The following is a 47,628-nucleotide window of genomic DNA, read 5'->3' as shown; positions in this document are numbered from 1 at the left end:
TGACAGGAAAATGAGCAGATTTGTGACAGCGGATAAGATTGAATCTGTGACAGCTCATGAAGTTATTAACAGCAATGGAACAGCGAGATGCTGCCGATATGCCCGAACATGATAGGAGGCATCCTGCTTTATTCGGATGCGCTGACGGAGGATGCAGATAATATTTACCCGTCAACAGACAGGCTGCCTGTGGCTTATGCGAGCAATGATGTGAATGCAACGGCGAATGTGGCGAGGGGGAGCCTGAACCTGACGGAGAGCAAGGCTTTGGATAACGGGTACAGGTTTGTCTGGGAGTTCACGCCGAGCCAGGGGAACGGCACGATCGCGGCAGTGGCATTGACGAGCGCAAAGGGAGGAAAGAATGCATACGGGAGCGGGGAAGCGTCTAATACGGCTTTTTTGCAGCTGATGGAAACGAGGCTTGAAAGCCAGAGTGAGGATGAGCTGGCGGAGCTGTACAGTGTGGTGGAGGTGGATTTTGAGCATGGCCTGATGTACAGCCTGACCTATCAGGACCAGTCGGTGATTTTAAAGAAAAAGAGATTGCCAGTGTTTACAATCGGGTTGAATGAGAGGCTGGATGACACAACGGCCACATTGCTTGAGGAAGAGGTCATCTATTGCAATACGTTCCATTTTCTGGGGAGTTATACGCCATATGGGGATTTTCTTGACGGCCATGACGGCTATTGGTACGGCTTTTCTAATCAGGCGAATTCTTCCGGGAATGCGATGGTGTACTGGATCAAGATTAAGAAGAGCGATTACAGCATGATGGAGGGCGTGTGGACGCTTTCCAATGTGCAGATGAAGACGGTAGGCTCGTTCAAGGTGGATACTTATGTGCAGAGGTCGATAAGGGGCGTTATCAGAAACGGGTATCTGTATATCGAGGCTTACAATGATGAAGGGATTTACAAGATAAACTTGAATAATGTAGCGGATGTAACATTGATTCCGTTGGGGTTTACTTCGATGAACAGACCGCTGGGAAGTAGCACTGGTACCTGTACGAATTATCTTGCGATGGTGAATGACCTGATTATTGCCTATGACTATATGGTGAAGCCGGATGATACCGTGGCGCAGACCGCAGGCAATTACAAGTTCAATTATATTGCCACGCCGCTGTTCCAGTATAAGGAATTCGTGTTCTTCTGGGGCGGGAATTACGGTTCGGATTATCGGCTGGCTTACCTTGTTACGCCGTATCTGGCGAGCATCAACAACCTGAGTACGGCGGTGGTGAAGAATACGGATAAGACGATGAAGATCACTTATGAGCTGACGGAAGAGGGAGAGGTTTCAGAGTAAGGGATTGTTGGTCTTTGCTTTGGCAGCTTGGGGGCTTTGGCCAGGGCTCCTTTTAATATGCAAATTTTTAAGAAAGTGAGGATAAGGATTATGAAAGAATTTTGGAATGTGGTGCAGATGGTTTTTGCGGCAGTAGGCGGATGGCTTGGGTATTTTCTGGGCGGGTGTGACGGATTGCTTTATGCCCTGGTGGCGTTCGTGGTGATTGATTACATTACGGGCGTGATGTGCGGGATCGCCGATAGAAAACTGAATTCTGAGGTTGGGTTTAAGGGGATTGCGAAGAAGATACTTATTTTCCTGCTTATGGGGATTGCGAATATCCTTGATGTGAATGTGATCGGAACGGGGAGCGTGCTCCGGACGGCGGTGGTTTTCTTTTACATTTCCAATGAAGGTGTGAGCCTTTTGGAGAATGCGGCTCATCTGGGGCTGCCGGTGCCGGAGAAGATGAAGAAGGTGCTGGAGCAGCTACATGACAGGTCGGATGATGATGCCGGAGAGGATGGTGATGCTTGATGAAGCTGGTTGAGAGTATCATGACGAAGAATCCTTGCTATACGGTGGGGAAAAAGATTGCGGTAAAAGGGCTGATGTTACATTCGGTGGGGTGTCCCCAGCCGAGGGCGTCAGCCTTTATCAATTCATGGAACAGGGTGGATTATACAAGAGCCTGCGTGCATGGGTTCATTGACGCACTGGACGGTACGATTTACCAGACCTTGCCGTGGAACCATCGGGGATGGCATTGCGGTTCAGGAAAAAATGGGAGCGGGAATGATACGCATATCGGAGTGGAGATGTGTGAGTCGGCTTGTACTACATATACAGGTGGAGCAACATTCAAGGTGGCTGACGGAAAGCTGGAAGAGGCGAGGGCTTGTGCCAAAAGGTCTTATGATGCGGCGGTGGAACTGTTTGCTATGCTGTGTGGGAAGTTCGGGCTTGATCCGCTTGCAGACGGCGTGATTGTTTCCCACGCAGAAGGACATAAGAGAGGAATTGCATCCAATCATGGGGATTCGGAGCATTTGTGGAGGCAGCTGGGATTGCCCTACTCGATGGATGGGTTCCGGAAGAATGTGAAGGCGGCTCTGGGTGGCTCTGTGGCTGAAAGCAGTTCTGCCAGTGATGCCGATAGTAAAAGGATGCAGACGGCGGAACTGAAAAATCTATCTGACGCAGATGTGATTGCAAAGGTGGGTACTTTGTTTTCGGTAGACCAGAGGGAAGGCGGTATTCTGGCATCTGTATCTTTGGCGCAGTTTATTTTGGAATCCGGATACGGAAAATCAGAACTGGCGCAGAATGCCAACAATGTATTCGGGATGAAGAAGAACCTGTCAGGGAATACATGGGGTGGTTCTGCCTGGGATGGTGTTTCTGTTTATGGGAAACAGAAACAGGAATATGTGGATGGGAAGTATGTGACGGTGACGGCCGACTTTAGAAAGTATTCGTGTGTGGAAGATTCCATTGCGGACCATTCGGCATATTTGCTGGGTGCTGTGGATGGGAAGAAGCTGCGGTATGAGGGGCTGAAGGGATGTACGGATTACCAAAAAGCGGTGCAGATCATCAAGGATGGCGGATATGCCACAAGCCCGGATTATGTGGAGAAGCTGTGCACCATTATTGAGCGATGGGAATTAACGAAATGGGATGTGAAGGATGCAGTTTCTGTGGCAGATGGCGGTGGGATGGCAAATGGAGATTGTCCGTTTCTGGTGAAGGTGAGCATTCCGGATCTGAATATCAGAAAAGGTGCAGGGACTAACACGGGGAAGACAGGGCGGCATACCGGGGTTGGAGTATTTACCGTGGTGGAAGTCAGGCAGGGCAAAGGCTCGGAGATGGGCTGGGGCAGGCTGAAATCCGGAGCTGGATGGATTGCATTGTCATTCTGCGAGCGGGTGTAAGAGCATAGGGGGAATATGGGGCGGCATGGCGCATCTGGTTTGGGCGTGCTGTGCCGTCATTTTTACTGTAAAATCTAAAAAAAAAGGACACCATAATAGGTGCCCGTGCCCTTCGGCGTACAATCTATATTATGTCCTCAGACGTAATATTTTAATCATTTTCTGTTAAATAAATTCTACAATTATTTCGATTGATTGTCAATGGATTTTGGCTGTAAATTTTTTATCTGCTGTTCTAACTCATGAATTTTAGCTTCCGCTGCGTCTTTGGCATTTTTCAAGGTATTAAAATCGGTTTGTAATTTATCATATGCATGAATAAGATTTTGGTTTGCTGCCCATTCTCTATGAAACAGATGTTCCAAAAGGGTGTTTTTTACTTCACGGAACAGTTGTGTTTCGTCCTGCAGGTTGCAGGTCAGTTTTCCCATAGGTGAGAGGATGGAAGTTTTGGATATGGTTTTTGCGTTATTGATTATGAGCACACAGTCATGGGCGAAACCGTCTGAAGCGCCAACTTTCCGGTAATACCATTTTCCACTCGGATTATCTGTTGGGTGATATGATTGCGCCAGTTTGGAGGATGAACTTGTAGCAGGGATGACAAACATGAGATTATTCCAGGTTTCCAAGACAAGAGCCGGATGGCCGTATGACAGTTCCGGAGCATAGCGTAATCCGAAATCGACCATCAGGATATCTCCGACAGAAACATTCTGGCTGTACACATGTGTCTTTTTGTCCTGCCATCTGTTTAAGCTGTTTGTGATCATTGCCATTTCAGAGGCAGACCAGGCATCTACATCTGCATTAAGGTTTGACATCAGATACAGATAATTGGCGAGAACATCACTTGTGTCCTTTGCCGGCTGGTTTCGATAGGCTGGATTTAAGGCAATCTGCCCAAGTTTTCTATAATCAACTCTCATGCAATTCCCCCTTTGTTTCATGGTATCTTTTTTCATTATAAAAAGCGGATGCGAAAATAGCAAGTGTTTCTGTCGAGATATGTCAGAAGAATTAGAAAGAATTAAGTTTTTGAAAAAGCTATATAAGAAATCGGAAAAACCAGCTCCAAGGTACATAGACCTCCAGAAAGAAAACTGGGGGATATTTGGATGAATGAACAGAAGTGTATAAAACCGAATGCTGAATCACCCGATCGAAGTGTGATGTTGAAGATGGAGCGTTGTGCGGAATTTTTAGCCCGCATGATAGAAAAATATGGGCGGGAGGTGTTGGCGGAAATGGAAGCCGGGGAGTCAGAGGAAAAAGAGAATAGGGAACAATGATGAAAGCTGCCGGTTATATTTGAGATAATCGGCATATTTTCTATGTCACAGCATGCAAAAAAGGGATGTGTTTCTGTCTCTGCCGGAGTTTTCAGGCAGTTGCTGAAAAAAGTTATTTTGGGGCGCTGACAAAAGAAAAATTTTCCGATATAGTAGTTCTTGTAACAGATAGACGAACAGAAAGTGAGCAACCGAAAATGAAGAAGAAATGTTATCTTTACACAAGGGTTTCCACGGCTGCTCAGATTGAGGGGTACAGCCTGGAGGCACAGGCGGAAAAACTGAGGGGGTATGCGGCCTGCAGGGAACTGGAAATAGCCGGGGAATACTGCGATGCGGGGAAATCCAGTAAGAGCATCAAGGGCAGGCCTGCATTCCAGCAGATGCTGGATGACATTGTAAGTGAGGAAGACGGGATTTCTTTTGTCCTGGTGTTCAAGCTGTCAAGGTTTGGAAGGAATGCGGCGGATGTGCTGAAATCCATGCAGCTGCTCACGGATTACGGGGTTGACCTGGTATGCGTGGAGGATGCCATTGACAGTTCCACGCAGGGAGGGCGGCTTACCATGGCAATTCTGTCGGGTGTGGCGGAGATTGAGAAGGAAAATATCACAGTGCAGTTTCTTTCGGGAAAGATGCAGAAGCTGGGCGAAGGCGGATGGCCGGGCGGTCCGATTCCATACGGGTATAGGAACATCAATAAGAAGCTGGTCATTGAGCCGGGTGAGGCGGAGATTGTAAAGCTGATATACAATCTTTATGTACAGGATGGTATGATGGTCAATTCGGTGGTCAATTACCTGAATGGGCATGGTTATAAGAAAACTGTCAGAAATGAGCAGCGGCCATTCACTTTTGACATGGTAAAGACGATTTTGGATAATCCGGTCTATTGCGGTAAAATTCTTTATAACCGCCGAATCAATGACAAAGCAGGGAACCGGAAGAAAAAGGACATGATTGCCGTGGACGGGAATCATGAGCCGCTTGTCACGCCAAAGCAGTGGGATTTGGTGAGGATGAAGAGGGAGAAGCATAAGGGGCGAAGCAAAAAAGCAGAAGACCCGGAGAGGATCAGTCTTTTGTCAGGGCTGGTCAAGTGCCCGAAGTGCGGCAGCGGGATGATCGCAAAGAAGAATAAGAGCATCAACCATAATCATGGCGGATATTACAAAACTCTTTACTATTATGGCTGTAACAATAACAGGAAATGCAATGGCCGGGTATGTGATTTTAACCATACCTATAATCAGGAGAAAGTAGACGGCGCAGTTTTTGAGATAGTGAGCGGCTTGACGATGATTCCCGTATTTCGGGAGAGAGTGCTGCACCATCTGGGAAATACGGATGCGGCGGACAGGCTGGAGGCAAAACTGAAAAAACTGAGGAAGACGATACGGTCAGAGGAGATGAAAAAGAGAAAACTGGGAGAAGACCTGGATAATCTGGATTTTCTGGATGATGATTATGATAGAGATTATGAAAAGATCCAGGGAGAGATTGACCGGGTGTATGACCGCATTGAGAAGGCAGAGGATGAAATGGAAGGGAAGATGAAAAAACTCTCTGCGGTAAAGCAGGGCATCCAGACGGCGGACAGGATTGCGGGGCTTCTGGGACACATGGGAAAGTTATACGGGCATATGTCCTGTGAGGAGCGGCGGAAGATGTACCGGCTCTTTATTGAGAGAATTGATGTCTACCCGGAGCATCCGGATGGGAAGATTATAAAAAGCATTGCTTTCCGGTTCCCTGTGTTTTATGGGGAGGAAGAGGTGACAGAGGATAAAGCACCGGACGATCAGGTAATGTTCACTCTGGATTGCGGGGATATGGAGCTGACGGCATCGGAGGCAAAAGCGACATATGTACAGATCCGCAAATATGTTTTAGAGAAGTTCGGTGCAAAGGTTTCTTCTTTATATATTGCCCAGGTGAAGAGAAAATATGGGCTGGATTTGGGGAAGAACTACAATGTGTCAAAGAAAACGGACGCGAGGGTTCCGATCTGCCCGAAAGATAAGGAAGAATTCATCATGGATGCGCTGAAGCACTATAAGATGCTGGATGCGGATGTGGAGATGAAAGAGTAGGAGGGATTCGCGTTGAAGAGGAAGAAGTGTTATATCTACATGAGGGTTTCCACGGCGATGCAGGTGGACGGGTACAGCCTGGAAGCCCAGAAGGACCGGCTGACAAAATTTGCGGAATTTCAGAAGATGGATATTGTCCGGGAATACTGTGATGCCGGGAAATCAGGGAAGAACATCACCGGACGCCCGGAATTCTCCCAGATGCTCCGGGACATTGCGGATGGCAGAGACGGGGTGGATTATATACTGGTGTTCAAATTGTCAAGGTTTGGGAGGAATGCGGCGGATGTGCTGAATTCCCTGCAGTACATACAGGATTTCGGCGTGAACCTGATCTGCGTGGAGGACGGTATTGATTCGTCAAAGGATTCCGGAAAGCTGACTATAACCGTCCTGGCCGCGGTGGCGGAGATTGAGCGGGAGAATATTCTGGTGCAGACGATGGAGGGCAGGAAACAGAAGGCGAGGGAAGGGAAATGGAACGGCGGGCTGGCTCCGTTTGGATACAGGTTGGATTCCAAAACAAGCACCCTGGTGGTGGAGCCTGAGGAAGCGGAGGTTGTAAAGATTATCTATGAGAAGTTTGTCCACGACGGTATGGGAGCGGATTCCATCTGCAGTTACCTGAACCAGAGGGGATACGCCAAGCAGAAGAACCGGGAGTTTGAGCTGAATTATTTTGCGCGGGGGCTTATCATGCGGGTGTTGGACAATCCGGTATATATCGGGAAGATCACTTATGGAAAAAGCACTACGGAACGGGTGAAAGGGACCAGGGATGAATACCACCGGGTTCAGGTGGAGGATTATATGGTTACGGACGGAAAGCATGAGGCGATTATTGATGAAGAACTGTGGGCGGCGGCACAGGAGAGACGGAAGGAAACGGGTGTCAAGTGGAATAAGACGCACAGTCTGGAGCATGAACATCTTCTGTCGGGACTGCTCATCTGTCCGGTCTGTGGGAAGGGGCTTGCCGGGACTGTCCGGCGACGGAAGAATAAGAAGACCGGAGAATATAAGGATGATTTTTATTACCGGTGTCAGCACAGGAAGAAAATTGATGAGGAACATTTTTGCGATTTCAAGCCGGCCATTAACCAGAATGAGTTTAACCGGGAAGTGGAGAATGTCATCCTGGATATGGCGGCGAATGAACAGTGGAAAGAATTTGTCCTGCGGAAGATGTCGGAGAGGGTGGATGTGAGCACACTGGAGACTGAGCGGGAACAGCTTAAGAAACATTTGCGGCAGGTGATTGGGGCGAAGACGAAGCTGACGGATATGCTGGATAAGCTGGATGTGTCCGATAAACATTATGACCGCAAGTATCAAGACATGCAGGACAGGCTGGATTATCTGTATGATAAGGCATCTGAACTGGAGGATACGATCGCAGATATTGATAGCCAGATAAACGGAGCCTATGAGAAGCAGATTACGGCAAAGCAGCTTTACAAAATCCTGGCGAATTTTGACAGGCTGTATTACCGGCTGACGGACCTTGAAAAGAAGGAATTTTTGAGAGACTTTATAGAAAGCGTTGAAATTTATCCGGAAAAGTTGGATAATGGACGCATGCTGAAGCAGATAAACTTTAACTTTCCAGTGTATTATGATGGTGAGGTTGGTAAGGAAATTCGGTTGCTCAATGAAAATACAGTCGAAACGTGCGTTTTATTATCCAAACTAAAATCGACACAACATATTAAGGTGGAAATTGATATTTTTAAATGATTGTTATGATTTTATAAAATTAATGCACGATAACCAAGTTACTATTTTATGCAGAAAAATTATTTTGACTATTCGCTTATTATGCAGGAAATGTTGAATCAATTAGAGAATAATAAGGAGTTTGCCAATTTAGTTACAAGTAAAATAAAATACTTAACTGTTGATGAATATCAAGATACAAATCCGATTCAAGAGAGATTAATTCATTTTTTGAAACGGGGCGGTTGTAATTTGTGTATTGTGGGAGATGACGATCAGACTATTTATCAGTTTCGTGGGAGTGTTCCGGAAAATATTATAACATTTAAAGAAAGGTATGAAATAAAGAAATATATTGCATTAGATACTGACTACCGTAGTTCGGAGGCAATTATTAATATTGCATGGATATTGTAGATGCAAGTTTTTATCTTCCATATGCAAAACCCAAATTGGAAGCAAACATGCTTGAGGGTGCAAAGAAAACTATTTCAGAGTATGTGGCAAAAAATCAGGATGATTTTGATAAAATTACAATGGCAGAGGCTGATATCGAACTGGATATGGGAGATGGAATAAAAGTAAATGGTAGAATAGATTTGGTAAAACGATGTGAAATATCTTATGATGAAAAAACGTATATTGTTGATTTCAAAACTGTCATTACGGATGTAACAGAATGTATTAATGCAGAGTAATTAAAAATATATGCATTGGGGTATCAGAAACTAACGGGAGAGAATGCGGATTATTTGGAAATATATAATCTGGACAATTCAGAAAGTGAGCGGCAACGGGTGACGGAAGGGTTATTGGATGATGTGAGTCGTGAAATTCGGACTGCGGCAGCAAATATTCGTAACAATGATTTGCCCCGAAAATGTTCTAAAGAAAGATGCCAGAAGTGTTATTTGAATTATTTATACTTAAGCAGAAAAGAAAAAAGAGAGTTTGAAGTATAGAAGAGGAGAGACCATAAAATGGCAAACTTGTCAAAGATACATCGTGATAAAATGATACAGTTTTTAGAGACATTGAAAGAACAGCATAGAGATGATGAATCATTGATTGCAATTAATCAGATTGAGAAAGAACTGGTATCAAAACGTTATGGTTTGGTATGGGAAGAACATGAAGAAAATGTCGATGTCATGATGCGGGATAATATTCCTGTTTTTGTAGAAGTGGCAGAGCGTGAAATAGCAGAAGTACCGGAAGAAAATTATAATTTTTTGTTGGAGGGGGATAATTTACATAGCCTGCATTTGTTGGAAAAAACACATAAGGGAAAGGTGGATGTAATTTATATTGATCCACCTTACAATACTTTAAAAGATGGATTCACTTATTCTGATCAGCTGGTTGATGGAAATGATTCTTTTCGTCATAGTAAATGGGTATCTTTTATGTATGAGAGGTTACAACTGGCAAGAAAACTTTTGGCCGATGAAGGAATTATTTTTATTAGCATTGATGAAAGTGAATATGCACAGCTTAAACTTATTTGCGATGAAATTTTTGGAGAGCAGTGTTTTGTTGAAAATATTGTATGGAATAAACGTGTCCCTAAAAACGATAAAGGGATAGGAAATATTCATGAATATATTTTGACGTATGTTAATGATTATAATTATAAATATAAATTGATGTCACCTAAAGATGGAATAGATGATATTAAACAACTTATGATACATGCAAAAGAAAATAATTTTACGATAGTTGAAGCAGAACAAGCGTTAAGAAAATTATATAAAGTGAAAGATTATCCAAGAGCCATAACACTGTATAACAATATAGACAATAATTATCGCATTTTTGGCAAAATAAATATGAGCTGGCCTAATGGAAATACATTTGGTCCGAGATATGATGTATTACATCCTATTACAGGAAAACCTGTAAAAGTTCCAGATAGGGGGTGGCGTTGGAGCGAGAGTACTTTTTATGATGAAGTTGATTATAACGCTCCTCAAATTTTGTCAGATGGAAGCATTATTTGCGGTAAGATATGGTTCTCGCAGAAAGATGATATGCAGCCTAGTTCTATAAATTATTTAGAAGATGTAGATAGAATGCTTTTACGTTCAATTATAAGTCTTAAAAGTGATGGCGGAATGGTGCTTGAAAATATTTTTGACAGAAAAAGTCTTTTTGCTTATCCTAAACCCACTACGCTTATTAGTGCATTGATAGATGCATATACATATCAAAAGAAAGAATCTGTTATACTTGACTTCTTTGCAGGCTCAGGTACAACTGCACAAGCAGTACTAGAACTAAATAAACAAGATGGAGGTAATCGCAAGTTTATTTTATGTACAAATAATGAAAACAATATTTGTGAGGATGTTACATATCAGCGTATAAAGACAGTGATTACAGGAAAGAGAAAAGATGGCACAGAGTATTCAGAAGGAATTCCTGCTAATCTAAAATATTATCGAACTGATTTTGTATCAAAAGAAGAGGAATTCCTTGCAGATGCATTATTAGGGCATACAGCCGAAATGATACAGTTAGAACATGGAATCAAAATTGATAATCGTCAGTATGTGATACTTATGAGTGATGAAGAAGCAGATGAGTTAGAAAACCATTGGGATGAATATTCAGATATAAAAGCAATATATGTTTCTCAAAATGTGCTGTTGACAGCAACACAAGAGACGTTGTTTGGAGCAGTAGATATACATACTATACCGGATTGTTATTTTAATTCTGAATTAAGAGAGGCGGGGGAGTTATGGTAGAAGGGATAAAAGACTTGGAATTCCAAAATGAATGTGTGGATTTTTTAATCCAAAAAACAGTCGCAGGCGATAGTAAGCAAGTCATTACAATAAAAGCTCCTACAGGTGCAGGAAAAACAATTATTCTGATAAAATATATTGATGAGTATTTAAATAATACATATGGAAATGTCGCGTTTATTTGGCTTTGTCCGGGCAAGGGAAATCTGGAAGAACAAAGTAAAGAACAGATGGAGAATGTGACGCCGGAAAGAGATATAAGAAATTTGTTGTATTCACTTTTGACAGGTTTTTCTGCCGGAAGTATTACTTTTATTAATTGGGAATTGGTTACTAAAAAGGGAAATAATGCTTTAAAGGATGGAGAAAGGCAGAATCTGTTTGATCGAATTGCAGACGCACATAAGTCTGGATTGGAATTCGTGGTTATTATTGATGAAGAGCATGCGAACAATACCAGTAAAGCAAATGATATTATCAACGCTTTTTCTGCAAAAAACATTATTCGTGTATCTGCAACAGCAAATAAAGTAAATCATCAGGAATATTATGAAATTCCGGAAGATGCTGTGATTAGTGAGGGACTGATTACACGTGCAATTTATGTCAATGAGGGAGTGGATGAGGAAAAACAAATTACCAATGATTATGACTACCTGTTAGATTTAGCTGATGAAAAGAGAAAAGAAATAGTAGAGAATTATAAAATGATAGGATCAAAGGTGCGTCCATTGGTATTAATACAATTTCCAGCAGGGCAACCGGAAACAATACAAGCAGTTGAAGAAAAATTATCATCTATGGGATATACTTATGATAATGGCATGGTAAACATTTGGATGAGTGATAAAAAAATGATATCGGATGATTTAACTGATTTAGATGGTTCCCCTGCATTTTTGCTTATGAAGCAGGCAATATCTACCGGATGGGATTGTCCGCGTGCAAAAATTCTCGTAAAATTGCGCGAAGGCGGAAGTGAGGATTTTCAGATTCAAACGATAGGGCGTATCAGACGTATGCCAGAGAAAAAGCATTATGGACTAAATATTTTAGACTTTTGTTATTTGTATACGCTGGATACCAAATATAAGGAAGGTATGTTGTCCTCTATGGATAAAGCCTATCAATTAAGAAGATTATTTTTAAAAGATGAGGTGAAGGGTTTCTCGCTTACGAAAGAGCTTCGAAATTTAGATTATGATGGACTTGGCGAAAGGGAGACGTTGTTAAGAGTTTATGATTATTTCAAGAATACTTATTTACTGAATGGTGATAAAGAAAACAATAAAGTAAAACTTGAAGGAGCGGGATATAACTTTGCAGAGGAGACAGATAGTCGTGTTCCTAAGGGAATATTTCGGATAACGGAAGAATTGGCAAAGCAGGATGCACATAGGCAAATTGTGATGAAAACTCAGATAAATACTCATACACATGGTATTTATCTGTTACATGCGATTGATGAGATTAAAAAGGTTACCGGAATGCAGTCACAGAAAGTAAAGGCGGTTATGGAAAGAATGTTCCGAAAGGGGAAGAATACAAAGTATAAATTCCTTTCATTGGATACCAATGCCTTTTATGCTTTTATTATCAATAATACAGCCAGGTTAAAGATGGATTTTAAGCAAGTGACCAGCCAAATGAATGTGCAGCAGTCATTTGTATTGAGACCAAAAACAGATCGTTTTGTAATACCGGAACAGGAAATGTATAAGTATAGTGAGGTAAAAAGGGAACAGATATTCCGTTTGTACGCATATTGGAAATATACGACAGCTTTTTGTACAGCGAGGACGCGATCTTTACCGGAACGACTATTTGAACGTTATTGTGAGAATAATGACGGGGTAAAATGGTTTTATAAGAATGGTGATGCTGGACAGCAGTATTTATCTATTGTCTATATTGATGGTTTGCAGAAGCAGTGGTTATTCTATCCGGATTACATTGTACAGAAAGAGAATGGAGAGACGTGGCTGATTGAAACTAAGGGTGGAGAAGCGTCAGGACATAGTAAAAATATTGATATGCAGATGGGAAATAAGTTTTTAGCATTTAAGCGGTATGCAGAGGAGTATGGACTTAAATGGGGATTTGTCAGAGATATTGATGAGCAATTGTATATTAATAATACAGAGTTCGTTGATGATATGTCAGATGAACATTGGGTTGCGATTGAGGAAGAATTTGGATAGGAAGATAATAGTTCAGCATTATAGATTAGAAATGCGGGAGATTAATTAAATGGGGAAGATTAGATTTGAAGATGATTATATATAGAAATAATAGAATGATTACGTCTTCGCCTGACATAGCATTGACATAATTGGTTATAAATGCATAGGATGCGGGTGCATTGCATGTTGATATTACGCTTCCAATGGGCGAGAATGCAATTGCAAATCCAAGGAAACGTCCGGATATTGTTTGTTTAAAGAAATCATCTATGAGAGTGATCTGCACAGATAGGGTTGACAATGAAACAGGAGGAATTATGAAACCGGATCAAATTCTTATTGTTGAATTAAAACGTGGTGGTTCTGAAATTGGATTAATGGAAGTTGCACAAGCGGAGCATTATAAAAATTTAGATGATGAGTGTTTGGTGGAAAAAGCATTAAAAGAGCCTGCACAAATAAAGATGAGGTTTGAAAATTAAAGTTTTAAAAGAGTAGGAAATATATGGAACTGGAAATCAGTGTTGAAGATTTATTAAACAAGCATCGTGTAGAATCCGACAGAATTGAATTTAAAGCAGGATGGAATCCTGATGACATTTATCATAGTGTATGTGCCTTTGCCAATGATTTTGACAATGTGGGCGGCGGATATATTCTCATTGGTGTGGAGGAAAAGAACGGTATAGCAGTCCGTCCGGTAAAAGGAGTGGAGGAACAGGAGATTGATAAAATTCAAAAAGAGATTCTTGGTTACAATAACACCATTATTCCGGCATATTTTCCAAAAGTAATTATAGAAGAAGTAGATGCGAAGATGATTGTAGTATTGTGGGTAACAACCGGAATCCAGAGACCATATAAAGTATCAGAGCATGTGACCGCAAAAAAAGAGAAAAAGCATTACTACTATATCCGCTATGCTTCTAATTCTGTGCATGCTAATCCGGAACAGGAGCGTGAACTGATCAATATGACTAATTATGCTCCGCTGGATGCCAGACCAAATTTTGACGCGTCAGAGAATGATATTTCGGTTGCACTGCTGATAGACCATCTTAATGAGACAAAAAGCAAACTGGCAAAACAAGTGACAGAACGTGGAGTGATGGCTGTTTTAAATGATATGCAGTTATTGGTTGGACCGCCAGAACAGCAATATATTTCTAATGCGGCATTAATGATGTTCTGTGAACACTTGGATAAATTTTTCCCTTATACACAGGTAGAAATTGTGCGTTTCCCAGATGGAAGTATCAAAAATCCTAATAATTTCAAAGAGTTTCCGGTTATTAAGGGTTCAGTGCCAATGATGATTAAACGTACTATGCAGACATTGCAGGATTTGGTAATTGAAGAGATGGTTACGAAAGTAAATTACCAAATGGAAGCAATACGCAGATTTAATTATCCGTACCAGGCATTGGAAGAAGCAGTTGTAAATGCATTTTATCACAGAGATTATCTTTCTTATCAGTCAATTATGATTGAGATTGAGCCTGAGTTAATCCGAATTATCAGTTTTCCCGGCATAGACCGTTCTATTCCGCAAAGGGTAATAGAAAAGGGTGAGCGCTTTTCTTCCAGATACTATCGTAATAAACGTTTGGGTGAATTTTTGAAAGAATTGGATTTATCTGAAGGAAAATCAACAGGCATTCCAACTATTCAGGAAGAACTGCGGAATAATGGTTCGCCCAAAGCAAGGTTCTTTACGGATGATGACAGACGGGCTGTGACTGTGGAAATTCCAATCCATCCGGATTTCTTGAATAGAGATGAACCCCAAAATGAACCCCAAAATGAACCCCAAAATAAAATTAGTGAAAAGATTATTGAACTGGTAAAAGAAAATAGTCTCATCAGCCGGAAAGAAATGGCGGAGAAGCTGGGGTGTTCTATGAGTACAATTAAGAGGGCACTTGCAAATTTAAAGGAAGAAGAACGGCTTGTATATGAAGGTTCAAGCAGGAATGGGCATTGGATTATTAAATAAATTTTTCGTGTAAGTTGCTGAACTTTTTATATGATTTTAACTGATCAAAAAAATTTACAAACGAAAAAACATAATACCTACAAAGATACGTAAGATTTGTGCAAATAGATATCTTTATGCCTAACAATCTTATCCCATATTCTGTATGCTATATGTAAGTTTTAAGATTTGAATTTATAATCTAAGACTTACTAAGGGTAAAATAACCCGGCATCAGAACGATGGGAAAGGGAACCGACAGTGTAGATTTAGAGATTGAGAGGGAGAATATCCTTGTACAGACAATGGAAGGACGGAAGCAGAAAGCAAGGGAAGGAAAGTGGAATGGCGGTTTTGCCCCTTATGGGTATAAGCTGGTCAGCGGAAAGCTGGAGATTGAAGAAATACCATGTTTGATGCACATCTGATTAGGATGCTGCAGGGGGCATTCCTGCACACTTAATAAGCAGTTACAGGAAGAAAAGCTGGATAATGCTGTTTTGGAAGTCATAAGCAAACTTGCAAGTAGCCCGAAATTTGCAGATATGATGCAGAAGAAGATCAATATGAAGGTTGATACTACAGAAATCGAAACAGAGGATAGGAAGGATAAATGAAAAAGTTAAAATTAGTTGGAATATTGGCAGCATTTGTGTTGATAGGCGGAGTTATTTCAATTCCATTTGTAAATGACCACATTGCTTATAAAGTGGAAATGGCATTATGTGAAATTCCGCTGCAAGAGGAAACGGAATTGATAGAGTCGTTGTCACAGGCAGGGAAGCTGACGGGTAACGGAAATGGGATGCAGTATTTCGGAGCAATTTTAATTCAAAGTGATTTATCTTTGGAAGAACTGGATGCTTACTATTCAGATTACAGAAGTAATGAATGGGAATATATAGTCAAAACGCAGGAAGGGCAGTCGATTGAGGTGATTGATCACGGAGTACTACAATTTACGGAAAAAATAAAGGATAACGGTTATTACATTGTATATTCATGGGGAAGCGGAAATTCTCTGTTGGAAGAACTGGATATACGTGGACATTAAAAAGATTGGAAGGGAAATGATGCAAATTCTTAAAGAAGGCAAAGATAAGATATCTTAAAACAGATTTTGAATATGCCGAGAAATGTACTTTTCAAAGGGGATTGCAAGGAAAAGGACACTTGAAACATAGAATGCAGGAGGATAAGAGTGACATATGATTGTTTGATTATAGATGATGAAAAGCTGTTAGCAGACAGCACAGCGGAATATTTTAACCTTTTTGGTGTAAAGACTGCAGTTGCCTACAGCGTTTCAGACTGCCGGAATTTTTGGAAGGAAAATACGGCAGAACTGCTTTTGCTGGATATAAATTTAGGGGATGGAAGTGGTTTTGGGCTGTGTAAAGAGCTTCGGGAAAACACGGAAATTCCTATTTTGTTTATTTCAGCGAGGACAAGTGATGATGATAAAATTATCGCCCTAAGTATCGGCGGCGATGATTATATCCAAAAGCCGTACTCTTTAAGTGTTTTGCTGGCAAAGGTGAAAGTAGTGCTGAAGCGTTTCGGAAAAAAAGAAGGTGCAAAATCAAAATATACAGATGGGCGTCTGGAGGTAGATTTTAACGCAAGACAGGTTTTGGTTGATGGAATGCCCGCAAAGCTTACGTCACTTGAATTTAAGCTGTTGGCCTATTTGATACAAAATGCAGGAAGGATGATTTCAAAGCAGGAGTTGTTTGAAAAGGTCTGGGAGGACAAATTTACAAGTGACGGTACCCTGAATGTACATATTCGTAAAATACGGGAAGGGATTGAGCGCGAACCAGGCAGTCCCGAATATATTATTACTGTTTGGGGCGATGGGTATATGTTCAGAGGAGGAGACTAATGAGAAACAGAATCTTTTTCATTGGTTTGTTCGTTAGCCTTGGGTTGGAGCTTATGGCATTGGCTCTATTTGCAATGCATAGACCGGATAACCTTCAAGATACGGTGGCGGTCAATGAGGTGCTGCAAACGGTGGAAAGTGATTGGAATTTTCTTGAAAATCATCATAACCATACAGCCTTTGATTATGTTGTGCTTGATGATAATGGGAGCATTTTATACAAAACAAAGCCGGGATTGAGCGAAAGTATAAATACTGCGGTGCGCCATAAAGATACGATACTTGATATTGAAATAGAAGGCAGGATGGTTGGAAAGCTCATTATATACAATCATGATGCATTGATTTTTGGCCGGGAAAAGGAAACGATTATTTTTATTGTCATAGTGGTAATGCTTATACAGTGTGGTATTTGTGCAGGTTTTTTCCTTTATATGGAATGTACGGTGGTAAAGCCCTTTCGTAAGCTGAGAAGCTTTGCTCAGCGCATTGCAGATGGAAATCTGGATATTCCGCTAAAAATGGACCGTCAAAATATATTCGGAGCATTTACGGAGAGCTTTGATCTTATGCGCTCTGAGTTAAAAAAGGCAAGGATTGCTGAGGCAAGAGCCAATGCAGACAAAAAGGAATTGGTGGCAAAGCTTTCACATGATATCAAAACACCGGTGGCAAGTATCAAGGCGGCTGCGGAGGTGGGCGCAGCATTGGCAGAGGATGAAAAGAATAAGGGAAATTATGAGCAGATCATCCAAAAAGCTGACCAGATTAATGGACTGGTAACAAATCTGTTTTCTTCCGCGTTAGAGGAGCTTTCAGAGCTTTCGGTGACATCAGCGGATTTGAAAAGTGAAGAATTGCGGACTTTGCTTGAGAATGCCGATTATCTGCATCGGGCCAAGCTGCCTGCGGTTCCCGACTGTCTTTTGTGGGCGGATAAACTGCGTTTGCAGCAGGTATTTGATAATCTGTTTGCTAATTCTTATAAATACGCAAATACGGAAATAGATGTAAAGATATATATGGAGGAGAAGTATCTGACTGTTTGTATGGAAGATTATGGCGGAGGGGTTAATCAGGGAGAATTGCCGCTGCTGAAAGAGAAATTTAAGCGGGGGAGCAATACGCAAAAAATAGAAGGAGCAGGGTTGGGGCTGTATATTTCTGATTATTGTATGAAAAAAATGAGAGGAGAGCTTGTGATTGAAAACGGGAAGGCGGGACTTAGGGTGCTTGTGAGGATTGCTTTCAGTAGTGCGATTTAAGGGATATTTAAGAATTGCATAAAGACAATTAAGAATTGAAAACATACAATGGAACGTGCAAAGATTAATAACAGCATGGAGGATTAGGATGAAAGAAATTTTGTTAAAGACCGAGAAATTAAGCAAATCCTTTTCAAACGGTGGTTTCATGCAGCACGTTCTGAAAAACATTGATTTGCAGCTTTACAAAGGGGATTTTACTGTTATTATGGGAGCAAGTGGTGCAGGAAAGTCCACCCTTTTATATGCGCTTTCCGGAATGGATACACCGACTCTTGGCATGATTACCTTTGGCAATAAGGTGATTTCTGATTTGTCCCAGGATGGACTTGCGGTATTTCGGAGGGAGCATTGTGGGTTTGTATTCCAGCAGATTTATCTGATTGACGGAATGAGCGTTATGGATAATGTACTCTCAGCAGGATTGCTGGTAAGCAGGGATAAAAGAGCGCTGATTCGGCGTGCGAAGGAATTGTTTGCAGCGGTAGACATAGGGGAGGAAACACAGCTTAAATTCCCTGCACAGATTTCCGGAGGAGAGGCCCAGAGAGTTGGCATTGTCCGTGCCCTTATCAATTCGCCTGAGATTTTATTTGCGGACGAACCTACAGGAGCGCTCAATTCCAAGACAGGACTTGATGTTTTAGATACGCTTACGAAGTTTAATGAGCAGGGGCAGAGTGTGGTTATGGTAACGCATGATATGCGTTCTGCTCGGCGCGGCAATCGTATTTTATATTTAAAGGATGGTGTGATTTTAGGAGAATGTGATTTGGGAAGATATTCCCATAAAGATGCGGGAAGGCATGAAAAGCTTTCGGAATTTCTTCAAAGAATGGGATGGTAATTAGATGCTGTAAAACGAAGCAGACTATTCTCACGCAAGAAAGTGCTCAAAGCACGGGTATTCTCCGTGCAGATTTGAGCCTTTGTAACACAGACGAATGGAGGATTTTATGAGAAAAAGTTTTATGATTGCCCGTTCTAATATGAGAAAATCGAAAGGACAAACAGCGGCTATCATTGTTTTGATTTTAATTGCCGCATTGATGTTAAATCTTTGGCTTATGCTTTCTACGGACTATAAGGCTAATTTTAACAGATACCATGATAAATTGAATGCTGAACATGTTACACTGTCGATAAGTGGAAACGAAGAAGAAAAACGTGAATTTTTATTGCAGACATTCGAAAAGGATAATCACATTGCACAGTACTGTTTGGACAATTGTATGCATATGACTGGCAGCTTCCCGTATAATGGCGGACGGATGAACGGATGGTTTGTTTTTTTGGAAAAGGAAAAGGCTCTGACGCGCTTAATTGGCAAGGCCGAAATAGTGGAGGAGGGTGCGTTTGCAAGCGGGGTATACCTTCCTATGCTTTATAAATCGGATGATATTGTGGTGGGAGAGACCATTGAGATTTCAATAGGCAGCAGCAAAGTGACGTATACCGTATGTGGCTTTTTTAATAGTGTAATGATGGGCTCCCACAACTGTGCCTTGACGGAGCTTATTTTGACAGAGGATAAGTATGCGGAGCTGGAAATGGCAGGATATGCACCGCAGGCAGCTCTGTGCTCAGTGCGTTTAAAGGATAAATCAGAGAATTTGAATTATGAAGCGCTGCTTAAAAGCACGATTACAGAGCGTTATCCTGATATTATCATGACGAGCAATTGCTATGATATTGTGACCCAGTCACGCTATATTTCACAAATGATTTGTTCGGGAATTATGAGCGCTATGGCGTTCTTTGTGCTTCTCATTGCACTTGTGGTGATCATATCAAATATTATCAATTATATCCAGGTCAATATGAAAAATCTCGGTGCGCTCAAGGCCGCAGGCTATACATCCGGGCAGCTGATTGGAGCTTTGTTATTACAATTTTTGGGGCTGACTATGCTTGTGGCAATGGTCGGTGCGGGGCTTTCCTACTGCCTGTTTCCGGCGGTTAATACAATGATGATTGCGCAGACTGGAATTCCCTATGAAATACATTTTTTGCCGATACCTTTTGTAAGCTCGCTTGGTATATTGGGTGGTGTGGTTTCGGTGGCTGTATGGTATGCATCACGCAGAATCAAAAAAATAGAACCGATTACGGCACTGCGCTGCGGCGTTCAAACCCATAATTTTAAGCGCAATTATGTTCCTTTTGAAAAGACAAAGGTGCCGCTTCATTTTGCCCTTGCCCTTAAAACAACACTTTCCGGTATGAAGTATAATGTAACCGTTTGCATCACAATGCTGGTTCTTTCGCTTGTGGTAGTTTTTTCAGGGCTTATGACGGAAAATGTGATTATGGATATGACCCCCTTTTTAAATCTGATTGTAGGTGAGACGGCGGATAGCTGCATCAATATACAGGTTGAGATGGAGGAGGATTTTTTAGAGGAAATGGACGCGGATGAGCGTGTGGAAAAAGCGTATTTGTATCATTCGCTGAATGTTTCCCATGTGGATGGTGCGGAGCTTATGGCAACGCTTTGTGACGATTTTTCAAAGGTAAATAATCCGAATGTTGTATTTGAAGGGAGATTTCCAAAGTATGATAACGAAATAGCAATCGCCGCTAAATATGCAAAGGAACATGGATTTAAGGTGGGGGATGAAATAGAGATCACCGCAAACGGAAAGCTGGAAAAGTATCTGATTTGTGGTTTTACGCAGATTACCAATAACCTTGGCAGAGACTGTTTGTTTACCAGGGCAGGTTATGAACGGTTGGGAAGTCTTGCGAATACAAGCTATTATATCAATCTGGAAAACGGAACAGATATTGATGAGTTCAATCTGGAAATGAAAGAGAAATTTGAGGGTGGTGTAAACACAACGATAAATGTGGTGGAGACGATAGAAGGCGCAGCTGGCGTGTATGTTTCTCTTATGACGATTATCGTGATTGCAATACTGGTGCTTTCCGCAATCATCATCGCTTTTGTGCTGTATCTGCTGGTGCGCACAATGCTTAACAATAAAAAGCATGACTATGGAATTATGAAGGCTCTTGGCTTTACCACAGGGCAGCTGATTTTGCAGACGGCAATGTCGTTTATGCCTGCGATTATTCTTGCATCGTTTATAGGTCTGATTGGCTGCAGCTTTATTATTAACCCCTTGACTGCACTGTTTTTGCAGGGGCTTGGAATTGTGAAATGTACCTTTAAGATTCCGATAGATTTTATTGTGGCGGCAGGTATAGGACTTGTAGTATTTGCCTTTGTGACGGTCTGCCTGCTGGCTTTGAAAATCAGGGAGATTGCTCCGCGGGCATTGCTCTTTGGCGAATAACGTAAAGATAAGTTCTATGGCTTTTAAAGCAAATTGCTCTCACGCAAGAGAAAGCATCAAATACGGGAATTCTCCGTGCAGATTTAAGGCATGCGCTAATGCAGAGGAATCATAGGAAGAATGCCTTGCTAACACCTTAAAAGGCGGGCATTCTTCATGGAATGCCGCTGCTGTCTGTGGTGACATGCCTGGAAGTGCTTTTTAGAAATCTGTAAAAGGTATCCGCCGCAAGGCTTTTGCCGCGTCCTTTATCCGAAACAATCTGTATGGCGCGTTTCGGGGTATCACAATTTAGATGTATTTGCACCAGCTTCTTTTCCTTTAACAATGGCAGGGCCAGTTCTTTCGCCACAAAGCCGATTCCCAGATTATTTTCAATCATCGGAAGCATAAGGTCAGAGGTTGCAACCTCCATATCAAGGTCCAAATCTACTCCCTGTTGTATAAAAAAGTTCTTATAAAAATGATAAGTTGTACTCTCTCTGCCAAGTCCAATCCAGGGATATTTTTTGGCATCCTTCAGTTCTAAAGAAATTTGACACAAATCTGCATATTGACTTCCGCCTACCAGAATTTCTTCAAAATCCAGTATCTTTACAAGAGAAAATGCCTTAGGTACCTCAAAAGGTGTTGTGACCACGGCAAAATCTAACTTACCGCTGATAAGATGCTTCAAGGTTTCCAATGTTGTGTGGTTATGGATTTTAATTTTGATTGCCGGATGGGACAGCTTAAAATCATGCAGTGCATTTAACAGAAAAAGATGCAGAGCGGTTTCCGTTGCACCAATCTCCACAGTACCGGAATCCTGTGCGCTTAGCCTGCATATTTCCTCCTGTGCATCCAGAAGGTGTCTGTATGCAATTTCCACATGGGAATAGAGAAGTTCCCCCTGCTGTGTCAAAGTGATTCCTCTTGCTTCCCGGATAAAAAGCCTGCAATTTAGCTGGGATTCCAATAGCTTCATGATTCGTGTTACATTGGGCTGATTGCTGCCTAGTGCGGTAGCAGCTTTTGTGATATTTCCGTATTTTGCCACAAAATAAAAGAATTTGTAATATTCGAAGTTTATATCCATATGTTTTTTGTATTCCTTATATATATTATATATATTTTTCGTATTTCATAAAATGCATTATAATACATTTCCGGAAAGATGTGAAGCAGTGAATATAGTAGCATTTGATGCTTGGAAAGGAAATCATGGTATGAATAAGGATTTGACGGTAGGAAAACCGGAAGCAGTTTTATGGAAATTTTGTCTCCCTTTGTTTGGCAGCATTATTTTTCAGCAGCTCTACAATATTGCAGATAGTCTGGTAGCAGGCAAATTTATCGGAGAAAATGCGCTGGCAGCTGTTGGAAACAGTTATGAAATTACACTGATTTTTATTGCCTTTGCCTTCGGCTGCAACATGGGGTGCTCCGTAATTGTCTCGCAGCTGTTTGGGGCAAAAGACTATGGCAAGCTGAAAACCGCGGTATCTACAGCCTGTATTTTTAGCGGTGTCCTTTGCGGAGTACTTATGCTTGGCGGTATATGGGGATGCGGCCCTTTGCTTGTTTTCATTAAGACGCCTGAGGAGGTATTTGCGGACTCAAGACTATATTTGGACATTTACATATGGGGACTTCCCTTTGTGTTTTTTTATAATATTGCAACCGGAATTTTTTCCGCGCTGGGTGATTCCAAAACGCCTTTTTATTTTCTGGCGGCATCCTCCACATCCAATATTGTGGTGGATATTTTGTTTGTAAAAGCTTTTCATATGGGAGTGGCGGGGGTTGCATGGGCAACCTTTTTGTGTCAGGGAATCAGTTGTGTTCTGGCCGTTCTTACGGTATGGATGAGGCTTAAAAAAATTCAGGTGGAAAAAAGACCGCCTATATTTGACGCAGGGCTTTTGAAAAAGATTATGGTAATCGCAATTCCAAGTATTTTACAGCAGAGCTTTGTCTCAATAGGAAATATTCTGATTCAAAGTGTAATTAACGGGTTTGGCGCTTCTGTCATGGCTGGTTATTCTGCTGCGGTGAAGTTGAACAATATGGTGATTACATCCTTTACCACAATCGGCAATGGAATTTCCAATTTCGCGGCCCAGAACCTGGGGGCCAGTCAATATGGGCGAATCAGGGAAGGCTTTCGCGGGGGGATTAAAATAGTTTGGTGTTTGTGTGTGCCATTCTGTATACTTTATAGTTTCTTTGGTAAATACCTGCTTCTTTTGTTTATGGAAGAAAGTTCGGCAGCTGCACGGATGACAGGCAGGGAATTTTTGTGTATACTTTCTCCCTTCTATTTTATAGTATCGGCTAAATTGGTTGCGGACGGTATACTCAGAGGCGTTGGCGCTATGGGAAAGTTTATGGCGGCTACTTTTTTAGACTTGATCCTTCGTGTGGTTTTGGCCTTTCTTCTTTCCGATTGGTTAAAGTCGGCAACCGGTATATGGTGCGCATGGCCTGTTGGATGGACAATTGCCATGGCTCTTTCTATTTACTTTTACCATGAAACCTACAAAAAGTATAAAATTTCATTGCAAATCCGATGATGAAACCGTAGAATAAAATGAAAGGTAAAAGAGCAAGCAAAGCTTGCGGTATGCAAGGGGTATAAGTTTGGAAGTAAACTTCCAAACTCTTTATTGGTGGCGGTACCGCAAGCAAAGCTTACGGTATGCAAAGGGGTATAAAATGATAATTTTAATAGCAGGTGCCTCCCATACAGGCAAAACAGCGCTTGCACAAAAGATCCTCGAAAGGTATCAATATCCATATCTCTCAATAGACCATCTAAAAATGGGACTGATTCGAAGCGGAAATACAACTCTTACGCCACTAAGCGATGATGGGCTATTGACAGATTATTTATGGCCGATTGTACGTGAAATGATTAAGACCGTTGTTGAAAATAATCAGAATCTTGTTGTGGAGGGATGCTATATACCTTATGATTGGTGGAAAGATTTTGCAGCAGAGTATTTGGACAATATAAAATATTATTGTCTGGTTATGAGTGAGAAGTATATCAGAAATCATTTTGACGACATTAAAAAGTATGCAAATGTTGTGGAAAATCGCCTGGACGATGAGTGGTGTAAAATAGAGGCGGTTAGCAGGGAAAATGCTGAGGTGCTGAAGCAGTGCCAGGCATACAAGGTTCCTTATATTCTCATTGATGAGGAATATCAAATTGACATTGAATGGTAAGGTAAAAAGCCTGTAGAAAGTATTGGAAAAGGATTTTGCCGGATATGCGGCATAATTTGCGGTAGATTTAAGACGGCGTATAAGAGTGGAGGATGTGTATGGAGTTATTCGCAACGATTGTTGTAACCTTTTTTGCAGGTATGGGAGCCGGGTTAGGCACAGGATTTGCCGGAATGAGCGCGGCTGCTGTCATAAGCCCCATGCTGATTACTTTTCTTGGCATTGAGCCGTATCTGGCTGTGGGAATTGCACTTTCATCGGACGTGCTTGCCAGCGCCATATCCGCTTACACCTATGGCAAAAATAAAAATCTTGATGTGAAAAACGGCCTGATTATGATGGTCAGCGTGCTGGCGTTTACCGTGGTGGGAAGCTATGTTTCCAGTATGGTTCCTGCGGCCGCAATGGGAAACTTCTCTGTATTTATGACCTTCCTGCTTGGTATAAAATTTATTGTAAGGCCGGTTATGACAACCAAGGAAGCCATGGAGAGTGTTTCGGCGAAGAAGCGGGTAGTGCAATCGATTATCTGCGGTATACTTATCGGCTTTATCTGCGGATTTATAGGAGCGGGAGGCGGTATGATGATGCTGCTGATTCTCACATCTGTTTTAGGATATGAATTGAAAACCGCTGTGGGTACCAGTGTTTTTATTATGGCATTTACTGCGTTTACAGGAGCGTTTTCTCATTTTGTAATAGGCGGTACGCCTGATTGGCTTGTGTGGATTTTGTGCGTGGTATTTACCCTGCTGTGGGCCAGGATTGCAGCGGTGTTTGCAAATAAAGCGGAGCCCAAAACTTTAAACAGGGCAACCGGAATTGTTCTTGTGCTATTAGGTGCGGCAGTGTTTTTATTTTCAATTCTTGCATAAAAGTATGAGACAGAAGGCCAATGTTTGATAATTCGGGTAACTGGTTTCGTGTTGCGCGGTATCATAAAGTCCGATAAATGTATGAGAGGTGACAAAATGAGCTACAGTGTTATAGGGGGCGCAGACGGCCCCACGTCTGTTTTCCTGGCCGGGAAAATAGGGTTTAATTGGATCAATGTATTTGGGTTGATTTTGGTCTTATTGTTGCTGATTCCCAACATAATATATGCTCTTAAATTGGGGAATCACAGAAATGAATGCAATCATAAAGTGATGAATATTCTGGAGCAAATCGGAAGATATGCATCTGTGTTTTTTATGATTTTTTCTATTGGAATTGCAGAATTTGGCTTTTCTTCGTTAGGGGCTTTTTTTCTATATGGGATTGGCAATATTGTTTTGATGCTGACGTACTGGATTGTTTGGATGTTATATTTTCATAAGCAGGACTTGAAAAAGGCAATGGCGCTGGCGGTTATCCCTGCCTGTATATTTGTGCTCAGTGGTGCTGCATCAGGGCATATTCTGCTGGTTGCAAGCGGAGTGGTTTTTGCCATTGGGCATATATATATTACCTATCAAAATGGAATATCTGAGCGAGGAGAAAAATAGCTATATGTTAGAGGGATGCCTTGGACATGAGCCGGCAGAGCAAAAGGCGCCTAAAGTATAAAATTTAAGAAGTTCAGCATTGTTTCAGAAAAGAGGAAAAGGATGAATACGCTTATCATAATAGCAATATTTCTTGTGGCGGGCCTTTTGTTAAATCGAGTCATTGATTTGACATTTCGATTTATAGCAAAGAAAAGAAACAGCAGCCATCTGCACTTTTTTAAAAGTATGGCGAACTCTGTGGTGATTATTATTGTGGTTTATTCGCTGGCGCAGCAATTTTCCGTTACAAAGGATTTAAGCACTACTATTTTACAAAGCGGTTCTTTGATTGTAGCAATTGCAACCTTTGCCGCACAGCAGGCTTTGTCAAATGTTATCAGTGGTATTTCTTTATCTGCCACCAGGCCCTATGATGTGGATGATAAGATAAAGGTGGTGCAGGGAGGCAGCATTGTGGCGGAAGGGATTGTAAAGGATATCACCCTTCGGCATACGATTATCCGCCAGTATAACGGGGAGAGCTGTATTGTCCCTAACTCTGTTATGGATTTGGCGGTTATCACAAACACAAATTTTACGGAAAATATAGGAAACTTCATGGAGGTGACGGTTGGTTATGACGCAGACATTCATGAGGCTATGGATATCGTACAGAAAATTTGTGCAGAGCATGTGTTGACTTTAAATACCATGGAAAATAAGGTTTTTGTAAAAGGATATTCGGAAAATGGCGTGACGTTGAAAACAACTGTGTGGTCGAAAACGTTAGATGAAAGCTTTCAGGCGTGCAGTGATATACGGGTTAGCATTGTGGAGCAGTTCAGAGAGAGGAATATAAAGATATCCTATCAGATTATCACCATAAGCAATGAATAAGTATGGAGGAATAAGCATGCAAGATGTTCAATAGATTTATAAAAAAACAAAAGCTGAAAAACCAAGAAAAAAAGAGGTTCCATGTGGGCGCCGTATTTTGGCTTGCAGCGGCAATGGTGCTTTTCGCTCTTATTTTCCTTTTGGGGACAGGGGCCGGTATTTTAAATTTCGGGCCTGTAGCAGTGAAAATGAGACAAGATACAGGCAAGGAAATAAGCGGAGGAGGAATCCCCAATGGAGGGTGGAAAACTGTATATGCCAGGAACCTTCCGGATATGCAAAAGGAGCAGGACCTGGAAGATGTTCTGGCTCCTTTGGTAAAGGAAAAGGAGGAAGAAGGAAGGCTCAGGAAAGCGGCAGAAGTAATGAAAATGGACATGCCGGGATATGGGCGGGAAAGTATTCTTTCTATTGTGGAAGATACCAAAAAGGATAATGGAACCTTAATGCTGGATCTTAACTTTGATGGATGGGAGGATATCTGTATCAGAGAAAGATACGTAGATGGCGGGAATATTTTATATCATTGTATGCTTTGGAATCAGCAGAAGCATCGGTATGAGTTCAGTACCATGTTGTATAATGTGGAGACAGATACAAAGAACCAATGGATATCCTGTAGATATAAGAAGGGAGAGGCGTGGTATTGCACCACCTGTTATCGATATGATGATGAGGGGCAGCTGCATCTCGTAAGGTATGTGGAGGAAAATGAGGCAAAGGACGCGCTGTTTCAACAGTTGGAGCTGACTTATGTGGAGGATGGCGGCCCATACACACTTAAAGCGAAGGCAGATGAGGAAAATCAGGAGCATATATTGGTTTCCATGGCAAAGCAGGCACTTTTAGAGCTTTATGGGTGGACCGGCGATAAGGTGGAGAATGCTTGTTTTAGCGCTACCAATATAGGCAGCGTGGTTTTTGGTATGACGCCAGAGGATATAGAGCATTCCAGAATTTTTTACAGTCGCTGCTTTGGAGCGGATACGGAATTTCATTTGGACGGCTATGAAAAAAGTATTTCATCTCTCAGTGTAGTATCGAAAAGAAGCGCGTGGTTTTCGCCTGTTTCCTGGCACAAGTTTCCCAACTGGCCGGGGGATATGACAGACGAAGAAATTGTAATCTGGTATTTTGAGCAACTTCCAACGGTAGAAGGAGATAAAGTAAAAAGCATAGAGAAACGATATGAAGATATATGGACGGTTGGAACAGAAAGTGGCGAATGGTATGAGGTGATTTATAGTCAGGCATTGAGAGAGGTATGGGATGTAACCGGGCCTTATCCTGCTTATCCGGTACATTAGGTCTGCAAAACTGGAAATCTTTTGGCTTTTTCAGGTGTTGATTCTAAAATGCCCAGGGGGATACAGATGTTATGAAAGTAAGAAAAAATATTTATCTGCATTTAGTGATTATAATAGCATTGATATATATTGCGCTGCTTACGATTCTTTATTGCTCGGAATCTGCAGAGAGCGATGCAATGATTCAGACGTTTGGGGATGCTTTCTGGTATTCGTTGGTGACATTGACCACAGTAGGGTATGGCGATTTGGTACCGATAACGCCGTTAGGACATGCAGTTGGAATGATATTCTTGCTTTTGTCCGCGGGTATTACGGTAACATTGCTTGGAGCAGTGATATCTTTTATCACCAGTGAAGGAATGCCTTTTCTTATGCTTAACATGCAGCGGCGCAAAAACTGGTATTATTTTGCAGATTATGAAGTGGAATCGGATACGCTTGCAGCCAACATTTATAAGGAAGATCCTGATGCGCTGATTATTTATGGGGAAGAAAGGAACAGGTATAGAGAAAAACGGGATTATCCATGTATCTATGTAAATGTTTCACCGGACAAAATTGTGGAGAAAAAGAAAGAGGTGGGCGCAAAATGTAAGATTTTTTTGATGAAAGAAAATGATATTGAGGTGAACAGCCGGGCGGCTCATCTGGATAAGCTGCCGGTGGAGGTCTATGCGAGGAGCACAAATGGGAGGGACAATCTTTCAGGGAATATTAACTTTTTTCACAGTTATGAGTGCTGTGCCAGACAATATTGGCGTTCCAAACCACTGTGCTGTAATGAAAACAGCATTGTCCTGATTGGATTTGGAAACTATGGCCGGAGCATTCTGGAGAGGGCTGTCTTAACGAATATTGTATCGATTCATCAGCATGTGGCGTATCACATTTTTGGAGATGTGGGAGACTTCCTTACGATTCATCATAGGCTTAACAGGGTCTTTTCTATAAATGAAGAATCTGCCACCTGCGATTCTTTGATTTTTCATGAGAATCCATGGGCGGAGGCACATTCTATTTTGGAACAAGCTGATCGTATTATTATCTGTGAGGATGATGAGCAAAGTGGTTGGAGCATTTTCTGGACACTGAATGATTATTATAGAATTTCAGGCCGCGTTGACCTGCGGAGCAGCCGAAAAGCCCCTGGCATATCTTATTTTGGAGCAAATGAGGATATTTACACACCACAGCAGATTATCCGTACGGATTTAAACAAAGCGGCTATCATGATCAATGAGCTTTTCCGCAAGTCTGTTTCTTATCCTACCCGCAGCTGGGAGGAGTTAGATGATCTCCACAGGCAGTCAAAGATTGTGGCGGCAGATCATCTTTTGATGAAGACCAGGATTCTTCTGGAGGATGAAACGATTACGGAGCTTAACGCATCTGTGGTTAAGAGAGCATATGACAAATATTGCAAGACAAGCACTTCAGAGGAGGGAAAAGAAGTATATCGTAAGCTGGATCATATGCGGGCAGTCCGGTTTTATACTTTTTATAATTGGAGCTATGGGCTTGCACGCAATGATATAAAAAGAGAGCATCCAATGCTATGCCAATATGAGGAGCTGACACAAGAACAAAAGCGGGAGAGGGATGCGTCCTGGGAGCTGATGGGCAATATCTATACCAAGCTGGAGTGAATATCTCTGATAGACATGATTCCAGCAGGGGGGGCTGACTTTAGATATCGTGGGGGTATAAAATGGAAAAAATAGATATCTTTTTGAAAAAGTTAAAAGAGGATTCTTTGGAATATAAGGAACTTGAAACAGCCGGATATTCTTTGGAGGAAAAGAAAAAGACAATTCGTTCTCTCATGAATATCCGTATGCCAAGAGCGTTTTCTCATGAATTAGCAAGTTTGCAGAATGCCTATCTGCAAGAAGAATTAAATTCCAAAGGGGTGGTAACATTATCGGATATTCCCACCATAAAGGAACAATTTAGCAGTAAGTCTCCCTATGCGGACAGGATATCCCTTTGGCAGGGAGATATTACAAGGCTGAAGGTTGGTGCAATTGTCAACGCTGCCAATTCCCAGATGCTGGGCTGTTTCGTTCCCTGCCATAGGTGCATTGACAATGCCATTCACAGCGCGGCGGGAATGCAGCTTCGGGAAGAATGTAATCGTATTATGAAGCACAGGCGGAGCCTGAATGGCAGAAGCTATGAAGAACCCACAGGCACAGCCACTTTGACTTGGGGCTACAATCTTCCCTGCGATTATGTGATTCACACGGTAGGACCGATGGTATACGACAGCTTAAGCGAGAAACTTTGTGAGGATTTGCAGAATTGTTATGAGAACGTTTTAGAATGCGCTTTCGCACATAAAATCAAATCGGTTGCGTTCTGCTGCATTTCAACCGGAGAGTTCCATTTTCCTAATGATAAGGCGGCAGAAATTGCATGGAAAACGGTGAATGGTTTTATGGAAAAGCAGGGCGGGCATATGGAGCGGATTATTTTTAATGTGTTTAAAGACAACGATTGGGAGCTGTATAAGCGGCAGATTGATAAGGCGCTGTATTAAATAAGGGGCAGGGAAATTAATTTCCGATTGCATACATGTTCAGGTGTATGAGATAATCAAAAGCAGCGAATCAGAACAGCGGAAAGCTTGCGATATGCAGGGCATAAAAATGGAGGATGAATATGAACAGAGAAGAAGCAAGAAAATGCGCCCGGGAGCTGGTGGGAAAAATGACTTTGGAGGAGAAGGCGTCACAGCTTAAGTACGATGCGCCTGCCATTGCGCGCTTAGGCATTCCGGCCTATAATTGGTGGAATGAAGCGCTTCATGGGGTAGCAAGAGCCGGACAGGCAACGGTATTTCCACAGGCAATTGGTCTGGGGGCAACATTTGACGAAGATTTACTCAGGGAGATTGGGGATGTGATTGCAAAGGAAGGGCGTGCAAAATACAACGCTTATTCAAAACAGGGTGACAGGGACATCTATAAGGGCCTTACATTTTGGGCGCCGAATATCAACATTTTCAGGGATCCCAGATGGGGGAGAGGCCATGAGACCTATGGCGAGGATCCATATTTAACCGGCAGAATGGGCGTGAATTTTGTAAAAGGAATGCAGGGAGATGGGCCGGTGATGAAGGCCGCCGCCTGTGCAAAGCATTTTGCAGTACATTCAGGGCCGGAGGAATTGCGTCATGGATTTGATGCGGCGGCATCGGCGAAGGACATGGAGGAAACTTACCTCCCTGCCTTTGAGATGCTGGTAAAGGAGGGAGAAGTGGAAGCTGTAATGGGCGCGTATAACCGTACCAACGGAGAGCCCTGCTGTGGCAGCAAAACCTTAATAGAAGATACCTTAAGAAAAAAGTGGGGCTTTCGGGGACATTTTGTGTCGGACTGTGGGGCAATTCAGGACTTCCACATGAATCATGGCATAACGGCGTCACCGAAAGAATCTGCGGCGATGGCGCTTAACGCCGGATGTGATGTGAACTGTGGAAATACATACCTTCATATCTTAAGTGCGTATCAGGATGGGCTTGTAACGGAGGAGGCCATTACCAATGCGGCTGTCAGGCTTTTTACCACCAGATATATGCTTGGATTATTTGAAGATACGGAATTTGATAAGATTTCCTATGACAGGGTGGAGTGTGCGGAGCATCTGTCCTTAGCGGAAAAGGCGGCTGCAGAAAGCTTTGTTCTCCTTAAAAATGATGGGATTCTTCCTCTCCGAAAGGATAAATTAAAAGCAATAGGAGTGATTGGGCCTAACGCAGATAGCCGGTCGTCCCTGATTGGAAATTATCACGGCACAGCAACAGAATATGTGACGGTTTTAGACGGAATACGGCAGTATGTTGGGGATGATGTGAGAGTTTATTATTCCATTGGCGCTGAATTGTTCCAGGATAAAACAGAGCAGCTGGCCCATCCTCAAGACAGACTTTCCGAGGCGAAAATCGTTGCACAGCACAGTGATGTGGTGGTTTTGTGCGTAGGACTTGACGAAACCTTAGAGGGAGAAGAAGGAGATTCCAACAACAGTTATGCCTCAGGGGATAAAATATCGCTTAAACTGCCGGATTCGCAGCTTAAGCTTATGGAGGCTGTTGCCCAAACCGGAAAGCCTGTGATTCTTTGCCTTTGTGCGGGAAGTGATATTGATCTGGGCTATGCCAGCGAGCATTTTAACGCGGTGGTGCAGCTTTGGTATCCTGGTGCCCAGGGGGGCAGGGCAGCAGCAAAAATGCTCTTTGGTGAAGTGTCGGCGTTTGGCAAGCTGCCGGTTACCTTTTATGAGACCTTGGAGGAATTGCCTGAGTTTACGGATTATTCCATGAAAGGGAGAACCTACCGCTATATGGAAGGGAAAGCGCAATACCCTTTCGGCTATGGCTTAAATTATGGGAAAGTTGTCATAAAGGAAGCGCTGCTTGAGGACAACCAGGTGGTAGTGACGGTTGAAAATGAAGGGGAGGTTGATACCGGAGAAGTGGTCCAGGTATATATGAAATGTGAATCCTCCGGTTTAGCGCCTCTGCATCCTCAGTTATGTGCATTTAGGAGAGTTTTTGTAAAGGCAAAGGAGAGGGTGCGTGTGGAAGTTGCAATTTCGCCCCAGGCATTTACCGTGGTGGACGAAGCGGGAAACAGATTTACACCAGGGGGTCTTTATAAACTGTATGTGGGATTTGGACAGCCTGATGCAAGAACGGAAGAACTGACCGGAATGAAATCGGTGGTACTTGAAAAGAAGGTGGATAAAGCAGTATAATGCTGTGATGAAAAAGAAAAATTTTTTGCAATTTTTTTTATAGGAAATGCGATGAAATTGGATTCGCTGAAGGCTGCCATGAAAGGAAGCCATACACAAGATATAGATAATACCTGTGCGGGTAAAAGACAATATCTTGTGGATGGCGCTGGTTTCACGGCAGCCTTATTCGCTGTAATAAGCCAATTGGCGGGGGTTTTGAGCGGATCTGCCTATTATTGACAAAAAGTTAGTAATGAATATAATGAAATTTGTGGGTTAGGAGAAGTATGGCAATTGTCAGAATTGACATAAAGAAAAGGAGAAGACGTATGAAACGAATGATAACATGGATGATGGTATTTTGCCTGATTGCCACATGGGTTCTTCCGGTTCAGGCAGCAGAAGTGAATGGGAATGGTTTATCCTCTCCAGCGCCGGAAAACGCAGATGTGGACGGCATGAATGGCAATGGAGGAAATTTGAATCAACCGGGAAATGTTGATAATCAGCCAAAGAATCAGGTACAGCCTTTATCGGAAACGTCCGCGTCTCCTTCGCAGACAAAGACACCGGGGGTATCTGCGGAAGTATCTGCGGCGCCGGAAAGGACACCGGAGACAGTGCCATCGGAGTCACCTGCAAAGCTGCCTGCAGAGTCACCTGGTGAATCGCCATCGGTATCACCCACAGGGATAGAACAGACACCTTTTGAGGCGTCAAAATCACCAACGCAGTCACCCTCTGTGTTACCATCGGAAACTCCTGCAGGGACGCCCAGCGCTTCCCCATCGGCTTCTGCAACACCATTAGCAACGCCTGAGCTTCCCTCAAATGGAAGCTGGAATGAGCGTCAGGTATCCTCCGGCGTCACCGGCGGGGTGGAAGTAATTTTGATGAATGCCCTTCCTATCCACAAGGATAGTAAGATTACGCTGGTCGTTTCACTGGAAAATAAAGAAAGTAAGGAGATAATCCTTACAAATAATGCGGAAAAACATACGGTTTTGTTTGAAGAACTGCCGGAAGGAACTTATCATCTGAGGATATCCGAGAAGAATACCGGCAGCGCTGGCTTTGGATTCATTCCCTATGAGCAGGATATAGCTGTTGGGAAAGTTACGGAAGTTGCGGAAGTTTATACCGGTTTTGTAGAATTAGAGGGAGTTCAATATGTGCAAGGGGCGCCGCATCCGGGTGTCATGCTCATAGGAGATGTGAACAGGGATGGCAGATTGGATGATGGAGATAAGAATGCCATCATGGAAGTGATCAGTCAGGGGTCAAACGGTGTATGGAAAGGGAATCCGGAGGAAAATCCCACGGATCTAAATAAGGATGGCCAGACAGACCTTGTGGATTTGCAGTACTATGCTAACAGCAAGGAAAGGATGGATGAAAATGCGGATACCACTGCGTCTTTGTATAGTAGAATTTCCTCCAATGCCGTACAGGTGAATCCTGGTACAAATACCCAAATTGTTGAAGGCGATCCAGGGAATCTATTCAGGGATGGCAGCGGCGGAGTGACCTTGAAGGCGCAGGGTACAGAAAGTGCGATTGCAGAAGGAACACCGGTGGAGATTGGCTTCAATCTGGAAAGCGATATGTGGCAATCCCAGCAAGTAGAGGAGATTAGATTTGCTATGGGTGAAAATCCCATTGAAAGTGGAAGTCTGCTGGTGATAAAGGAAGATGGTAAAGAGATATCATTTAACATTGACAGAGGAGAAGCACGGCAAGTTGAAGGTTCCGGGGGATTTTCCTTATATGCAGGGCAGGGAGAACAAAACGGTGTTCTGATCATTGACCTGAGAGGTGAAACTGCAGTAAAGAAAGTGACACTGAAAATTACCGGGATGAAATTTGGCGGAAATCTGGCCAAGATTTCCAAGGTGGAATTTTTAAACAATACAGAAAATAAAATTCCTGCTCCGGATATGAACATACCTTCAGGGCTTATCGGAAAGGGCGGCAATAAATCTATCCATGTAACATGGAACGAACAGCCTAATGTAACTGGCTATGAGGTAAAGATTTGTTATCAGGGGCAGGAACAGGTCATACGTGCTGCGTCTAATCAGTTGGAGATAAAATCCTTTTTGGGAGGGCGGTTAAAAAATGGTGAAATCTATGAGGTAAGCGTCCAATCTATAAACGGCACATGGGCCAGTGGATATTGCGAACCTGTACAGATAAGTCCGGCTATTTCCAGCCGGCCGGATGCACCGGATAACCTGAAAGCGGTGGGAGGATACTGCCGCATCAGCTTAACATGGAAAAATATGGAGGATACGGATTCTTATAATGTTTATTATAAGGCCGAGGGGGAGAGTGCATACACCCAGATTACCGGCATAGACCAGAATCGCCATGTGTTAAATGATTTGAAGGATGAAACCAGGTATGAAATATATGTGACCGGTGTAAATGAGCTGGGAGAGAGCAATCCTTCTATCCATTCGGAAGCCCGTACACTCAGTATTAAACCGGCACAGATGCCGAACTATAAGCTCATTAATGAGTCTAACGGAAAAGGGAAGGTAAGCGCCCACATAAAAGGGGTGACCCATGGAAGGGGATCTATGGAGGGCAGTTCCTTAGATACAGATAAAACCAGCGCACTTGGAACAGTGGATAAGGATGCGGCATCCTATTATCAGGTAATGGACTGGGACGATGGCGCAAGCTATCCTGCGGCAAGTAAAGGTTTGCTTTTTACGTTGGATGATTATTATGAGATGAGCTATATTACATTTGCAGAGGTTGAGGATATCGGCTGGTACAGCGGCGCGTACGTTTATTATTATGATGAGGCGCATCAAAGTGATGGTGTTGCGGCCCAGAATGTATCCTTACTGCAAAAGACAGATGAAAACGGGCGAAAATATTACATGATTAAATTAGCGCAGCCCATCAAGGCCAATCAGATCAGATTAGGCTTTACAAGAGGAAATAACCAGAGGAATATTATTATTTCCGAAGTGAATTTTTACTATTATGACAGTCTGGAGGATGATATTCTGGCTTTATATGCGGATGATCTTCATACAACCCTTAAGCCGGATGTGACAGAAGAAACAATTTTGGCGCTGCAAAAGCGCCTGGATACGAAGGATGCCAAAAGTGGGGAATATCATCCCGAGCGGACAACGCTGCAAAGAGAGCTGGATAATGCCAGAGGACTTCTATCATCAGATTTCCAAGATGTGGTAGAGATAAATCCCGGTATCACAGCGGCAAAGGACGGACATCTGGGATTTAGCGGCCTGAACGCATGGCAGCCGCTGGGGATTACAGCGTATGAGGGCGAGCATATTGTAGTATATGTGGGGCATAATCAGTTAAAAACTGGTTCTGACTCAGCGCTTAAACTGATTGCCACCCAGTACCATGCAGAGTCAGGTGCATTTGCATCCAACGTGGCAGCTCTTAAGGTAGGGCGCAATGAAATTACCATACCCGCAATCCAAAGCCTTGCCTGTGAGGGCGGCGGTGCGCTTTACATTCAATATACCGGCAACAATGAAAATGACAGATATGCGGTGCGGGTAAGCGGCGGTGCAAAGGAACCGGTGCTGAACCTATATGGTATTACCGATTCCGTGCAGAGAAAGGAGCGCATCACAGCTTATCTGGAAGAACTTGACGAGCACGTGGCATCCCTGGAAGAAAATCACAAAAAGATTCATGAAACTGCGGGAGAGGGTAATAAGGTAAACCGCAGCTATGAAGAAACCAACTGTATTTTAGGCGCTACGGACATTATGCTGGATCAGATGATGCTATCTGTATCCGGAAAGCAGATTCTTGCAGGACTTGGAAAGGGAACCCTTTCGGAGCGGGCCGATAAACTGGATCAGTCTCTTCAGGCTATGGAAGATATGCTGAAGCTATTTTATCAGCATAAGGGGCTGAGCAATGACGCCGGGGCACCGGCATCGGATCATCTGCCCGCCCAGCATTTAAATATCCGTTATATGAGAATGTTTGCAAAGGCATTTATGTACGCTGCCGGAAATCATATCGGAATTGAATGGGGATCTGTGCCGGGCTTAGCCTCAGCAGTACCTGTTTCAAGTGATGAAAACGGAAAATACCTAAGCGGTAACTATTTTGGATGGGGCATTAGCCATGAGATTGGACACAACATCAATCAGGGCAGCTACGCGATAGCGGAAGTAACGAATAATTATTTTGCCCAACTGACGAAATCAAGGGACAGCAATGATACCGTGCGTTTTAAATATAATGAGGTTTACAAAAAGGTAACCTCCAATACGGTAGGCATTCCATCCAATGTGTTTACCCATCTTGCCATGTATTGGCAGCTGCATTTGGCCTATGACAGAGATTATAATTACAAAACCTATGACAGCTACGAACAGCAGCAGGCTAATTTGTTTTATGCACGGGTGGATTCCTACAGCAGAGATACCTCCAGGGCCAAAGGCGGTTTGAAGTTAGACGGCGACAAAAATCAGAATATTATGCGGCTTGCCTGTGCAGCGGCCGAAAAGGATCTGACAGAGTTCTTTATGCGCTGGGGCCTTGTTCCTGACAGTGAAACCATCCGTTATGCCGGACAGTTTGAAAAAGAAGAACGGGCGATTTATTATTTAACAGATGATGCAAGGGTATACGAAATAGAGCATGGCACCGACAGAACCATAAATGGAAGAGATATTGTAAGCTCGGACAGCAAGGCAGCGGTCAGCAAAAATGTTGCAAATGAGGTGACAATTTCCATACAAACCACCGCTGACCCTGAGCTGATTTTGGGATACGAAATCGCCAGATATTCTTATGAAAATGGGGAGCCGGTACGTCAGGTGGTTGGATTTTCCACAGAAAATACATATGTGGACCATGTGGCAACCATCAACAACAGAGCTTTGACTTATGAAATCACAGCAGTAGACCAATTTGGCTATCGATCCAAAGCGCGGAAAATTGGAGATGTGAGAATATCCCATGACGGCAGTCAGGATAAATCTATGTGGAATATTACCACAAACATGCTTTCAAACGGTGATAAAACCAATGAGGCAGTGGAAGATGATCCCTGCACGCCTGAAACAGTTTCGGATATTTATAAAGTAATTGACAATGATTACAATAAAGATTATGAAGGTCAGACTGCCGGCGGAGATGCGGAAATCGTGATCCAAATGAACCGGATTTTGGAAGTATGCGGACTTAAAATCACCTCAAAATCAAGCTCGCCTATCGGCAATTATACAATTGAAGTAAGTCTGGACGGCACAAGCTGGACAACCGTAAAGACAGGAAGTTTTGAAAACAAGAGTGGAAGCCAAACCGTTTACTTTGAAAATGCGGATAAAGATCCATGGGTATGTACCTATGACGCCGCTTATGTAAGGCTTAGAGCTAAGGGACAGATGCAAATGTCTCTTGCGGAAGTGGATTTACTTGGACCTTCAGGAGACAGCATTTCCTTTGGTGTAAGGGAGAACAGTACCGAGGGCGCGGTGGGAATCTTAAATGCAGATTACATATATGAGGCGGGCAAAAAAATTCCGAAAGGCTCTTTGATTTTTACCGGCAGTTATAAAGGAAATCCTGCCTACAATGTAGTGATTATCTACGATGAGGACGGAAATGTTGTAGGAGGCGTAGATGAACAAAATGTATTAAAAGCCGAACAGATTATTTTGGCGGATGTACCTGAAAACGGAATGCTTGGAGAAGTGAGCGATGGTATCTGGATTTATTGGATTGAGCCTGAGTTGATACCGGATGGCCTGAAAGGGAAAAAGGTACGTGCACAGCTATATCGGGTGGATCATGCATTGACCAATGAGGGACAAAGGCTTGTAAGCGATACCCTGCCTCTGCAGGTACCCAACACGCTTGAAAATATTACCCTTCAAAACGGCACAAAAGATGATACAAGTACAAAAGGTGTAACCAGCACCCCATTGAACTAAAAAATATGCTCCGATATGGATACCGCTGCCAGGCAGCGTTTGGGGGAGTATGAGAAAGCAATATACAATGGCGGGGGTATGAAAGTGAAATGGATTCAGAATAAATTATATATGGGAATAGCAATACTCAGCATGTCCGTCCCGCTGCAGGTAAATGCGGCGGGGAGGGATACCGTGAACCTTGACCAGAACGGAAGTCAGGTAGGCGTATCTGTGGAAATGAGTAATGCCACGGAAGAAAAAATCACCACGGTAGCCGTGTCCTTGGAGGTTAAAACAGAGGATTTAAGCCAGGTAAAGGTGGAGTTTCAATTTTCAGCGGAGCTTGAGGGGGCCGAGTATGGTTTTATCTACAATGAAAATACGGGAAGACTGGATATTTACGTTGCCTCAGCCAAAAGCTTATTTAAGGAGGAACAGCTCAGTCTTGGAAATGTGCAAGTGCAGCCGGTGAATCCAAACCAAAGCATATCGGCGGATATCGGTTATTGCAAAGACTCCTTTAAGACGGCCAACAGCGCTTACGGAGATAAAACGCCTGTGGTGGAAAATGAGGTTGCACCTGTAACCATACAGATTGGAAACGGCAGTCTTACGCCACCCGGTTCCGGAACGGACAATAATTTGGGAGGTGCGGACGGCACAAATCCGGGAAATACAAATCAAGGTAACCCTGGTGCGAATGCAGGAGGAAGCGGTAGCGGAAATCCTACGGGCGGCAATCGGGATGAAGGGCTGTATGATGAAACTACCCGTTTTAAAAATGATCCTTCCAGCGCAGAGTCGATTTCATCTTCTGTGGTGAAACGCGAGGGAAAGGAAATACCTCCCATCAATTTAACCACAGGTGCAGCGGCTGCAATCGCTGGTAAGAATGGGGCGGAAACCGGTAATGCAACGCTTTTGGGAACCATAGGAAAGGTATCTGTGATTTCTCCCAAGAATGGTCCTGCAAGTATCCTGGTGTCCAAAGGAGAGGGTGAGGCATCAGCGGAAGATATGCCTGATGGACTTGTGGCAGGGATAAAGGATGAGAGCCTTACCGAAAAATTGGGCGGCCTTTTTGGAGGAGAATATGCCGAGGAAGATGGGGCGGGAGAAATTGTGCTGGACCAGGAAAAGGGCGGCGCTGTGGATAACAGTAAAAGCGAACGGCGCAAACGGATTCTTATTTTTGGCGCAGCTTTGACAGGCGCAGCGGCAGTAATAGTCGGTATAGGCGTTATCCTGGTAAAGAAAACAGGAGTGGTACTAGCGGATAGTAAGCGGAAAAAGAGAAGAAAAAAACATAGAAGGAAGAAAAAAAACGCAAGAAAGAAAAGAAGGCGGCCTTCTTCCTATTAATACAATTGGACATTATGATCAGGGAAACTGAATCATCTGGCCGGGGTAAATTAAGTCGGGATGTTCAGGACAGTTATACTCTATAAAGTATGCAAAGGAATCAGGAGCGGATATTTCCGCTCCATATTTCTTATAAATGCTCCAAAGGCTTTCTCTCTCCTTTACCATATGGACATAAGGAGCGTCATGGAAGGTCTGCATCATGGTGGAAAAGGTATGCTGACAGATTTTCCACATAAGTGCATATTTTATCCTCCGTTAAAAAATCTTCATTGGGCAGCTGGCTTATCCAGGTCCTGCCCAAATCCGTGGAAGGGTCCTCAAGCAACCGCCAGTACGCGCTCTTGGCAGACCAGATTCGATATTGCGCATCATCGTAGGTAACAGGGTATGCCTGGGCAATAAATACCCTGGTAATATCTATGTAAGCCATGGGAATCACTTCTCCGTTGTCTGCGGTAGTTTCCAGCCGGTAATCTAAATCCCACCAGCTGGTGTTGTCAGAGGTCCGGTCAGTCCGGCCACCGCCAATGAGCCGCAAAACATAGTTTCTTTCCGCAGGGGTTAGTTCCGGATAGCGCATCAGAAATTTTTCCAGAGGTTTTTGAAAATATCCGTCCAAGATCATCTGGCGGGCCATATCCATTCCGTCATTAAAATCAGGGCTGTCTCCGCCCTGCACATAATGCCATTGATCCAGGGCTTTTCTTTCTTCATCCGTATAGGTTTCCGTAGAAAAAATGGGAACGCCAAAGGCTCTGGTACCGCCCTCCTGACACGGAAAACAGTACGTTATTTAAGTGGGCGGTAAATACTTCCTCCGCCACAGTACTTCCATCTGCTTGCCGGATTGGTCTGGTTTCCGAAGTTGTGTCCTTTATATTGCAGACCAGGCCGGTGTATTGCTGATGAGCGGGCAGCTCATCGCCATTGTCGATAACTTGAATCAGAGAAAATTCCGGTTCTTTATTTTGATTCCTGATTTGTTCTGTCAGGTCATGGACAGCTTCTGTGCTGCTGATTTTATCTTCATCAGCGTCTGCTTCGTTGGTGTCCGTTTCACCGATTTTCGCTTGGGAAGTAATTTCCTTCCGGGAAGTTTGAAGCTGGGACAGTCCGAGCGCTTTGGAAATGATTCTGCGGCCCCCCAAAATTGCGGCGAGGATTAAAAAAATAATTATGAGTAAGGAGCTTCTTTTTTGAATATATAGAGAAGCACAAAAATTAAAATATCCTGATTTATTTGAGGAGAAATAGAGATTATTGGTTTTAGTTTGATATAATTCATAAGTCTTAAAACTACAATTTTATGGTAAAATCCCAATTTTAAAGGCTACTAACATGTATAAACATGGCGGTAGCTTTTTGATTATAAGCATAATCAAGTAGATATTGGTGAGAGTATGGTATTATTGTAGCTCATATAGATTATAAATTTATTGATAATATATATATATTAAGATATAATATGACTATATTAAAATTAGGAGGAAAACGTATGGAAACAATCAGACCATCTTCAGATCTAAGAAATCATTATAATGAAATATCTAGACAATGCCATGAAGAAAGGAATCCGGTTATTATTACAGTCAATGGGCGTGGGGATACTGCTATAATGGGATTGCAGGACTACTATCAGATGAAATCAGAACTTGAATTGCTGCGTACTTTGGCAGAAGCGGAAGATGATGCTATGAATGGCAGGGTGGCACCAATGCAAAACACATTTGATGATATACGCAAGTCACTTTTAGAGAGGAAGTCTAATGAAGTATAAAATTATCAGAACAGATAAAGTGGATGAACAGCTAAGGGAGGCCATTTTCTATATTGCGGAGGATTCCGATAATATAGATATTGCATTGAATTATCTGGATAAGGTTGAGACTGCTATCAATCGTTTAGAGGAATTTCCCAAGTCCGGCAGCGTACCAAGATATTCAATTCTGCGAAAACAGGATTATAGAGTACTTATCGTAGAAAGGCATTTAGTATTTTATAAAGTAAATGAAAGTGAAAAAATTGTTACTATATATGCAGTTGTGGATAGTAGACAAGAATATCGTAATTTAATATAAAATGAATGTATTGTTTTCGTTATAATAGCAATAAAAACTACCTACATGAAGCTGACAAATGCATAAGGGTAGTTTTTATATGTCCGCTTTATTGTACTTTTTAGCTGGTATTAAAATTGGAATATAAAATACAAATAAATATTCGAGGGTACAATTGACGGGAGCAAACGTATGTTCTATACTTGCCTTCAGTAACACAAGAAAACCTATCAAATTATCCTCAAACGGTGCTGGCAACACCTCGAATAACTGACAGGCTTTCTCATACATACACACACAAATTCAAATGCCGAAACGGCTAAGAATTTGAAACACAGAATGCGCTTGAAATTATTAAATCATATTCTTTGTTCTTTTTCAAGCGTTTCGCTGTGTTTCCCATTAGTAATTGTTGGTAGATAGATATTTTAGAGAATTGAGTAATTGAATATAAAAATCAAGCTGGACTTTACTTAGTTATAAAAATAGAAAAATGATAAGTTTTTCTGTTTTGAATGGAGAAAAGTCTATTAGAAAAGTGTGTTTGCTTTTTTATAAGAGAAAGTTATTGCGATTTGGAGAAGTAGATATTGGGAGGGATGTTTATTGAGAGGATCATAGGGCTGAAAATAGCCTAAAATTTTTGAATTTTAAAGGAAATGTCAGATACAGATTAATGTTATGTATCTGCAATATCTAAACAATGCAAAGGAAAGGGGTGTTATATGTGTATGAAATGAAACGTAGAAAAGGTAATGGTTCCGCAATCTATCTGGATGTACACAAATAACAACGCATGTATCAGACAACTTTTTGGAAGAAGGTTATATGATACAAAACCTACAGTCCGCATGGTGATTCATTCGCACAGTTACCATGCGGTTATGTATAAAAAATGGTGATTTAGGGTATATGGGTGGTATAATAAATCTATCAGTAAAAGAAGAACTTTATGTTTGTTCACAAAATGTTCATTTTATGTTCGCTGAATGTTCTCTTGTTTTTGAGTATACTATAAATAAGGAATCTTGTGGGTTCCTTCATCACAGTATGAGTCCTGTGACTGTTCTGACAGGACGGTAAAATAAAAGTGACAGAGTGATGAAAATTGTGGGAGGGCAAAGGCTCTCCCATTTTTACTAAGGAGATGTTATGTGTTCTAAAGAAGACTCGTTTGATTATCAGGTATTGAACTTAACGAATAGTTTTTATTCTGATTATCCAGATCCGCCATATAAAGAAATCGTACGAAAGAATAGTAGACCATATAATTGCTTATTAGTGCAGTCGCATTATGGATATTTTATTTGTATTCCTTATAGAAGCCATATCAACCATAAATATGCTTTTAGATTTAAGAAAAGTATTCGATCTAAAAGGGCAAATTCTGGATTGGATTATAGTAAAATAGTAATAATCAAAAAAGGTGAATATATAGGAACTACAGATGCTAAGAAAAGTCGCAGTGTTGAAGATATGGGTAGGATTTATGATGATTTAACAGAAGAATCTAAGAAAAAAGCATGTGAAGAATTGTTAAGTAAGAAGAAGTTTTTTGAGGATGCTTGTTTGAAGATTATGGATAGTTTTAAGCAGGAGTACCCTTTCCGTAAATCTGTCCGCCTGCATCCTATGGCTTGCCGGGCAGATTTGGCTTGTTGGGAGGAATCCCAAACCCTCTGAAATACCCCGTATTTCCCACAATGCCACACAGGACGGCTTTACCAAAGTTATGCAAAAATTCTTTTCCGTCATTTATGAAAATGGTATAAACTTTTCGCACCCACTTGACAACTGAAATGTGTAGCAGTAAAATAAATTCCTGTAATTAGAATTCTAAGTAGAAACGGATGATACCATGAGGGACGAAAAAAAGCTAATGGAAAAATATGACAAGTTGAATCGGAGAATGCTGAGATACTTTTCAAGTTTTTTCACAGGTACACAGATAACCAGTATTCAAGGTCTTATCCTGCATTATATTATCGTTGAATCGGAGGCAAGGGACATATTCCCCAAGGACATAGAAGAATTTTTAGAAATTAAAGGTTCTTCTGTCACGAGCCTTATCAACAATCTGGAGCGCAATGGCTATTTGCGCCGTGAAAGTTTGGACAGCGACAGGCGTTATAAGAAACTTGTATTGACAGAACAGACGCTTGAGATAAAGGACGATATTACAAGCCGTGTCAATGAGTACATGCACAGTATGTTCGTTGGTATCTCCGAAGATGATTTGGAAGTCTTTGAAAAGGTCATTCTGCAAATGACGGAGAATACAAAATAGGTATTCTTTTGCTTATATACTTAGAATTCTAATTAAAAGAAAGGAGGATTTCATATGAGATTACCACCCGCAACAATTATTTCGATAATTATCGGAATCTAATTTTTTGTCTTTATACTTAGAATTCTAATTAAATGAGGACACGATAATGAATGACACACAGGCAACAGCCAATCCCCTTGGATATGATAAAATTGGAAAACTGCTTACAAGCTATGCCGTTCCCAGTATCATAGCTTTGATTATCAATTCCCTTTACAACATGGTAGACCAGATTTTTATCGGTCAGGGCGTAGGATTTTTGGGGAACGGAGCCACGAACATTATCGCACCAATCGCTACGATTACGATTGCCATTGCCACGCTTTTTGGTGACGGTCTTGCCGCCTTTTTCAGCCTTAGCCTTGGAAAAGGCGAGGGTGAGAAAGCCGCAAAAGGTTTAGGGACTTCGATTATGTTTGGGGGCATTTTCGGCATTATCTGGACTGTTCTTGCCTTTGTTTTTTTGAAACCGCTATGTCTGATATTCGGGGCAACGGAAAATATACTGCCCTATGCGCTTGATTATGGGCGTATTATTGTTATTGGGTTTACCTTTCAGATTGTCGGGAATACCATTAACAGCGCAATCCGAACAGACGGAAGCCCGCGTTATGCCATGTTGTCTATGATGATTGGTGCGGTTTTAAACATCATTCTTGACCCGGTTTTCATATTCGTATTTCACTGGGGAGTTGAGGGTGCCGCAATTGCCACCATAATAAGCCAGCTATTTGGACTTTTGTTTAATATCGCTTATCTGTTCCGTATGAAAACAATCAAACTTTTCAAACAGTCTTTTACTTTGGATATTCAGACTGCGGGGAGGATTGCCAGCCTTGGATTTGCAAGCGGCGCAAACAATTTGACTTCAACGGTAGTGGCGTTCGTATCAAACAATCTGATGACAAAATACGGTGCGCTCTCTCCCTATGGAGCAGATATTCCCCTCACCACCTTTGGCTTGTGCATGAAAGTGAGTATGCTTGCATTTTCCATTGGCATTGGCGTTGCAAGTGGAAGCCAGCCGATTATCGGGTTTAATTATGGCGCAAAGAAATATGACCGTGTGAAAAAAACTTTCCTGCTTAGTGCAGAGGTTGCTACAATCATCACATTTGTTTCGTGGATTGTTTTTCAGTGCTTCCCGTTGCAGCTTATTCGGATATTCGGTACAGAATCCAGTCTGTATGAAGAATTTGCCGTTAAGTGTTTCCACATTTATTTACTGCTTACATTTTTGAATGGTTTACAGATGTGCGCCGGCGTACTGTTTCAGGCAATCGGACAGCCCATGAAAGCGGCGGTTACTTCCCTGTCAAAACAAGTGATTTTCTATATTCCCGCCATGCTTATCTTATCCCGCTTTTTCGGGCTTACAGGTATTCTGATGGCAGGACCTACCGCAGATGCTTTGGCTTTTGTCCTTTCGGGTGCTTTTTGCTTTAAGGAAATTAAGAAAATGGAGCAGATAGGTCAAAATGCAGAAGCACAATGAAAAATTGGAGGAATAGTAGCATGAAAAAAAGAGTTATCACGATTAGCCGGGAGTTTGGAAGTGGAGGGCACAGTATAGGAAAGGCTGTTGCCGAAAGATTGGGTATCAGTTTTTACGATCAGGAACTGTTGGATAAGATTGCAGCGGAAACAGGGTTTTCAAAGGAATTTATCGAAGAAGCAGCGGAATATTCTACTGCAAAGAACAGCCTTTTATTTAATCTTGTTATGAACCGCTCCCTGCATGGGCGCACAGAGCCTTCCCCTGCTGATACGATTTATTTTGCACAGGCAAAGATTATCAAAAACCTTTCAGAAAGAGAAAGTTGTGTAATTGTTGGGCGGTGTGGTGACTATATCTTGCGGGACAATAACGACTGCCTGCATATTTTTATCTATTCAGATACGGACGACCGGGCAAAACGTATTCTTGAACGTTACGGAGAAAATGAAAAGCCTATCCAAAAGCGGATTGCGGATAAAGATACCCGGAGGAAAATCTATTATTCACACTATACAGACCGTCCGTGGGGCATACCGCAGTATTATGATTTATGCCTTAACAGCGGCGCGTTGGGTGAAGAAGTAAGTGTAAACATAATTACAAATGTTTTCAAAGGGTAAGATTTTTTTCAAGGATATGGTGGTATCGGAAAGGTGAAGCCATGTCCTTTTATCATTACAAAAATGTTCCCATATATAAGGAGCCATTAAAAAATCCTGTTTTATGTATCGGCAAATTCTGCCTATGAACATGAACACACATATCACTTAGTATGTCTTAACAACTCATATTGCACCAATACCTGTACCGCCTTATGTGGTATAGATGTTTGCTGTAATAGCCCCCTGCTGGGAAGAAAGGGGGTGAGAGAAAATGAGATATTCTGAAAGGTTCATGGAGCATATCGAATATGCGTTCAATGCGTTCTGTAAGATTGTCCTGCGCCATGAGGCAATCAACGCATGGCGGGATTTGAAGCGGAAAGAGGAACGGGAAATATCCCTTGACTACCTAATGTCGGAAAGGTATTTTGAACCGTCCGCTATGGACAGCTATGGTGTTAGTATATAAGTGTGGACAGAAAAAGTTGAACAACCTATACTATCAAATGAAAGAGCAAAGGAGA

General features: G+C 42.3%; 40 protein-coding genes and 1 pseudogene. 37 read left to right on the top strand and 4 right to left on the bottom strand.

Going from position 1 to position 47,628, the window contains the following annotated elements; genetic code table 11:
- The first annotated feature begins 87 nt into the window (after nucleotides 1-87).
- The 3 genes from D5281_RS16575 (at nucleotide 88) to D5281_RS16565 (ending at nucleotide 3,236) form a co-directional block, all read left to right on the top strand.
- On the top strand, nucleotides 88-1,317 hold the full coding sequence (locus D5281_RS16575; protein WP_277935418.1) for a hypothetical protein: 1,230 nt from the start codon (nucleotides 88-90) through the stop codon (nucleotides 1,315-1,317).
- 90 nt (nucleotides 1,318-1,407) lie between these two features.
- On the top strand, nucleotides 1,408-1,836 hold the full coding sequence (locus D5281_RS16570) for a phage holin family protein (protein WP_004079817.1): 429 nt from the start codon (nucleotides 1,408-1,410) through the stop codon (nucleotides 1,834-1,836).
- Nucleotides 1,836-3,236: a glucosaminidase domain-containing protein gene (locus D5281_RS16565; protein ID WP_160561218.1), complete on the top strand. Its 1,401-nt coding sequence runs from the start codon at nucleotides 1,836-1,838 to the stop codon at nucleotides 3,234-3,236. Before D5281_RS16570 ends, D5281_RS16565 begins: the two co-directional genes overlap by 1 nt.
- 182 nt (nucleotides 3,237-3,418) lie before the next feature.
- Here D5281_RS16565 and D5281_RS16560 read toward each other — a convergent pair whose 3' ends face one another.
- Nucleotides 3,419-4,165, bottom strand: a complete 747-nt coding sequence (locus D5281_RS16560) for a type II toxin-antitoxin system PemK/MazF family toxin (protein ID WP_160561215.1) — start codon at nucleotides 4,163-4,165, stop codon at nucleotides 3,419-3,421.
- 189 nt (nucleotides 4,166-4,354) lie between these two features.
- Between D5281_RS16560 and D5281_RS16555 the strand changes: the two genes are divergently transcribed.
- From D5281_RS16555 to D5281_RS16480, 16 genes are all read left to right on the top strand, one after another.
- Nucleotides 4,355-4,528: a hypothetical protein gene (locus D5281_RS16555; protein ID WP_160285096.1), complete on the top strand. Its 174-nt coding sequence runs from the start codon at nucleotides 4,355-4,357 to the stop codon at nucleotides 4,526-4,528.
- 197 nt (nucleotides 4,529-4,725) lie between these two features.
- Nucleotides 4,726-6,621: a recombinase family protein gene (locus tag D5281_RS16550; RefSeq protein ID WP_160561214.1), complete on the top strand. Its 1,896-nt coding sequence runs from the start codon at nucleotides 4,726-4,728 to the stop codon at nucleotides 6,619-6,621.
- Nucleotides 6,622-6,660: 39 nt separating this feature from the next.
- The gene (locus tag D5281_RS16545; RefSeq protein WP_408637287.1) at nucleotides 6,661-8,358 is read left to right on the top strand and encodes a recombinase family protein; all 1,698 of its coding nucleotides are present in this window, start codon (nucleotides 6,661-6,663) and stop codon (nucleotides 8,356-8,358) included.
- 48 nt (nucleotides 8,359-8,406) lie between these two features.
- A complete protein-coding gene (locus D5281_RS16540; protein ID WP_160561212.1) occupies nucleotides 8,407-8,754 on the top strand; it encodes a UvrD-helicase domain-containing protein in 348 nt (115 codons plus the stop codon).
- The gene (locus D5281_RS16535) at nucleotides 8,742-9,035 is read left to right on the top strand and encodes a PD-(D/E)XK nuclease family protein (protein WP_160561211.1); all 294 of its coding nucleotides are present in this window, start codon (nucleotides 8,742-8,744) and stop codon (nucleotides 9,033-9,035) included. The genes D5281_RS16540 and D5281_RS16535 overlap by 13 nt, the downstream gene beginning before the upstream one ends.
- A 54-nt stretch (nucleotides 9,036-9,089) precedes the next feature.
- Nucleotides 9,090-9,299, top strand: a complete 210-nt coding sequence (locus tag D5281_RS16530) for a hypothetical protein (protein ID WP_160561210.1) — start codon at nucleotides 9,090-9,092, stop codon at nucleotides 9,297-9,299.
- A gap of 18 nt (nucleotides 9,300-9,317) precedes the next feature.
- Nucleotides 9,318-11,087: a site-specific DNA-methyltransferase gene (locus D5281_RS16525; RefSeq protein WP_160561209.1), complete on the top strand. Its 1,770-nt coding sequence runs from the start codon at nucleotides 9,318-9,320 to the stop codon at nucleotides 11,085-11,087.
- Complete coding sequence (locus D5281_RS16520) at nucleotides 11,081-13,288, top strand: DEAD/DEAH box helicase (protein WP_160561208.1); 2,208 nt, start codon at nucleotides 11,081-11,083, stop codon at nucleotides 13,286-13,288. Before D5281_RS16525 ends, D5281_RS16520 begins: the two co-directional genes overlap by 7 nt.
- A gap of 161 nt (nucleotides 13,289-13,449) precedes the next feature.
- Complete coding sequence (locus D5281_RS16515) at nucleotides 13,450-13,752, top strand: hypothetical protein (RefSeq protein WP_160561207.1); 303 nt, start codon at nucleotides 13,450-13,452, stop codon at nucleotides 13,750-13,752.
- Between the two features lie 23 nt (nucleotides 13,753-13,775).
- A complete protein-coding gene (locus tag D5281_RS16510; protein ID WP_160561206.1) occupies nucleotides 13,776-15,266 on the top strand; it encodes an RNA-binding domain-containing protein in 1,491 nt (496 codons plus the stop codon).
- A 221-nt stretch (nucleotides 15,267-15,487) separates the two neighbouring features.
- Nucleotides 15,488-15,673, top strand: coding sequence for a hypothetical protein (locus D5281_RS16505; RefSeq protein ID WP_330585101.1), 186 nt, complete (start codon nucleotides 15,488-15,490; stop codon nucleotides 15,671-15,673).
- Between the two features lie 185 nt (nucleotides 15,674-15,858).
- Nucleotides 15,859-16,299 (top strand): hypothetical protein, encoded by a 441-nt coding sequence (locus D5281_RS16500; protein ID WP_160561205.1) that lies wholly within the window; start codon nucleotides 15,859-15,861, stop codon nucleotides 16,297-16,299.
- 147 nt (nucleotides 16,300-16,446) lie between these two features.
- On the top strand, nucleotides 16,447-17,130 hold the full coding sequence (locus tag D5281_RS16495; RefSeq protein WP_330585100.1) for a response regulator transcription factor: 684 nt from the start codon (nucleotides 16,447-16,449) through the stop codon (nucleotides 17,128-17,130).
- Nucleotides 17,130-18,395, top strand: a complete 1,266-nt coding sequence (locus D5281_RS16490) for a HAMP domain-containing sensor histidine kinase (RefSeq protein WP_160561204.1) — start codon at nucleotides 17,130-17,132, stop codon at nucleotides 18,393-18,395. The genes D5281_RS16495 and D5281_RS16490 overlap by 1 nt, the downstream gene beginning before the upstream one ends.
- An 88-nt stretch (nucleotides 18,396-18,483) precedes the next feature.
- Entirely contained in the window at nucleotides 18,484-19,242 is a 759-nt protein-coding gene (locus D5281_RS16485) for an ABC transporter ATP-binding protein (protein ID WP_160561203.1), read from the top strand.
- Nucleotides 19,243-19,351: 109 nt separating this feature from the next.
- Nucleotides 19,352-21,694: an ABC transporter permease gene (locus D5281_RS16480; protein ID WP_160561202.1), complete on the top strand. Its 2,343-nt coding sequence runs from the start codon at nucleotides 19,352-19,354 to the stop codon at nucleotides 21,692-21,694.
- Between the two features lie 154 nt (nucleotides 21,695-21,848).
- Here the strand turns inward: D5281_RS16480 and D5281_RS16475 are convergent, their stop codons facing one another.
- Entirely contained in the window at nucleotides 21,849-22,772 is a 924-nt protein-coding gene (locus tag D5281_RS16475; RefSeq protein ID WP_160561201.1) for a LysR family transcriptional regulator, read from the bottom strand.
- Nucleotides 22,773-22,902: 130 nt separating this feature from the next.
- Between D5281_RS16475 and D5281_RS16470 the strand changes: the two genes are divergently transcribed.
- The 11 genes from D5281_RS16470 to D5281_RS16420 all read left to right on the top strand — a co-directional run bounded on the left by D5281_RS16470 (nucleotide 22,903) and on the right by D5281_RS16420 (nucleotide 40,615).
- Entirely contained in the window at nucleotides 22,903-24,249 is a 1,347-nt protein-coding gene (locus D5281_RS16470; protein WP_160561200.1) for an MATE family efflux transporter, read from the top strand.
- 142 nt (nucleotides 24,250-24,391) lie between these two features.
- Nucleotides 24,392-24,907 carry an adenylate kinase gene (locus tag D5281_RS16465; RefSeq protein WP_160561199.1) on the top strand — a complete coding sequence of 172 codons (516 nt, stop codon included), beginning with the start codon at nucleotides 24,392-24,394 and terminating at the stop codon, nucleotides 24,905-24,907.
- Between the two features lie 98 nt (nucleotides 24,908-25,005).
- Nucleotides 25,006-25,782 (top strand): sulfite exporter TauE/SafE family protein, encoded by a 777-nt coding sequence (locus D5281_RS16460; RefSeq protein ID WP_160561198.1) that lies wholly within the window; start codon nucleotides 25,006-25,008, stop codon nucleotides 25,780-25,782.
- Between the two features lie 96 nt (nucleotides 25,783-25,878).
- Complete coding sequence (locus D5281_RS16455; protein WP_277935417.1) at nucleotides 25,879-26,394, top strand: hypothetical protein; 516 nt, start codon at nucleotides 25,879-25,881, stop codon at nucleotides 26,392-26,394.
- Nucleotides 26,395-26,496: 102 nt separating this feature from the next.
- On the top strand, nucleotides 26,497-27,273 hold the full coding sequence (locus tag D5281_RS16450) for a mechanosensitive ion channel family protein (protein ID WP_160561197.1): 777 nt from the start codon (nucleotides 26,497-26,499) through the stop codon (nucleotides 27,271-27,273).
- A 23-nt stretch (nucleotides 27,274-27,296) separates the two neighbouring features.
- Nucleotides 27,297-28,580: an XAC2610-related protein gene (locus D5281_RS16445; protein ID WP_160561196.1), complete on the top strand. Its 1,284-nt coding sequence runs from the start codon at nucleotides 27,297-27,299 to the stop codon at nucleotides 28,578-28,580.
- Nucleotides 28,581-28,651: 71 nt separating this feature from the next.
- Nucleotides 28,652-30,229: an ion channel gene (locus D5281_RS16440; protein ID WP_160561195.1), complete on the top strand. Its 1,578-nt coding sequence runs from the start codon at nucleotides 28,652-28,654 to the stop codon at nucleotides 30,227-30,229.
- Between the two features lie 62 nt (nucleotides 30,230-30,291).
- Nucleotides 30,292-31,122, top strand: coding sequence for a protein-ADP-ribose hydrolase (locus D5281_RS16435; RefSeq protein ID WP_160561194.1), 831 nt, complete (start codon nucleotides 30,292-30,294; stop codon nucleotides 31,120-31,122).
- A gap of 122 nt (nucleotides 31,123-31,244) precedes the next feature.
- Nucleotides 31,245-33,341: a glycoside hydrolase family 3 C-terminal domain-containing protein gene (locus D5281_RS16430; protein WP_160561193.1), complete on the top strand. Its 2,097-nt coding sequence runs from the start codon at nucleotides 31,245-31,247 to the stop codon at nucleotides 33,339-33,341.
- Nucleotides 33,342-33,652: 311 nt separating this feature from the next.
- Complete coding sequence (locus D5281_RS16425; RefSeq protein WP_160561192.1) at nucleotides 33,653-39,271, top strand: fibronectin type III domain-containing protein; 5,619 nt, start codon at nucleotides 33,653-33,655, stop codon at nucleotides 39,269-39,271.
- A gap of 78 nt (nucleotides 39,272-39,349) precedes the next feature.
- Entirely contained in the window at nucleotides 39,350-40,615 is a 1,266-nt protein-coding gene (locus D5281_RS16420) for a hypothetical protein (RefSeq protein WP_160561191.1), read from the top strand.
- Nucleotides 40,616-40,799: 184 nt separating this feature from the next.
- Here the strand turns inward: D5281_RS16420 and D5281_RS16410 are convergent, their stop codons facing one another.
- Both D5281_RS16410 and D5281_RS16405 read right to left on the bottom strand, forming a co-directional pair.
- A complete protein-coding gene (locus D5281_RS16410; RefSeq protein WP_160561189.1) occupies nucleotides 40,800-41,297 on the bottom strand; it encodes a hypothetical protein in 498 nt (165 codons plus the stop codon).
- A 31-nt stretch (nucleotides 41,298-41,328) separates the two neighbouring features.
- On the bottom strand, nucleotides 41,329-41,766 hold the full coding sequence (locus D5281_RS16405) for a hypothetical protein (RefSeq protein WP_160561188.1): 438 nt from the start codon (nucleotides 41,764-41,766) through the stop codon (nucleotides 41,329-41,331).
- A 347-nt stretch (nucleotides 41,767-42,113) separates the two neighbouring features.
- Here D5281_RS16405 and D5281_RS16400 point away from each other — a divergent pair, with 347 nt between their 5' ends.
- From D5281_RS16400 to D5281_RS16370, 7 genes and pseudogenes are all read left to right on the top strand, one after another.
- Entirely contained in the window at nucleotides 42,114-42,395 is a 282-nt protein-coding gene (locus D5281_RS16400; RefSeq protein ID WP_160561187.1) for a type II toxin-antitoxin system Phd/YefM family antitoxin, read from the top strand.
- Nucleotides 42,385-42,696, top strand: a complete 312-nt coding sequence (locus tag D5281_RS16395) for a type II toxin-antitoxin system RelE/ParE family toxin (RefSeq protein WP_160561186.1) — start codon at nucleotides 42,385-42,387, stop codon at nucleotides 42,694-42,696. Before D5281_RS16400 ends, D5281_RS16395 begins: the two co-directional genes overlap by 11 nt.
- A 1,131-nt stretch (nucleotides 42,697-43,827) precedes the next feature.
- Nucleotides 43,828-44,358, top strand: a complete 531-nt coding sequence (gene tenpIN / locus D5281_RS16390) for a type III toxin-antitoxin system TenpIN family toxin (RefSeq protein WP_160561185.1) — start codon at nucleotides 43,828-43,830, stop codon at nucleotides 44,356-44,358.
- 175 nt (nucleotides 44,359-44,533) lie between these two features.
- Complete coding sequence (locus D5281_RS16385; RefSeq protein ID WP_160561184.1) at nucleotides 44,534-44,962, top strand: MarR family winged helix-turn-helix transcriptional regulator; 429 nt, start codon at nucleotides 44,534-44,536, stop codon at nucleotides 44,960-44,962.
- A gap of 148 nt (nucleotides 44,963-45,110) precedes the next feature.
- Nucleotides 45,111-46,499, top strand: a complete 1,389-nt coding sequence (locus tag D5281_RS16380; protein ID WP_160561183.1) for an MATE family efflux transporter — start codon at nucleotides 45,111-45,113, stop codon at nucleotides 46,497-46,499.
- Between the two features lie 20 nt (nucleotides 46,500-46,519).
- The gene (locus D5281_RS16375) at nucleotides 46,520-47,122 is read left to right on the top strand and encodes a cytidylate kinase-like family protein (RefSeq protein WP_160561182.1); all 603 of its coding nucleotides are present in this window, start codon (nucleotides 46,520-46,522) and stop codon (nucleotides 47,120-47,122) included.
- A 253-nt stretch (nucleotides 47,123-47,375) separates the two neighbouring features.
- Nucleotides 47,376-47,558 (top strand): annotated as a pseudogene (locus tag D5281_RS16370) (RNA polymerase sigma factor); the annotation flags it as partial.
- Nucleotides 47,559-47,628: the final 70 nt, after the last annotated feature.

The organism is Parablautia muri, assembly GCF_009917485.1.
GTDB lineage: Bacteria > Bacillota > Clostridia > Lachnospirales > Lachnospiraceae > Suilimivivens > Suilimivivens muri.
The sequence above is the reverse complement of the archived record's forward strand: the minus strand, read 5'-3'. Positions and strand labels throughout refer to the sequence as shown.

Coding starts and splice junctions, on each gene's coding strand:
- D5281_RS16575 (WP_277935418.1), top strand. CDS start 88: ATGCTGCCGATATGCCCGAACATGATAGGAGGCATCCTGCTTTATTCG.
- D5281_RS16570 (WP_004079817.1), top strand. CDS start 1,408: ATGAAAGAATTTTGGAATGTGGTGCAGATGGTTTTTGCGGCAGTAGGC.
- D5281_RS16565 (WP_160561218.1), top strand. CDS start 1,836: ATGAAGCTGGTTGAGAGTATCATGACGAAGAATCCTTGCTATACGGTG.
- D5281_RS16560 (WP_160561215.1), bottom strand. CDS start 4,165: ATGAGAGTTGATTATAGAAAACTTGGGCAGATTGCCTTAAATCCAGCC.
- D5281_RS16555 (WP_160285096.1), top strand. CDS start 4,355: ATGAATGAACAGAAGTGTATAAAACCGAATGCTGAATCACCCGATCGA.
- D5281_RS16550 (WP_160561214.1), top strand. CDS start 4,726: ATGAAGAAGAAATGTTATCTTTACACAAGGGTTTCCACGGCTGCTCAG.
- D5281_RS16545 (WP_408637287.1), top strand. CDS start 6,661: ATGAGGGTTTCCACGGCGATGCAGGTGGACGGGTACAGCCTGGAAGCC.
- D5281_RS16540 (WP_160561212.1), top strand. CDS start 8,407: ATGCAGAAAAATTATTTTGACTATTCGCTTATTATGCAGGAAATGTTG.
- D5281_RS16535 (WP_160561211.1), top strand. CDS start 8,742: ATGGATATTGTAGATGCAAGTTTTTATCTTCCATATGCAAAACCCAAA.
- D5281_RS16525 (WP_160561209.1), top strand. CDS start 9,318: ATGGCAAACTTGTCAAAGATACATCGTGATAAAATGATACAGTTTTTA.
- D5281_RS16520 (WP_160561208.1), top strand. CDS start 11,081: ATGGTAGAAGGGATAAAAGACTTGGAATTCCAAAATGAATGTGTGGAT.
- D5281_RS16510 (WP_160561206.1), top strand. CDS start 13,776: ATGGAACTGGAAATCAGTGTTGAAGATTTATTAAACAAGCATCGTGTA.
- D5281_RS16505 (WP_330585101.1), top strand. CDS start 15,488: ATGGGAAAGGGAACCGACAGTGTAGATTTAGAGATTGAGAGGGAGAAT.
- D5281_RS16500 (WP_160561205.1), top strand. CDS start 15,859: ATGAAAAAGTTAAAATTAGTTGGAATATTGGCAGCATTTGTGTTGATA.
- D5281_RS16490 (WP_160561204.1), top strand. CDS start 17,130: ATGAGAAACAGAATCTTTTTCATTGGTTTGTTCGTTAGCCTTGGGTTG.
- D5281_RS16485 (WP_160561203.1), top strand. CDS start 18,484: ATGAAAGAAATTTTGTTAAAGACCGAGAAATTAAGCAAATCCTTTTCA.
- D5281_RS16480 (WP_160561202.1), top strand. CDS start 19,352: ATGAGAAAAAGTTTTATGATTGCCCGTTCTAATATGAGAAAATCGAAA.
- D5281_RS16475 (WP_160561201.1), bottom strand. CDS start 22,772: ATGGATATAAACTTCGAATATTACAAATTCTTTTATTTTGTGGCAAAA.
- D5281_RS16470 (WP_160561200.1), top strand. CDS start 22,903: ATGAATAAGGATTTGACGGTAGGAAAACCGGAAGCAGTTTTATGGAAA.
- D5281_RS16465 (WP_160561199.1), top strand. CDS start 24,392: ATGATAATTTTAATAGCAGGTGCCTCCCATACAGGCAAAACAGCGCTT.
- D5281_RS16460 (WP_160561198.1), top strand. CDS start 25,006: ATGGAGTTATTCGCAACGATTGTTGTAACCTTTTTTGCAGGTATGGGA.
- D5281_RS16455 (WP_277935417.1), top strand. CDS start 25,879: ATGAGCTACAGTGTTATAGGGGGCGCAGACGGCCCCACGTCTGTTTTC.
- D5281_RS16450 (WP_160561197.1), top strand. CDS start 26,497: ATGAATACGCTTATCATAATAGCAATATTTCTTGTGGCGGGCCTTTTG.
- D5281_RS16445 (WP_160561196.1), top strand. CDS start 27,297: ATGTTCAATAGATTTATAAAAAAACAAAAGCTGAAAAACCAAGAAAAA.
- D5281_RS16440 (WP_160561195.1), top strand. CDS start 28,652: ATGAAAGTAAGAAAAAATATTTATCTGCATTTAGTGATTATAATAGCA.
- D5281_RS16435 (WP_160561194.1), top strand. CDS start 30,292: ATGGAAAAAATAGATATCTTTTTGAAAAAGTTAAAAGAGGATTCTTTG.
- D5281_RS16430 (WP_160561193.1), top strand. CDS start 31,245: ATGAACAGAGAAGAAGCAAGAAAATGCGCCCGGGAGCTGGTGGGAAAA.
- D5281_RS16425 (WP_160561192.1), top strand. CDS start 33,653: ATGAAACGAATGATAACATGGATGATGGTATTTTGCCTGATTGCCACA.
- D5281_RS16420 (WP_160561191.1), top strand. CDS start 39,350: ATGAAAGTGAAATGGATTCAGAATAAATTATATATGGGAATAGCAATA.
- D5281_RS16400 (WP_160561187.1), top strand. CDS start 42,114: ATGGAAACAATCAGACCATCTTCAGATCTAAGAAATCATTATAATGAA.
- D5281_RS16395 (WP_160561186.1), top strand. CDS start 42,385: ATGAAGTATAAAATTATCAGAACAGATAAAGTGGATGAACAGCTAAGG.
- tenpIN (WP_160561185.1), top strand. CDS start 43,828: ATGTGTTCTAAAGAAGACTCGTTTGATTATCAGGTATTGAACTTAACG.
- D5281_RS16385 (WP_160561184.1), top strand. CDS start 44,534: ATGAGGGACGAAAAAAAGCTAATGGAAAAATATGACAAGTTGAATCGG.
- D5281_RS16380 (WP_160561183.1), top strand. CDS start 45,111: ATGAATGACACACAGGCAACAGCCAATCCCCTTGGATATGATAAAATT.
- D5281_RS16375 (WP_160561182.1), top strand. CDS start 46,520: ATGAAAAAAAGAGTTATCACGATTAGCCGGGAGTTTGGAAGTGGAGGG.